The 57,671-nt window shown below is 42.1% G+C and carries 41 protein-coding genes (2 of these 41 cut by a window edge); 23 read left to right on the forward strand and 18 right to left on the reverse strand.

The window, feature by feature from the left end; translation table 11 throughout:
• Positions 1 to 1,172, forward strand: partial view of a S41 family peptidase gene (locus ACFQZJ_RS19495; protein WP_379936650.1) — the 3' portion only. It extends 457 nt beyond the left edge of the window; only the last 1,172 of its 1,629 coding nucleotides appear in the window; its start codon lies off the left edge, out of view; it ends in the stop codon at positions 1,170 to 1,172.
• Positions 1,173 to 1,488: 316 nt separating this feature from the next.
• Here ACFQZJ_RS19495 and ACFQZJ_RS19500 read toward each other — a convergent pair whose 3' ends face one another.
• Complete coding sequence (locus ACFQZJ_RS19500; RefSeq protein ID WP_379936651.1) at positions 1,489 to 2,328, reverse strand: 3-keto-disaccharide hydrolase; 840 nt, start codon at positions 2,326 to 2,328, stop codon at positions 1,489 to 1,491.
• A gap of 94 nt (positions 2,329 to 2,422) precedes the next feature.
• Between ACFQZJ_RS19500 and ACFQZJ_RS19505 the strand changes: the two genes are divergently transcribed.
• Positions 2,423 to 4,525: a beta-N-acetylhexosaminidase gene (locus ACFQZJ_RS19505; protein ID WP_379936652.1), complete on the forward strand. Its 2,103-nt coding sequence runs from the start codon at positions 2,423 to 2,425 to the stop codon at positions 4,523 to 4,525.
• A gap of 294 nt (positions 4,526 to 4,819) precedes the next feature.
• On the opposite strand, the gene ACFQZJ_RS19510 is transcribed toward ACFQZJ_RS19505, so the two are convergent.
• The gene (locus ACFQZJ_RS19510) at positions 4,820 to 5,926 is read right to left on the reverse strand and encodes an acyltransferase family protein (protein WP_379936653.1); all 1,107 of its coding nucleotides are present in this window, start codon (positions 5,924 to 5,926) and stop codon (positions 4,820 to 4,822) included.
• An 81-nt stretch (positions 5,927 to 6,007) separates the two neighbouring features.
• Between ACFQZJ_RS19510 and ACFQZJ_RS19515 the strand changes: the two genes are divergently transcribed.
• The 6 genes from ACFQZJ_RS19515 to ACFQZJ_RS19540 all read left to right on the forward strand — a co-directional run bounded on the left by ACFQZJ_RS19515 (position 6,008) and on the right by ACFQZJ_RS19540 (position 13,510).
• Positions 6,008 to 6,736, forward strand: a complete 729-nt coding sequence (locus ACFQZJ_RS19515; protein WP_379936654.1) for a phytanoyl-CoA dioxygenase family protein — start codon at positions 6,008 to 6,010, stop codon at positions 6,734 to 6,736.
• Positions 6,737 to 6,746: 10 nt separating this feature from the next.
• Positions 6,747 to 7,841 (forward strand): SGNH/GDSL hydrolase family protein, encoded by a 1,095-nt coding sequence (locus ACFQZJ_RS19520; protein ID WP_379936655.1) that lies wholly within the window; start codon positions 6,747 to 6,749, stop codon positions 7,839 to 7,841.
• Between the two features lie 92 nt (positions 7,842 to 7,933).
• Positions 7,934 to 9,436, forward strand: coding sequence for a S10 family peptidase (locus ACFQZJ_RS19525; protein WP_379936656.1), 1,503 nt, complete (start codon positions 7,934 to 7,936; stop codon positions 9,434 to 9,436).
• Complete coding sequence (locus ACFQZJ_RS19530) at positions 9,436 to 10,398, forward strand: MBL fold metallo-hydrolase (RefSeq protein ID WP_379936657.1); 963 nt, start codon at positions 9,436 to 9,438, stop codon at positions 10,396 to 10,398. Before ACFQZJ_RS19525 ends, ACFQZJ_RS19530 begins: the two co-directional genes overlap by 1 nt.
• 5 nt (positions 10,399 to 10,403) lie before the next feature.
• Positions 10,404 to 11,270 carry a fructosamine kinase family protein gene (locus ACFQZJ_RS19535; RefSeq protein WP_379936658.1) on the forward strand — a complete coding sequence of 289 codons (867 nt, stop codon included), beginning with the start codon at positions 10,404 to 10,406 and terminating at the stop codon, positions 11,268 to 11,270.
• A gap of 80 nt (positions 11,271 to 11,350) precedes the next feature.
• A complete protein-coding gene (locus ACFQZJ_RS19540) occupies positions 11,351 to 13,510 on the forward strand; it encodes a pyrroloquinoline quinone-dependent dehydrogenase (RefSeq protein WP_379936659.1) in 2,160 nt (719 codons plus the stop codon).
• A 55-nt stretch (positions 13,511 to 13,565) separates the two neighbouring features.
• Here the strand turns inward: ACFQZJ_RS19540 and ACFQZJ_RS19545 are convergent, their stop codons facing one another.
• Positions 13,566 to 15,125, reverse strand: coding sequence for a sulfatase family protein (locus ACFQZJ_RS19545; protein ID WP_379936660.1), 1,560 nt, complete (start codon positions 15,123 to 15,125; stop codon positions 13,566 to 13,568).
• A gap of 107 nt (positions 15,126 to 15,232) precedes the next feature.
• Here ACFQZJ_RS19545 and ACFQZJ_RS19550 point away from each other — a divergent pair, with 107 nt between their 5' ends.
• Positions 15,233 to 16,291 (forward strand): Gfo/Idh/MocA family protein, encoded by a 1,059-nt coding sequence (locus tag ACFQZJ_RS19550; RefSeq protein WP_379936661.1) that lies wholly within the window; start codon positions 15,233 to 15,235, stop codon positions 16,289 to 16,291.
• A gap of 342 nt (positions 16,292 to 16,633) precedes the next feature.
• Here the strand turns inward: ACFQZJ_RS19550 and ACFQZJ_RS19555 are convergent, their stop codons facing one another.
• A complete protein-coding gene (locus tag ACFQZJ_RS19555; protein ID WP_379936662.1) occupies positions 16,634 to 17,815 on the reverse strand; it encodes a C40 family peptidase in 1,182 nt (393 codons plus the stop codon).
• 169 nt (positions 17,816 to 17,984) lie between these two features.
• Here ACFQZJ_RS19555 and dcm point away from each other — a divergent pair, with 169 nt between their 5' ends.
• From dcm to ACFQZJ_RS19575, 4 genes are all read left to right on the forward strand, one after another.
• Positions 17,985 to 19,211 (forward strand): DNA (cytosine-5-)-methyltransferase, encoded by a 1,227-nt coding sequence (gene dcm, locus ACFQZJ_RS19560; protein WP_379936663.1) that lies wholly within the window; start codon positions 17,985 to 17,987, stop codon positions 19,209 to 19,211.
• 4 nt (positions 19,212 to 19,215) lie between these two features.
• The gene (locus ACFQZJ_RS19565) at positions 19,216 to 19,830 is read left to right on the forward strand and encodes a hypothetical protein (protein ID WP_379936664.1); all 615 of its coding nucleotides are present in this window, start codon (positions 19,216 to 19,218) and stop codon (positions 19,828 to 19,830) included.
• A 390-nt stretch (positions 19,831 to 20,220) separates the two neighbouring features.
• Positions 20,221 to 20,595: a hypothetical protein gene (locus tag ACFQZJ_RS19570; RefSeq protein WP_379936693.1), complete on the forward strand. Its 375-nt coding sequence runs from the start codon at positions 20,221 to 20,223 to the stop codon at positions 20,593 to 20,595.
• A 391-nt stretch (positions 20,596 to 20,986) separates the two neighbouring features.
• Positions 20,987 to 22,012: a 3-keto-disaccharide hydrolase gene (locus ACFQZJ_RS19575; protein WP_379936665.1), complete on the forward strand. Its 1,026-nt coding sequence runs from the start codon at positions 20,987 to 20,989 to the stop codon at positions 22,010 to 22,012.
• A gap of 11 nt (positions 22,013 to 22,023) precedes the next feature.
• Here ACFQZJ_RS19575 and ACFQZJ_RS19580 read toward each other — a convergent pair whose 3' ends face one another.
• The 4 genes from ACFQZJ_RS19580 to ACFQZJ_RS19595 are packed head-to-tail and all read right to left on the reverse strand — an operon-like array spanning position 22,024 to position 24,276.
• A complete protein-coding gene (locus ACFQZJ_RS19580; protein WP_379936666.1) occupies positions 22,024 to 22,464 on the reverse strand; it encodes a GNAT family N-acetyltransferase in 441 nt (146 codons plus the stop codon).
• 2 nt (positions 22,465 to 22,466) lie between these two features.
• Positions 22,467 to 23,387, reverse strand: coding sequence for a cation diffusion facilitator family transporter (locus ACFQZJ_RS19585; RefSeq protein ID WP_379936667.1), 921 nt, complete (start codon positions 23,385 to 23,387; stop codon positions 22,467 to 22,469).
• A 24-nt stretch (positions 23,388 to 23,411) separates the two neighbouring features.
• Entirely contained in the window at positions 23,412 to 23,840 is a 429-nt protein-coding gene (locus tag ACFQZJ_RS19590; RefSeq protein WP_379936668.1) for a Fur family transcriptional regulator, read from the reverse strand.
• Positions 23,841 to 23,844: 4 nt separating this feature from the next.
• Positions 23,845 to 24,276 (reverse strand): RpiB/LacA/LacB family sugar-phosphate isomerase, encoded by a 432-nt coding sequence (locus ACFQZJ_RS19595; RefSeq protein ID WP_379936669.1) that lies wholly within the window; start codon positions 24,274 to 24,276, stop codon positions 23,845 to 23,847.
• A 623-nt stretch (positions 24,277 to 24,899) separates the two neighbouring features.
• On the opposite strand from ACFQZJ_RS19595, the gene rnr reads away from it, so the two are divergent.
• From rnr to ACFQZJ_RS19610, 3 genes are all read left to right on the forward strand, one after another.
• A complete protein-coding gene (gene rnr, locus ACFQZJ_RS19600) occupies positions 24,900 to 27,083 on the forward strand; it encodes a ribonuclease R (protein WP_379936670.1) in 2,184 nt (727 codons plus the stop codon).
• A gap of 102 nt (positions 27,084 to 27,185) precedes the next feature.
• On the forward strand, positions 27,186 to 27,863 hold the full coding sequence (locus tag ACFQZJ_RS19605) for a head GIN domain-containing protein (RefSeq protein ID WP_379936671.1): 678 nt from the start codon (positions 27,186 to 27,188) through the stop codon (positions 27,861 to 27,863).
• 6 nt (positions 27,864 to 27,869) lie between these two features.
• Positions 27,870 to 28,547, forward strand: coding sequence for a LysE family translocator (locus ACFQZJ_RS19610; protein WP_379936672.1), 678 nt, complete (start codon positions 27,870 to 27,872; stop codon positions 28,545 to 28,547).
• A 52-nt stretch (positions 28,548 to 28,599) separates the two neighbouring features.
• Here ACFQZJ_RS19610 and ACFQZJ_RS19615 read toward each other — a convergent pair whose 3' ends face one another.
• From ACFQZJ_RS19615 to ACFQZJ_RS19635, 5 genes are all read right to left on the reverse strand, one after another.
• Positions 28,600 to 29,106: an OmpH family outer membrane protein gene (locus ACFQZJ_RS19615; protein ID WP_379936673.1), complete on the reverse strand. Its 507-nt coding sequence runs from the start codon at positions 29,104 to 29,106 to the stop codon at positions 28,600 to 28,602.
• Positions 29,107 to 29,356: 250 nt separating this feature from the next.
• Positions 29,357 to 30,184 (reverse strand): class I SAM-dependent methyltransferase, encoded by an 828-nt coding sequence (locus tag ACFQZJ_RS19620; RefSeq protein WP_379936674.1) that lies wholly within the window; start codon positions 30,182 to 30,184, stop codon positions 29,357 to 29,359.
• Between the two features lie 329 nt (positions 30,185 to 30,513).
• A complete protein-coding gene (mnmG, locus tag ACFQZJ_RS19625; RefSeq protein WP_379936675.1) occupies positions 30,514 to 32,382 on the reverse strand; it encodes a tRNA uridine-5-carboxymethylaminomethyl(34) synthesis enzyme MnmG in 1,869 nt (622 codons plus the stop codon).
• Between the two features lie 4 nt (positions 32,383 to 32,386).
• On the reverse strand, positions 32,387 to 32,806 hold the full coding sequence (ybeY, locus tag ACFQZJ_RS19630) for an rRNA maturation RNase YbeY (protein WP_379936676.1): 420 nt from the start codon (positions 32,804 to 32,806) through the stop codon (positions 32,387 to 32,389).
• On the reverse strand, positions 32,799 to 36,287 hold the full coding sequence (locus ACFQZJ_RS19635) for a hypothetical protein (RefSeq protein ID WP_379936677.1): 3,489 nt from the start codon (positions 36,285 to 36,287) through the stop codon (positions 32,799 to 32,801). Before ACFQZJ_RS19635 ends, ybeY begins: the two co-directional genes overlap by 8 nt.
• A gap of 73 nt (positions 36,288 to 36,360) precedes the next feature.
• Between ACFQZJ_RS19635 and ACFQZJ_RS19640 the strand changes: the two genes are divergently transcribed.
• Together ACFQZJ_RS19640 and gltX are read left to right on the forward strand one after the other, a co-directional pair.
• A complete protein-coding gene (locus ACFQZJ_RS19640; protein WP_379936678.1) occupies positions 36,361 to 37,407 on the forward strand; it encodes an alkane 1-monooxygenase in 1,047 nt (348 codons plus the stop codon).
• Between the two features lie 90 nt (positions 37,408 to 37,497).
• The gene (gene gltX, locus ACFQZJ_RS19645) at positions 37,498 to 39,012 is read left to right on the forward strand and encodes a glutamate--tRNA ligase (RefSeq protein WP_379936679.1); all 1,515 of its coding nucleotides are present in this window, start codon (positions 37,498 to 37,500) and stop codon (positions 39,010 to 39,012) included.
• Positions 39,013 to 39,168: 156 nt separating this feature from the next.
• Here the strand turns inward: gltX and ACFQZJ_RS19650 are convergent, their stop codons facing one another.
• The 4 genes from ACFQZJ_RS19650 to ACFQZJ_RS19665 form a co-directional block, all read right to left on the reverse strand.
• Positions 39,169 to 40,635: a vanadium-dependent haloperoxidase gene (locus ACFQZJ_RS19650; protein WP_379936680.1), complete on the reverse strand. Its 1,467-nt coding sequence runs from the start codon at positions 40,633 to 40,635 to the stop codon at positions 39,169 to 39,171.
• 233 nt (positions 40,636 to 40,868) lie between these two features.
• Positions 40,869 to 41,816, reverse strand: a complete 948-nt coding sequence (gene rlmF / locus ACFQZJ_RS19655; RefSeq protein WP_379936681.1) for a 23S rRNA (adenine(1618)-N(6))-methyltransferase RlmF — start codon at positions 41,814 to 41,816, stop codon at positions 40,869 to 40,871.
• A gap of 265 nt (positions 41,817 to 42,081) precedes the next feature.
• The gene (locus ACFQZJ_RS19660) at positions 42,082 to 43,029 is read right to left on the reverse strand and encodes a tRNA dihydrouridine synthase (protein ID WP_379936682.1); all 948 of its coding nucleotides are present in this window, start codon (positions 43,027 to 43,029) and stop codon (positions 42,082 to 42,084) included.
• 94 nt (positions 43,030 to 43,123) lie between these two features.
• The gene (locus tag ACFQZJ_RS19665; protein WP_379936683.1) at positions 43,124 to 43,624 is read right to left on the reverse strand and encodes a hypothetical protein; all 501 of its coding nucleotides are present in this window, start codon (positions 43,622 to 43,624) and stop codon (positions 43,124 to 43,126) included.
• 457 nt (positions 43,625 to 44,081) lie between these two features.
• Here ACFQZJ_RS19665 and ACFQZJ_RS19670 point away from each other — a divergent pair, with 457 nt between their 5' ends.
• The gene (locus tag ACFQZJ_RS19670; RefSeq protein WP_379936684.1) at positions 44,082 to 45,014 is read left to right on the forward strand and encodes an SPFH domain-containing protein; all 933 of its coding nucleotides are present in this window, start codon (positions 44,082 to 44,084) and stop codon (positions 45,012 to 45,014) included.
• Between the two features lie 723 nt (positions 45,015 to 45,737).
• On the opposite strand, the gene ACFQZJ_RS19675 is transcribed toward ACFQZJ_RS19670, so the two are convergent.
• Positions 45,738 to 47,423: a glutamine--tRNA ligase/YqeY domain fusion protein gene (locus ACFQZJ_RS19675; RefSeq protein ID WP_379936685.1), complete on the reverse strand. Its 1,686-nt coding sequence runs from the start codon at positions 47,421 to 47,423 to the stop codon at positions 45,738 to 45,740.
• Between the two features lie 222 nt (positions 47,424 to 47,645).
• Between ACFQZJ_RS19675 and ACFQZJ_RS19680 the strand changes: the two genes are divergently transcribed.
• The 4 genes from ACFQZJ_RS19680 to ACFQZJ_RS19695 form a co-directional block, all read left to right on the forward strand.
• Positions 47,646 to 49,892, forward strand: coding sequence for a T9SS type B sorting domain-containing protein (locus tag ACFQZJ_RS19680; RefSeq protein WP_379936686.1), 2,247 nt, complete (start codon positions 47,646 to 47,648; stop codon positions 49,890 to 49,892).
• Between the two features lie 7 nt (positions 49,893 to 49,899).
• Entirely contained in the window at positions 49,900 to 52,110 is a 2,211-nt protein-coding gene (locus ACFQZJ_RS19685) for a PorP/SprF family type IX secretion system membrane protein (protein WP_379936687.1), read from the forward strand.
• A 396-nt stretch (positions 52,111 to 52,506) separates the two neighbouring features.
• Positions 52,507 to 52,992, forward strand: coding sequence for a DUF423 domain-containing protein (locus ACFQZJ_RS19690; RefSeq protein ID WP_379936688.1), 486 nt, complete (start codon positions 52,507 to 52,509; stop codon positions 52,990 to 52,992).
• 1,044 nt (positions 52,993 to 54,036) lie between these two features.
• Positions 54,037 to 57,671, forward strand: the start of a protein-coding gene (locus ACFQZJ_RS19695; protein WP_379936689.1) for a T9SS type B sorting domain-containing protein. It continues 7,249 nt past the right edge of the window; the window shows 3,635 of its 10,884 coding nt (coding positions 1–3,635); the start codon lies at positions 54,037 to 54,039; the stop codon falls past the right edge of the window.

The raw sequence follows: 57,671 nt of genomic DNA on the forward strand, positions 1-57,671 counted from the left end.
ATAACACATCGGTTTTCATTACCTATAAGCGCCAAGGCAAAATAAGCAGCGCTACTATTACACGGGAGGGGATAGAAGTAGATGCGGTTCCTTTCCATAGTATGATCGACGACAAAACAGGCTATATCGTATTATCCAAATTCAACGCTAAAGCATCCGAACAGACCAAGTCGGCCTTACTGGACCTAAAAGGAAAAGGTGCCGAAAAAATTGTATTGGATCTCCGTGACAATCCAGGCGGACTCCTATCCGAAGCTATAAACGTGACCAATCTTTTTGTGCCAAAAGACGAGCTAATCGTTACCACCAAATCCAAGGTAAAAAAATTCAACAGGGAGTACAAAACCAAAAATGCTCCCGTAGATACTGAAATTCCTTTGGTAGTGCTCATAAACGGGAGAAGTGCCTCTGCCAGTGAAATTGTATCCGGTAGTTTACAGGATTTGGACCGGGCGGTAATCATGGGCGCTCGCAGTTTTGGAAAAGGACTGGTACAACGCCCTTTAAAACTCACTTATGGCACCCAGTTAAAAGTAACGATTTCCAGATACTACACCGCTTCCGGTCGCTGTATACAATCCTTGGATTATTGGAACAGGGACGATGAAGGCAAAGCGGTTCGCAACACCCAATTCAACGATTTTACCACTCGTAACGGCAGAAAGGTGCAAGACGGTGGCGGCGTATTACCGGACATTGAGATTGCTACGGCCAAAACGAACGACCTTACTAAGGCCTTATTGCAAAACAACGTAATATTCGATTATGCGACCAAGTATCATTACAGCAATACCTTGGAGGCCATTGATAACTTTAAGTTCTCAAATGCGGACTTCAATAATTTCAAGGATTTTGTAAGACAGAGTGATTTTTCATTTGAGACCAAGGCAGAAGAGGCAATTAAAAAAGCACTTTCGGGGGATGAAAACGATTTCTTGGGCGCCGAAGTTAACGAGAGTTATAAAACCCTCTTGGCGAACATTGAAAAAGGAAAAGTAACCGCACTGGACAAGTACCAAGGTCAGATTCAAAAAAACTTGGAAGATGAAATCGTAAAACGCTATTTCTACAGAAACGGATTGTATACCTATTACCTCAACCATGATGATACCATTATGGCGGCAACGGAACTATTGGGTAATGAAAGTAAGTATACGGGAATCTTGGAGTAAAGTTATAGTTCCAAGGCCATATATTTGTCCTTTTACAATTCAATAACCTCACAGTTAAAAAAATTACAACAACCACAGTAAAACCATAGATTGCACCTGTTAAGTAAGGCTTAATGGGGTTGGTTATTTTAAATTGGATTTACATCAAAAATATGAGGCTGAGCGCCCGCCTAAATGACAAGCCAAGCTGGCAATCGAAGTCAGATTTTGCCAATAAGCATTCTCTCCATAATCTTCGGGAGCGCTCGTACTGACAACAGTAGTTTAATTTGATATACTGATTTTAAGTGTATTACATTGTTCAAAATATCTGTATTTATCTACTCACCTCTATTATTTTTTTAAGTTTAATATGCCTAAAATCGATTGGTTGGCCTTCGCTCTGCAGGGCGATAAAGCCTTCTTTTAACAGTTGTCCGTCCGGTTTCATTTTGGGGTCGTAACCTTCCACCACACCACCGCCTACCTGCGGCTTCGTATACTCCAAAACGGTTTCGCCGTTGATGATATGCGTAACCAGACCATCGCCCCTAACAATCAGTTCTGCCCTTACCCATTGGTCACCATAATAGGTTTTTGACGTAGAATTGATACAGTGCCTTGGGTCTACTTTTCCTTGAAACACCACATCTGTACCAGGGGAACACATGTTTCCGGTGGGCCTGGATTTAGCTTCTTCAATACCTGCCAAAAACTGCATTTCTACGGAAATAGGCCAATTTTGTTCCTTTAGCATGGTTTTAGGGTCTTGGGAATGGAACATAACGCCGCTGTTCTTTTCCACATAACTTGGTGCCCCGGGGTGCGTTTCCCCCACAAAACGATATTCCATGCTCAAATGAAAATAGGAATACGGGGTGTCAAAATACAAATGTCCAAAGCGGTCGTTGTAATCGCCCTCGTACTTATCATAGCGCACCTTTATAATGCCGTCCTCTACCCTAAAGGTATCCCCATAATTATCGCCTACCTCGTAATGGTGTATTTTAACCGTCCAACCCTCTAGGTTCTTTCCGTTGAAGAGTTCTTGCCATCCGTCCTTGGAAGTAAGGGTTTTATTGCTTCCACAGCTCGTGCAAAAGGCAAAAAAAAGTCCCAAAAATGGTAAGGCAAAGAGCTTCTTAACACTATTTGCCCTGAAAAAAAACAACTTCATGTCTTTCTATTTTGAATTTTAACCCCAATATACCATATCTTTTTTTACTTTAACTTTATGAATTTCGGTAAAAGTAACCTCAACTTTCCATAAAATGGTTTATAAACCTTTTCTCCTCATCAGTTTGTCCCTTGTGTTTTTATCCTGTACCGAAAAAACCATAAAAGAAGGTCAATTTAATCTATTGCCAATACCCCAACAATTTGAGATTACAGGGGTTAGCGATTTCAATTGTTCCAATGTCATGTCCTATTTTAACAAAACCGGAGGGTGGCTTCCCGTTTTTGACCAACAGTTGGATCACCTGAACGAGGCGGGCTCCGAGAAAAGTGCTGATATTATGCTGCGTTTGGACAATGGCCTGGACCTAAAACCGGAAGGTTATACCCTTACCATTAACAACGAAAAAATTACGATTACCGGAAAGGACAACGCCGGGCTTTTTTATGGTATGATGAGTTTAAGCCAGCTTTTGGAAGATGCCTGCGAGCAAGAAGCAAACCTACCCTTAACTACTATTACGGACTATCCGGAACTGGCCTACAGGGCCATACATTTAGACGTTAAACACCATCTTGAAAAAACCGAGTACTATTACACCTTGATCGATAAGCTAGCGCGATACAAGGTAAATGGCATTATCGTAGAAATGGAGGACAAGCTTAAATTTGAACGCCAACCCCATGTGGCCTCCGCCGATGCGCTGTCCATTGAAGAATGGAAAGACCTACACGACTATGCCACCGCTAGGCACATCGATTTTAGCCCGTTGATACAAGGGTTGGGCCATGCCTCCTTCATTTTAAAACATCCTGAATATGCAGAACTACGTGATAACGTGGAGAGCGACTGGGCCTTTAACCCTTTAGACCCAAAAACATACCAGGTTCAGTTCGACCTTTATCTGGATGCCATGGAAGCCACCCCTAACGGCAGGTATTTGCACGTGGGCGGGGACGAGGTGCACACCACGGGAAGGGATAGCGGTATGTCCGCCTTGGAACTGCAGTTGATCTGGTTGGGAAAAGTAAGCGAGTTTGCTGAAAAACATAAGCGCATCCCTATTTTCTGGGACGATATGCCCCTAAAACAGGCCGATGTTTATGACCCTATGTTCGAACCGGAGCTCACCCAACAAGAGGTGGACAGTATTTGGGCCAAGAACGAACACAAATTGACGGCTTTTTTAGACCGGTTCCCAAAAAACTGCATCTATATGCGATGGAACTACAGAACACCAGAGGCAATTGGCAACACCAAGGCCATGGAATGGTTCCGCGGTAACGACCTTAAAGTCATGGGCGCCACAGCAGGGCAGACCCGTTGGGTGTTAATGCCGCAGGAAGAAAGTAATATGGAGGCTATTAAGACCTTTGCCGTCAACTCCATTAAAAGTGGCACCAATGGGTTGCTATTAACGCTCTGGGACGATGATTCGCCGCATTTTGAACTTTATATGCGCGGCATCCTCGCTTTTTCGGAATACACCTGGTCCGGTGAAAAGCGAAATAAGGATGCCATTAAGTCCGCCTATAGACAACGGGAGTTTTCTCATGCCGTGGCAGATTCTTCCTTTGCGTTTATAGACGAACTGGAACAGCCTGTGGCCTTTTGGAAAAATGCCCTGTTGAACGGGAATAAGCGAAACTATCTCTCCTCCATGGAAAACCCAATACAAGAGGGTGTAATGGACCTTCCTCAACCCGATGCCCAAGGTGCCTGGAGCAAAAAACATGCAGAGCGCCTAACCGATGCGGCAAAGTTTTTACAGCGTACGGACAGTATTGCCAAAAAAATAGCCTTCTTGCAAACCAAGGCCGTGCGCAACCACTATGCCCTGGAAGTATATGAACAAGTAAACCTTATGGCCGGTTTTGCCCCCAAATTACTGCTGGCCCTTAAGCATTACGACAGCTCGGCCACACCTAATGAAAGATGGGAAGCCCTAAAACACCTCAACGGATTACAGGAAGAGTTTACATCGCTACGCAAAACATTTGAAAACGTATACGCCAAGACACGCATTCTGGAAAAACCTGAAACCTATATCTTAGATCAGGACCATCACGTGCATTTGGCCAACCAGTCCGTAAACTTCGACTGGCAGTTCATGGGAGAAATGCTGTTTTTTGAAAAACTGAACAAGGAACTAAAGAACGCTATTTATATGGAAAATGCCGATAAATCGGTTAAGTAAATACCTGGTAAGAAAAAGAGACGAAAGGTGCATAGGAGAGATTGTTCATTAGGCATTTTTGAGAGAAGCGAAACTGAAATTAAAATAAGAAAAAAGCTATTGCAACGTCTCAATCTATTAAGATGCGGAAAAGTGAGGAAAGTCTAAAAGATAACTACATGAAAATAAGTAGTAAGCACTGTTCTTTCAGCATTTTACTTAAATCCATAGGAAAGCTTTATTTGCGCAAAGCGAATGGCGCAAAACAATTTTAAACTTGACTCTTGAACTTCAACTTCCGCAAAAAGCAAAGTTTTACACTTTAAAATATAGCTTCCGTTTGTCCAGATAGTAGGTCAGCCACCAAAGAAAGAAAAGTATCAACAGGGCTTCTACGAGTAGCATCCAATTTTTATAGGGCTGCAGAACGTCAAAAACCCCAAAACTTAGCAAAATATCGAACTCACGGAACAGTAAATGCCCAAAGGTTTCGGAAAACAGGTATATAAAAATGGAATTGGTGCCCACCACGGAGAAAATGGTCAACCATTTTCTCCGGTATCCCTTCACATCTATCGCCCAGTAAAAAAGTGCCAAAGTCAATATGCTTATGCCTCCGGAAACCAAGGTAAATGAGGTGGTCGCAATGCGTTTTATGATCGGCGTGATATTCAGTACATCCATGCCATATCCTAAAGCCGTAATAGCCGTTCCCCAAATTAAAAAGAATTTCAAATTTTCCTTTTCAGAGTTTTTGGACAGCAGGCGCTGTCCGCAGACAAGGCCCCAAATCGTATGGGCCGCGGTAGGAAGAAAATTAATGAAAACCCAATATCCTTCGTTTGTTTTTCCCATGGTCAACATATCAAACCAGGCGCCAAAACTTTCATGGTGCTGGCCGTAAGGCGCCGCTGGATTATACCCCCTATACAATAACTCGGTAAGTATCAGAAGCCCAACGGAGACCGCTATTTGAAACCAGGGCGAGCGGTTCATAATGGCGTATGCGATCAAGATGGTAAAGGCCAGTTGCACCAATACGTTCCACAGTTCCCAGACCGGACCGTGTGCGTAGATACAATGCAAAAGCACCCCAAAGGAGAACAAAAGGAAACAACGCCTAAGCATGTGTTTGGTGGCCGCCCTACGAGAACCGGTGCGGAGTCGCTTTTTTAGGGAGAAGGGCATGGCCACTCCCACAATGAACATAAAAAAGGGTTGTATCAAGTCCCAAAAGCGAAGGCCGTTCCAAGGATGGTGCTGTAACTGAAGGGCCAATGCAGAAAATGACGTGCTATCGGCTAGCTTTGCGAAACTCTCATGAAAACCGGCGGCCTCGGCAATAAGCAAGAACATGATGGTTCCGCGGAATACATCCAAGGAAAAAAGGCGCTTTGAGGGTGTTTCGCGTTTCGTTGGCATAACGCAATACGTATTAGTCCATAGAAAGGTAAGATAAACTTAAATATATTTGATTATCTTGAGTTTAAATAAATTTCAACCATGCCTTTCATTTCCAAAGAACAAGTAGCTTTTTTTAAAGAGGAAGGGTATTTGCTGGTTTTAAATGTTCTAAGCCCAAAAGAGGTCGATTATTATAGTAAGCTATACAATTCGTTTTTAAACAACGAGATAGATGCCACCAGTTACCGATCGGACCTTTCCGGAAGCGATGGCGTACAGGAAAAAATAACACAGATCATGGTGCCGAGCAAGTTGATGCCGGAACTGTTACAACGACCATTTCATCAAAAATCATTACGCATTGCCAAACAACTTATGGGAGACGACATTGAACTCGATTTTGATATGCTCATCAACAAAGCCCCAAATACAAACGCGATAACTCCTTGGCACCAAGATACAGCTTATTGGATCAATATGCCGGATAAACGCGCGGCAAGCTGCTGGTTGGCCATAGACCCTGCCTTTAAGGATAACGGTTGCATGTGGTACACCCCAAAATCGCACCGCTCTCCCCTTTTGCCCCATACCCAAACCGGTAATAAGGGTGCCCTGCAATGTGAAGGTAGCGAGGAAAACTCGGTCTGTATTCCTTTAAAGCCAGGGAGCTGTGTGTTTCATGCGGGCGGAACTTTACATTACAGCAGAGGAAATAGCACCAATGACAACCGCCGTGCGATGATTACTAATTTTAGGCCTAAGGCAATGATTGCCTTGGAGCGAGCACAGGGTGTTGACCATACAGGAGAAAGAAAAACAAGAATCTAACACCTTTTAAATGAATAATTCCCGCTACTTCTATTTGTTGTTCACAGTAATCTTTTCGTACACATACGCCCAAAAAGCAGCATCCCTAACTTGGCACGATCCCTTGAAAACCATAACCAAGATAGACGGCCAAGGTTGGGAGAACATCGCTTATACCCGGTTGCCCAATATTGCGGAAAAAAGCGTGCGGGGCCCGGTATGGTCGCTTTCCCGAAATTCGGCCGGACTTTCCATCCGTTTTACATCCAATACAGAGACCATCAAAGTAGAATATACCGTGGGGGGCGATATTGCCATGCACCACATGCCGGCCACGGGCGTAAGCGGAGTGGATCTATATGGAAAAAACGATGCCGGTAACTGGCAATGGTACCGGGGAAAACACACTTTTTCGGACCCAATTTCGTTCAGCTTCAAAACGGCCGGAAGCCCCATCAGTGGCCGGGAATACCAACTATACCTTCCGCTCTATAACTCGGTTAAAAACCTAAAAATCGGTATCTCCCAAGGAAGCGAAATTACCTTTCTTCCGCAACGAAACCAAAAACCCATTGTGGTCTATGGCACGTCCATCGCGCAGGGTGCCTGCGCTTCACGCCCCGGCATGGCATGGACAAATATTTTGAGGCGCCTTTTGGATTACCCCATGGTAAATCTTGGTTTTTCGGGCAATGGGCGATTGGAACCAGAAGTACTGGCGTTGGTAACCGATGTAGACGCCGAGCTTTATGTGCTGGATTGTCTTCCCAATCTAAGTCCGAACGAAACACACACCGAAACCGAAATCAAGAAACGGTTGCGCCGCAGTATCCAACACATCCGCGAAAAACGACCAGAATCCAAAATTCTCTTGACCCAACATGCAGGGTATAGCGATGGCGAGGTGGACAGCGGCCGAAGAAGTATTTATGAAACCTTAAATCGGTGGACAAGTGATGTTTTTGAAGAACTGCAAAAAAGTAACCCCCAAAACCTCTACATGCTTACCAAAGCTGAAATAAACCTCTCCAACGATGCTTTTGTAGATGGCACCCACCCTACCGATTTGGGCATGGAACAGTACGCAAAGGCATACAAAGCAAAATTAAACGCTATCTTAAAATAAGTTATCCCTTATTTACTACCGTAGTAAAAAACCGTATGGACAAGATTTAAAAAAAACCTACATTCGCAAGAACGCGTAACAATACTGTAAAAATGAAAAAAACACTATTCACCGTTCTTATACTGGGCTGCATGCTCGTGAACGCACAAAAGGAAGACGGTAAAGAGGAAACCAAACCAATTCCTGAGGCAAAGTCATTTGTCACCAAACATCAAGGCGTTTTTGGAGGAAAGACCATCAACTATACCGCTACCGCAAAAGAAACCTTTCTTACCAACAAAGCGGGCGATTCCATTGCTGCCTTCTGGTCTGTCGCTTATACCAAAACACCCATGGGCGATGTTGGGAAACGACCGGTAACCTTTGTTTTTAACGGAGGGCCGGGATCGGCCTCCATGTGGTTGCACTTGGGATTTTTTGGCCCAAAATTGGTGCGAACGGATTCCGATGCCAAACAGGACGATGGTGCCGCTCCCTATAATCTGATCAACAATGAACATGGTCTGTTGGACCTAACGGACTTGGTATTTATAGATCCCGTAGGAACCGGTTATAGCCGTTTGGTGGGCAAAGGAAAGGGCAAAGATTTTTACGGCCTTAAAGAAGACGTAGACTCCTTTGCACAATTTATTCGAACATGGGTAACGGAAAACGAGCGTTGGTTCTCCCCAAAATACCTAGCGGGGGAAAGCTACGGCACTACGCGGGCAGCTGCTTTGGGAAAGGCCTTGGAAGGTTCCGGTCAGAACATGGCGCTCAACGGAATGATACTGATTTCACAGGCCTTGGATTATGCGGGTTCTACCTCGGTACATCATAATATGACCTCCTATATCACTTACTTGCCCAGTATGGCGGCCACGGCATGGTACCATAAAAAAGCAGGGGTAGGGAAAACCCTAGAGGCTTTTGTGGAAGAATCTAGGCAATTTACCTATGACACCTATACACCAGCGTTATACAAAGGAAACCTTTTGAGTGCTGCCCAAAAAGAAGCCATTGCAGAAAAACTGGCCTACTTCACGGGACTGGACAAAACCTATATCCTACGTTCCAACCTGCGTATCCTTATGGGTCGGTTTCAAAAGAAACTATTGGAAGACCAAGGCTTGGCCATTGGTCGTTTGGACGGACGGTTTATGGGCGATGAAGCCGATAAGTTTTCCGAGCGACCTCATTTGGGCGATGCGGCAAGTTATCAAATAAGTGCTGCCTATACCGCCTCCTTAAACCACTACCTTGCCTCCGAACTGAAGGTGAAAATGAATAGGCCTTATATCACATCTGGAGGGGGCAACAACTGGCGATGGAGAACGGTGCCGGACGGACAATATTGGGAACCCATGCCCGTAAATACAGCACCCCACTTGGGAGAGACCATGCGCCGTAATCCTGCGATGAAAATATTGGTAGCCAGTGGCTATTATGATTTAATTACGCCTTTTTTTGATGCCGAATACACCTTTGCGCGCAACGGTATTGTAACGGATAAAGTTGAAATGACCTATTACGAAGCGGGCCACATGATGTACACGCATGAACCGGACTTGGTAAAACTTTCAAAGGATATTAGGAAATTTTTAACCGCGGACTGATGGGCAATCCAAAAAATATAGGATGTGTTCTTGTGTACTTTTTGTCATTGTTGCTATCGTTTGGTCAGAAACCTTCGAAAAAACTTCCCTTAAAAAACAGTGTATCGCTCGTTATCCTTGGAACAGTGCAAGATGCCGGTTCGCCCCACATTGCTTGTGAAAAAGAATGTTGTGCCACCTTGTTCGCAACTGGGGATACTTCTCGTAAAGTAGTTTCCTTGGGGGTGGTGGATGCTTTGGCCCGTGAATCGTTTTTGTTCGAGGCCACCTCGGACATCGCCGCGCAGTTACGAAACCTGCGTACTTATTCCGGGTTTCAAAAAACCGACATCCCCAACGGAATTTTCCTCACCCATGCCCACATTGGCCATTATACCGGACTTATGTATTTGGGCAAAGAAGCTACGAATACCAAAGAAGCCCCTGTATATGCCATGCCCAAAATGGCAGCATTTTTAAAAACAAATGGGCCGTGGAGCCAATTGGTGTCGAACAAGAATATCGATTTAAAAACGCTGCACAACAACAAAGAAAAGCAGCTTACCAAAGACCTCAAGGTGATTCCGTTTACGGTGCCGCACCGGGACGAATACTCGGAAACCGTGGGCTATAGGATTATTGGCCCCAATAAAAGCGCGCTCTTTATTCCGGATATCGATAAATGGGAAAAGTGGGAAACCAGTGTAGTTTCCGAAATAAAGAAGGTAGATTATGCCTTTTTGGATGCCACGTTTTACGACGCAGCCGAAATCAATAACCGTGATATTTCAGAAATTCCACATCCTTTTATCATCGAAAGTATGGCCCTGTTCAAAAATCTTCCGTCAGCGGAAAAAAAGAAAATCCATTTTATACATTTTAACCATACCAACCCCTTGTTACGCGCAGATAGCAAAGCCTCTAAAAAAGTGTTGGAAATGGGGTTTGGGATAGCTAAAAAAGGACAGGTATTTGAGCTTTAAAATTTATGGACAAAACCCTAAAAGCTCATGTAGAATACCTGCTCTGTATCCGAATAGAACGCGTAACAGCTGTTTCTGGCGGCGATATTTCCAAGGCTTTTTTGTTGGAAACCGATACCGAACGCTTTTTCTGCAAAGTCAATTCCAATACCGCTGCATTTGAGATGTTTAAGGCAGAAAAAGAGGGATTGGCGGCCATTGCAGCTACAAAAACCATAGCCACCCCTAAGGTCTTACTTTGCGAAACATGGGAAACAGGCGGTTTTTTACTGATGGACTATCTAGAAGCAAAACCTCCCAGGCCTAATGATATGGAACTATTTGGGCACCAGCTTGCCGCGCTACACCAACTTTCAAATTCCGACACCTTTGGTTTCCCTTCGGACAATTATATCGGATGTCTACCCCAGTCCAACAAAGAACATTTGGACTGGGCCGGTTTTTACGTGGAGCAACGCTTACGGCCGCAATTACGGATGGCCAGAAATGCCCAGTTGCTTTCTTCAAAGGAAATACCGTCGGAAACAGAACTTCTAAAAATCTGTGAAACCCTTTTACCAAAAGTCGAACCTTCTCTTTTACATGGAGATCTTTGGAGCGGCAACTACCTCATCGCCCAAAACGGCACCCCTTATTTGATCGACCCGGCTGTGTGTTTTGGACATAGTGAAATGGATCTTGCAATGACGCGCTTGTTCGGAGGATTTAACTCCTCTTTTTATGACGCATACAACGAACATTATCCAAAAATCGGAGGGAAAAAAGAACGTTGTGATATCTATCAATTGTATTATTTGCTGGTACACCTAAATTTGTTCGGGGCGTCGTATCATCGGCGTTGTAAAGAAATCTTGCAACGGTATTTTTTTTAAGTTGTTGCTGTCCAGACCTGTCAGGTTTGCTCCAATTACTTCCTTTTTGATTACTTTTAGCTATATCAACCCTTTATAACATGTTCAAAAACGGTTTTCACGTAGTTGTTTCCGTCCTATTTTGTTGTTTTTTGATGGTGGGCTGTGAATTCGCCAAAAAAGAAAATCAACCCAAAACGGCCTATACCACCTGGTCTTCCTATTTGGGCGATCCGGGCAGAAGTCATTACTCTAGCCTATCCCAAATCACCAAAGCCAACGTCAAAGACTTAAAACTTGCCTGGAGCTACGAGGCGGCCGATTGGGGACAGATGCAAATGAACCCCTTGGTCGTAGATTCTGTTTTATACGGCGTTACCGCAGCATTGCGTGCGGTAGCCCTGCATGCGGCAACCGGAGAGGAACTTTGGACCTTTGGGGATTCCTTGCAATCTGCCGGAGCATCCAGCCGGGGGGTTGCGTATTGGCAACACGAAAACGATAGGCGTGTTTTGTACGTCGCAGGATCTCATTTATACGCCCTCAATGCCCTAACCGGAAAACCGATCATATCTTTCGGGGATGGCGGAAAAATAGACCTGCGTTCCGGAATGCCCGCGTCGGCAAAGGACAAGTTCGTTAGCTCCAACACGCCTGGCACAATTTACAAGAACCTCATTGTCATGCCGCTACGCTTGTCCGAAGGGGAAGATGCCGCTCCCGGCGATGTCATGGCCTTTAATGTGCTTAGCGGCGCCTTGGAGTGGGTGTTCCATACCATTCCGCACCCCGGGGAAAAAGGATACGAAACTTGGGAAGATTCCACCGCCTACAGGAGTCCCGTTGTAGGGGCCGCCAACAATTGGGCCGGAATGGCGGTAGATGAGGAAGCGGGGATTCTCTATGTGCCCACGGGTTCCGCCGCCCCCGATTTTTACGGGGGAGACCGCTTGGGGAGCAACCTGTACGCCAACAGCTTACTGGCTTTGGATGCGGAGACGGGCAAGTATCTATGGCATTTTCAATTCACCCATCACGATCTTTGGGACCGAGATCCGCCCGCACCCCCAAATCTGTTGTTAGTGGAGCGAGAGGGCAAAAAAATACCCGCCGTGGCACAGGTAACCAAACAAGGTTATGTGTATGTTTTTGATAGGCTCACGGGCAAACCTTTGTTCGAAATGGAAGAAGTGCCCGTACCGCCCTCCACCATTCCGGGGGAAGCGGCATGGCCCACCCAACCGATTCCCTTAAAACCGAAACCCTTTGCGCGGATGTCCCAAGACCTAACGGAGGAAGACATGAGTCCGTTCGCAGAAGACCGAGATTCCTTACTGCGCTATTTTAAAGCGGCGGACAAACGCCAGTACGCGCCACCGGCCCTGACATCTACCTTGCTCTTGCCCGGCTATGATGGGGCGGCGGAGTGGGGCGGGGCGGCCACCGATCCAGAGGATGGCATCCTTTACGTGAATTCCAACGAAATGCCCTGGGTGTTGCAGCTTCGGGAGGAAAATGCCCTTTCCGGGAACACCCCTTTGGGCGCGGCCACCTACCAAAAGTACTGTGCAAGCTGCCACCAGGACGATAGAAAAGGGGTTGCGGCGAGTGGTATTCCCTCCTTGGCGAACGTGAAACTCCGCCAAAGCAAAGCGGAAGTTGCCACCATCATTGCCCAAGGAAAAGGCATGATGACGGGGTTTCCGCAACTAAAGGATGCTGAAATAAAAGCGCTGTTGCGTTTTTTATGGCAGGAGGAGTCCCCTGACCAAATTGTAAACAATTCCGGGAAAAACGAAATTATAGGTGCCTCGGGCATGGCTTCGGGCACCACAAAGTACAGGCACACCGGCTACACCAAGTTTGTGGACAACCAAGGTCTGCCCGCCATGGCGCCACCTTGGGGCACTTTGCATGCCATAGACCTGAACAGCGGAGAATATATTTGGTCCATTCCTTTGGGCAACACCCCGGAACTGGGCGAAAAAGGTATTGGCACGGGCACCGAAAACTATGGTGGGCCCGTTGTTACCGAGAACGGATTACTGTTCATTGGCGCTACGCGCGATGGCTACTTCCGTGCTTTTGACAAGCATACGGGCGAGAAGCTCTGGGAATACAAACTACCGGCCGCGGCCTTTGCCACCCCCGCCATGTACGAAGTAAACGGCAAACAGTACATTGCCATTGCCTGTGGCGGGGAGAAACTGGGAACGGAGAAGGGGAACCAAATACTGGCGTTTGCGCTACCCAGCCCCTGAGGGGTGGTTGTTATGTGGATGCCCCATCTTTTGCGGGGATACGGCCAGCCAAATATTAATCGCCGCAGGGCGTTTCCCGGAATGTTCCCCTATGGGGCAGTTGCATCCGGTAGGCCTTGGTCTCGGCCTCCAAATCGAAATTTTCAATGTCGTAATCGGGGGTGTACAAGACCTTGTCCCAATAGTCGGTTTTAGGGTCGGTGCCCCTGAGGTCCCCGGTGGCGGACATCCACGCCTCTAGGTCCTTTCTCAACCTGGACAACACCATTGCATGTTCCGGGTTGGCCAACTCATTGTTGATGTTGTAAGGGTCGCTTGCCAATACATAAAGTTCCTCGGCCGGCCGCTTGCCAAAAGCCAACTGAAAATAGTCCTTGTCCGTGGGCCGTCCCTCCATCTGCATGATCTGGAACTTGGTAATGGAATTGTCCACATCCCCGTACTGGCCCACGCTTTGGTGCGCGTTGGGGTCGCCGGCGGGCCAACGATCGGGCTCAAAATTTCGGATGTACAGAAAATCTTTGGTGCGCACCGCCCTGGCCGGGTAACTAAGGTCTCCCTTGCGCACGTTGGCGTGGCGTTCGCGCTCCAAGAACACCTTGTCCCTGCCCGATTTGCTTCCTTCTTCCGTAAATAGTTCCAACAAACTGTTCCCGCTGAATCCGGAGGGAATTTCCAAGCTGGCCGCTTCCAAAAAAGTTGGGGCAAAATCGACAAAGTTCATAAATTCAGAAATGCGTTTTCCGGCTTCTATACGGCCTTTCCAGTAGATGGCCAAGGGCATTCTGGTGCCGTAATCATAAAGGTTGGCCTTGGCCCTGGGGAAGGGCATACCGTTGTCACTGGTCATGACGATGATGGTGTTCTCCAAAAGGCCCTCTTTTTTGAGCGTGGCGATAAGGTTGCCACATTCCCGGTCAAACCGTTCCACTTCATAGTAGTAGTCCAGTAAATCGTTGCGCACACAGGGCGTGTCCGGAAAGAAAGCGGGCACGGTGACCCTGTCAGGGTCCATTCCCGTCCGTACCCCCGTATTGGTCTCATAAATACGGTGGGGATCAGCGCTGCCAAACCAAAACGTGAAAGGCTGTCCTTCCTTTCTTTCCTCCAAAAAGGTGTTGAATCTGTCAAAATCCTTTCCGGCCGGGTTGTGCTGGTATCCACCGGCCTCGAAATCGCCCGGTCCCCACCCCTTTCTGGTCTTTCCGGTGTGGTAGCCCGCGGCCTTCAGCAAGCTTACCCAATTGGGAAACTTATCCGGAATAACGGACCAAAGATTTCCCGCACTTTCCATTTGGTGCGGATATTTTCCCAGCAAAATACTGGCCCGTGACGGAGAACAGGAGGGCGCCGCACAATAGGCATTTTCAAACAGGGCGCCTTTACTGGCCAACCAGTCAAAGGTTGGCGTTCTTACTGTGTTGTCCCCATAGGTGCCGGCATGGGGATAAGACCAGTCATCTGCAATTAAAAAAAGGATGTTGGGCTGTTTTTTTATGGGTAATTGGACAAGGACGTTTTTGGTGTCCTTTGAGGAAATCAACAGAAATGAAAGTGTTAAAAGAAGAAGCGGGGCGAGCAGCCTTCCTGCTTCGGTTGGTAGTGTCGGTTTCATTGTTTATTTTTCAGCAAAGGTTCGTGTTTTAAATATACGAAAAGCAAGGTAAGTGTTTCCGTTATGCAGGAGTAACGGATGCTATTTTAAAATTAAAAAATAGAATTATGAAGATACGTGTATTGGTCGTCGGTTGCGGCAACATGGGCACATCACATGCCCGTGCCTATCATCAATTAGCAGATTTTGAAATTGTTGGACTTGTAAGCCGGAAACCGGAGAGCCGAGAAAAACTAGCGGCCGAACTGGGAGGCTATCCTACTTTTGGAGATTATGAAAAGGCCTTGGCAGAAACGAAACCGGACGCTGTTTCCATAAACACCTACCCCGATACGCATGCCGATTATATACGTGCCGCTTTAAACGCAAATGCACATGTGTTCGTAGAAAAGCCCTTAGCGCTTACCGTTGAAGATGCACAAAATCTGGTAGACCTAGCACGGGAGAAAGGAAAGAAAATGGTAGTCGGATACATTCTTCGGGTGCATCCGGCTTGGACAAAGTTTGTGGACACTGCACGTACCCTCGGAAAACCCTTGGTGATGCGTATGAACCTAAACCAGCAAAGCTCCGGGGATACGTGGTATACACATAAGCAGTTGATGAACTCGATGTCTCCCATTGTGGATTGTGGTGTGCACTACGTAGATGTCATGTGTTTGATGACGCAATCGGTTCCTGTAAGCGTAAGTGCCATTGGAGCGCGACTAACAGATGAAATAGATTCCAAAATGTACAATTACGGTCAGTTACAAGTACGTTTTAAAGATGGTTCCGTGGGATGGTACGAAGCCGGATGGGGACCCATGATGAGCGAAACCGCTTTTTTTGTGAAAGATGTAATAGGGCCTAAAGGATGTGTTTCTATTGTGGATGAGGCAAAAGGGGATTCTGACAGTGTAGACGATCATTCCAAAACAGGCGCTTTAAAGCTACACCATAGTATGTTGGATGCTGATGGAAACTTTGCCAAACAAGACGAGTTTATAGATACTTCGGACGAACCCGATCATGACGGACTTTGCATGTTGGAGCAAGAATATTTTTTAAGGGCGATACAGGACGATGCAGATCTAAGCGACCATTTGCGGGATGCCGTTAACAGTTTGCGTATTGTTTTGGCCGCCGATGAATCTTTTAGAACAGGGAAGACGGTGATGTTATGAAATTCTTGATGAACATTGGCTTCACAAAATTGTAGTTGTTTGCATTTTAACCGTTGATCTGTTCGCTTTTGCGTCTTCGCGAGGAGGTACAACGAAGCGATCTGTTGCGTTCTAGTTGCGAGGGTTGTTTTGATTATTGCATTGTGATTGGAAAAGACTTGTATTAGAATTAAATAAGAGGCAGGCAACTAAGGTTAGGGGCTGGTTTTGTTGTGTTTTTAAACACTTGATATATGCGCTTTTGCGTCTTCGCGAGGAGGCACGACGAAGCGATCTTTCGCGTTCTAGTTGCGAGGGTTGTTTTGATTATTGCATTGTAATTGCAAAAGGCTTTTGTTGCATTTACTTAAATAGCGCTACCTTTCTCAAATCGATCAGGTCCATGTCCTCTTCTCTTAAAATACGTTTAGTGCGTAGGTATCGGTTAACATTATATGCATCGTAGTTGTCCGCTTCCTTATCCACGCTACTTACCCGCACCATATCCGAAGCATGTATAAACTCGTTGTTGCCGATCCACATTCCTACATGTACCACTTTCTCCTTGGTTTCATCGGTTGCCTCGGTTCCAAAAAACAACAAATCCCCTGGCTCCAAAACATCAAAATTTCCGGTGTCATCAATCGGTTTTCCGGTATGTACTTGTTGCGATGCGTCCCTTGGAATAATCATGCCGTTCAAAAAATAAATCGTTTTGGTGAAGCCACTACAATCCATACCTTTGGTAGAAGTGCCGCCCCACAAATAGGGAACTCCCATAAAACGCTTGGACGTTTGTACCAAAGCTTCTGGGGTATTGTTTAGCTTGGCCAACCAGTCCTTGTATGTTTCAGATGCTTCGCGGAAAACATAGGCTTGCCTTCCATCCGGAAACCGAACGATATAAAATTTATCGGCATATTTGAGGACTTCCAATACATTTCCGGCCACTAGGTCGGATACAATTTCTTTCCTGTCCGGCCCTTTGTATGCGTGCCCATAGGTTTTTGTATAGATTACCTTATCCGCACTTTCCCAATTTTGTATCGTTTGTTCGGTAAAAAGGGTAATACCGCCATCATCTACCCATGCCAAATAGTTGTCCGGCGTTTGTATGTAATACCAATCACCTTCCTTTTTCAAAACCTTTACAGGTGTTCCCAAGGTTGCTTGTGTAGCCAATTCCGCACTGTGTTTTGGGTTGCTTCTTAGATTGGCTACGGATATGTTGATAATGGCCCGTGTTGTATCGCCTAGCTCAGCTGTTGGGAGCAAGGTTACACTATCCGTAAATGAAATGTTGTTGGCAACGAGGGAATCGCGCAGCCTTTGTAGGGCATTGGGCTTATCGGTCTCTCCCTTTAAAATATAACCCTCGGCATTTAGTTGCGCTTCAATTTTAAAAACGGCCACCCTTTTGTCCGGCGCAACTTCTTTTTGTAGCTCATCAATATAATGCTGCGCAGCGTTTTCAGTAGGTGTTTCAGTCTTACAACCTACAAAAATCATCAAAACCAGTACTATGTATCCAAATCGTATATGCATTGTTTCAATTTTTTATCCCAAATAATTGTGATGCAAACGCTAGCGTCTTTCTAAAGAAAAGAGGTTAAAGTTTAAAAACGCTTACATATCAATTATTGGTAAAAATACGGATTACTTGTTCTATTTTGGATTTCACTGCAGGCTTAAAATTTTCTTACTTTAGCAGGTAATGAAAAAACTAAAAGTTATAGAGCTTTTTGCCGGTGTAGGCGGATTTAGATTGGGACTGGAACAGGCAAAAAATTATGAAATTGTATGGAGCAACCAATGGGAACCCAGCACCAAGGCACAGCATGCTTCAATGGTGTACGAGGCGCGGTTTGGGGCCGAGAACCACAGTAACGAAGATATCTCGGAAGTGCCAACAGACGCTATTCCAGATGCCGATATGCTCGTAGGCGGATTTCCCTGCCAGGATTATTCCGTAGCTACCACCTTGCAGAACTCCAAAGGACTGATCGGTAAAAAAGGAGTCTTGTGGTGGAGCATCCATCGCATACTTTCCGAAAAGAAAAACCCGCCCAAATATCTATTTTTAGAAAATGTGGATCGTTTATTAAAATCGCCCTCCAACCAACGTGGCCGTGATTTTGCCATCATGTTAAAAAGTCTGGACGATTTAGGATATGCGGTAGAGTGGCGTGTCATAAACGCGGCAGATTATGGAATGCCCCAGCGACGACGGCGAATCTTTTTTGTAGGATATCACAAGACTACCCAAGCCTATAAAAAGCTAAAAAAATCAGATGCGTCTGAATGGATACATGAGGATGGTACCTTTGCTTTGGCCTTTCCCATAACACCCGACTCCTCCAATAGAAATACCTTTTCTATTACGGATGATTTGGTACAGCTTTCCGAAACTTTTAATAGGGGCAAAAAAGCCTCTCCTTTTGAAAATAACGGGGTTTTTATCAACGGGCAAGTGTTCACAGCAAAAACAACGGCTTCTTATGACGGACAACGGACCGTGCTGAAAAATATCCTCGAAACAAAAGCTATACCCGAAGAATTCTATATCTCTCCCGATGATTATCCAAAATGGGACTATTTAAAAGGTGCTAAAAAGGAGGTCCGCACTGCAAAAAGCGGTTTTCAATACAACTACAGTGAGGGCGGCATGATCTTTCCCGATGCCCTGGACAATGCCTCCAGAACGATTATTACAGGCGAAGGCGGTACATCTCCCTCGCGTTTTAAACACGTGGTCCAATACAACAAAAGACTCCGGCGGTTGACTCCGGTAGAACTGGAACGCCTGAATATGTTTCCGGACAACCATACCCAATTGGAGGGTATAAGCCCTACCAAACGAGCTTTTTTTATGGGAAATGCTTTGGTTGTTGGTGTGGTAGAAAAAATTGGAACAGCATTATATCACATTATTAATTCCTAATGTTTTGACCCTAAAAAGCACATTTAATGCTGATTTAAATAAAGAACAGCAACTTGCCGTGCTTTTAGACGCGTATTACACTAAACACTTAAAACACTACAATTTTGAACGTGTACGGGATAAAAAGAAACAGTTTAAAGGGATAGACCTTGTTCTGACCCATAAAAAAACGGGGAATAGTTATGCTGTAGACGAAAAGGCCCAACTGGATTATCTAAACGACGACTTACCCACGTTTGCGTTTGAGCTCTCCTATAAAAAAGCAGGTATTTTAAAGAAAGGATGGTTTTACGATCCAACAAAGAAAACAGAATTCTACTCCCTTATCACCGGAATATATACCGATGCCCCAAATACCTATACCAGCTGTAAAATAACCTTGGTAAACCGCGCTAAATTAATTGCCTTTTTAACGAACAAAGGTATTTCGGAAACATTATTAAAAAACACTGCAAAAACACATGAAACCAAACACGGAAAACTTAAACTAAAAGCGTTGAGCCATAGCACGGAGGGCTACCTTTATATTTCATCCAACAATAAAGCCGAAAAGCCGGTTAATTTAATTCTCCGTCTAGACTTTTTGCTACAAAACGGACTTGCGAAACGTTTGATTTAGGTTTGGTTTTGGACTAAATAGTCTGTGCTGTATATCTATATTCATTTTTAAAGCAATTTATAGATGTTTTGAAACAGTATACCGAAAAAATAACCAACCGCTTAAACAACATAAGGCCCTAAAACCGACCACAAGGTCTAAAAGCGTTCTTTCATCATTTCAATGAAGAGAGCTGAGTAAACTACGGGGGGCGAGCCCACGAGGCATTAAATAAGAAAACGATTTTTAATTTCGGGGCAAGTCTCGGAGTATCAAACCCTTTGGCGGTGACAATCAACTAATGTACTGTAAGTAAAATTATTAGCTGTACTAACATCTTTTTAAAGGTTAAGTTATTGTAAATCAGCATTAAAATTTGCTTTTATGCTATTTTTTAGTATCTTATTAGCTATGGTACAAGTAGACAAAACAGAAAATACAGCATTTTTAGAGAAATCGATTCAACATTTAGAAGCCACAGGGTTTGAGCATATCAAAGCGGATATGGAAGGCTATGAAACACCAAAATCCTTCATTAGAAAAGGAGCGGATTCAAAAATAACACCGGACATTGTAGCCATGAAAAATGGTAGAAAATATTTTTTCGAAATCAGTCTAAAATCCGAAAAACCAAGTTTGTTAAAATCTAAATGGTTGTTCTTGGACACCTTAAGCAGAATGCGATCCAATCGTTTTCGCATCATTACCACAAGAGGTCATTATAAATTTACGGATATGATGTTAGAGGACATTAATCTAAGTAATAAGACGCCTATAAAGATTTAAGATGTTCCTTAAAAGTTTCCAAACAATATAATATCCGCCATTGTCTTAAACCATCATATCATTTAAAATAAAGGTGTTTCCTCTGTAGAAACACCTATTTTACGGTAAAAATTTAAACTTTTTAGCATTACCTATCTTCTTCGATAAAGTCCAAGAACCAATTTCTATAATTTTATACATTCCATAAATCAAGTCAATTTTTTATATCAGAAATCCTCGATAGTGGGATTTAAAACTTATTTTTAGATGATTATGAACTATTGCTATGCTCTCGGAGAAGTAAACTACTCCGGGGCAAGCCCACGAAGCATTAAATAAGAAAACGATTTTTAATTTCGAGGCAAGCCTCGGAGTATCAAACCCTTTGGCGGTGCCAATAAAAACACAGCTCATGAAAATAAAACTATTCAGCTTTATGTCCGCTCTGCTAGCGAGCTCCTTACTAAGCACATCGGTTACTACTGCCAAGTCTTCTACCGAAAATAGCTTTTTAGGTATGTGGGGAATGGAAATAGAAAGTGGCGGTGTTGCTTGGCTGCATGTTCATGATTCCGAAGGTTTCTTAGACGGTGAACTTTTGTGGATAGGTGGCAGTGTGCTCCCTGTTTCCCATATCTATTTGGCAAATGATAACACCTTGGTGGTTACCCGTACCGATGAACAAGTGCATAACAAAGGAGATAAGGAAAAAGAACGTACACATATACGTACATGGACCTTACGTGTTACCAAAGTAGGCGATGGTATTACAGGTACCATGACAGGACCCTCTTGGGACGGAAATGGGGAGCAAGTAAGTCGTTTTACCGGAAAACGTATGCCAGCCATGGGTGCTGCACCAGATATATCCGCGATAAAATACGGAAAACCGATTACCTTGTTCAACGGTAAAAACATGAAAGGATGGAAACCTATAGACCCCAATAGACCTAATGGCTTTAAGGTCATGGATGGTGTTCTTCAAAACGATCCAGTTCAGCCAGAAAATGGAGACCATATTTATTATGGTAATTTACGTACAGAACAGGAGTTCGGTGATTTTAACCTTACTTTAGAAGTAAATGTTCCAGAAGGCAACAATAGCGGTATCTATCTTAGGGGTTTGTACGAAATACAGGTAGTGGATTCTTACGGTTCAGAAGTAGATAGCCATAATATGGGAGCGCTCTATAGCCGTATTACCCCAATTGAAGCTGCAGAAAAACCCGCTGGCGAATGGCAAACATTGGATATTACCTTAGTAGATCGTCATGTAACTGTGATTCTGAATGGTAAAACCATAATAGACAACCAACCTGTACACGGACCTACCGGAGGTGCCCTAAGTACCGATGTGCTTGCACCTGGACCTATATTTTTACAGGGCGACCATGGGAAGGTAGGGTATAGAAATATCGTGCTAACCCCAATCTTATAATAAAGCCAATCTTATTCCTTTATCATATTTATATGAGGAATACCATCTTCTAGGTATTCCGCTCCGGTCGGTTTAAATCCCAAAGAGTAATAAAATGTTATTAAATACTTTTGTGCGGAAATCCGTATGGTCGTTTCTTTAAATCGATCGTGGATTGCCCTAACGGATGCCCTCATGATATCCCTGCCATACCCATATTTTCTTTCCGAGGAATGTACGACGACACGGCCAATACTTGCTTCTTTAAAATAATAACCCGCATCAAATATACGAGTATAGGCAACTACGGCACCTCCTTTTGTTCCTATAACATGCAGGGCATCTTTATCCTTACCATCCAAATCTTGATACACACAATCCTGCTCCACAACAAAAACTTCGGTACGCAGTTTAAGAATACCATACAATTCTGTGGTAGTAAGTTCGTTAAATGATTTTACGATTATTTCCATCTTCAATCCTGTACAATTACTTCTTTGTTGTCACATTTCCCAAATTCTGGTTGAATGTTTACGTGGTTGATACCGTGATTGTGGTATAATTCTTCTTCTATTTCCTCTAGTATTACATCAAACTGTGATAGTCTAATATCCTCCGTAAAATCTATATGTGCCTCTAAATGTACTTCGTCCTCGTTCAACTGCCAAATATGTACGTGATGTACGTTTTTAACAGTCTCAATCTTTTTTATGGCTTCTACAATATGCTGCACCTGGATACTGTTGGGCGTAAATAGCATTAGCACCCTGGTAGCATCCTTTAAAAGGTCGTACCCCATGTAAATTAGATAGATAGCAATCGCCAAAGTTAAAACAGGATCCACCCAATACCATTTAAAATATAACATTAATAGGCCACCGATGAACACAGCTACGGAAGCCATCATATCTGTTAACAAGTGCAAATAGGCAGATTTCATATTCATATTGCTATTGGCATCTTTCTTTAATAACAGTACACTAAAACCATTACCTGCTATAGCTATCAATGAGAGCCAAATTACAAGACCGGATGCTATTTCCTGCGGATTAAAAAAACGCTCAACAGCCTCTTTTATCAATATAACGGCAACGATGATTAACGAAGCGGCATTCACAAAAGCGGCAATAATTTCTGCACGTTTATATCCAAAAGTTTTATTGGTCGATGCTTCTTTTTTTGATAGTACCGTGGCAACATAACTGATAATAAGCGATAGAACATCACTAAAATTATGAAGGGCATCGGACAAAAGGGAAAGACTACCGGAAAGCACCCCACCTATTACCTGTGCTACGGTAATAACGATATTAAGTAGTATGGAAATAATAAGGTTACGCCCCTTTAAATCTGGATGGGCATGTGAATGATGATGACCAGAATGCGAGTGTCCCATGTTTTTTTTGTAAAAGTAGGTTGTTTAGGATGCAACCCTATTGCATTCTTCACAAGTGCCATTGGCCAACATATATACCTTATCAATTTGAAAACGCCTGGCAGACTCGAAGACAGGTAAAGAAGTTACCGGAATACAATAAAGGTGTTCACATATACTACACTTAAGATGTGCGTGCCGGTGGGCATGATTATCCTTTATACAGTCTACTGTACATAAAGCATAATTTTTTACTCCATCATCTGTAACCACACTATGTAAAATCCCCTTTGATTCGAATACTTGCAATGTTCTAAAAATGGTGGATTTCTCCATAAAAAAAAGTTCTTGCGCAGCTGCATTCAATGTAAAGGCATTACTATTTCCTAAAAATAGGCGAAGTACCAAAACCCTATTGGATGTAGGAGTGATATTTGCTTTTGAAAGTAATATGTAGTCTGTATTTAGATGCATTTTATTAGCTACAGGGCATCTTTTCTATACGCCTTTCATGTCTACCGCCTTCAAATGCCGTGTTTAAAAAGGTCTTTACCATTTCCAAAGCTTGTGGGAGTGAAATAAAACGGGCAGGGAGACTTAAAATGTTGGCATCGTTATGTGATCTTGCCAATTCCACTATTTCTTTGGACCAACACAAGGCAGATCTAACCTTCTGATGTTTATTGGCCGTCATGGATGCACCATTTCCACTACCACATATAATAATACCGTAATCAACCGCACCATTTTCCACATCTTTTGCTACGGGATGTACAAAATCCGGATAATCTACACTATCCGTACCATCGGTACCATAATTTGTTAATGCTACATCCATGGATTTTAATAAACCAATAATCGCTAGTTTATATTCCGTACCTGCGTGGTCGTTACCAATTGCTATTTTCATACTATAATTTTAAGTTCGGTTAGATGGGGGTAACCAGCATCAAATGTACGATTTACAATAGTTCACTACAAGAAATAGACTATTCACAACTTTATATTTATATTGAAAAGTAATGGTTGTTTATTAGTGGTCTTATATTCTGGTTAACTATGTGTATAAGTGTTAATAACTATGGAATTTAAAATTTGCCAGTTATAATTCTATTTTGCTTAGTTTTTTTTCAATTAAAAAACTAAAAATTATTTAAGAACTAGTTACGTACTTCTAAGGTAAAAATACCCAACTAGTAAACATAAACTTCACATAAACTTATGAGTATTTTTATGTTTAAACGGGTTATCAACCACTACTAACAACTATTTTAAATTTCTGATTATCAAACTATTTTAGTATTGATAGAATGTGAACAAGTATTCGTATCTCATAAAATCAAGTAAATAGTTCTTTAGTTATACCAGCTATTAACACACTATAATAACCATCAATAATTTAATTTAATTTAAAAAAAAATGGAACGATATGATATTACTGTTGATAACCTTACAATTAATAATGTAAGCTTTAAATATCTCAAAAACGGTAGTGGAATATAATTCGTAATTTTCCAACAAATAAAAATTTTAATGTCAAAAAGAAATAAGAAATCAAGAAATCATAAAACAAATGAAATTACCAAAGGTATTTTTACGGTTTTAGAAAAAGAACCGACCAAAAGCTTTAATTATAAGCAGATTGCGGCAAAAATAGGTGTTACCCAAACACAGGATAGAAATACATTAATAAAAAGATTGGTTCAGTTAAAGGAGAAAAAGCGCATAAGAGAGATAGATAGAGGTAGCTATCAAATGCTCGAGGATACAAAAACCTATCATATAGGTGAAGTAGATATAACAGGAAGAGGTAATGCCTACATTGTTATTGAAGGTATGGATGATGATGTTTTTGTTCCTAATAATAAGATAAACAAGGCGTTTCATAAAGACCTTGTTGAAGTGTTCATATATCCTAGAAAGAAAGGAAAAAAACTTGAGGGAGAAGTACATAGGGTTTTAGAGCGAAATAAGACCAGTTTTGTGGGTATCGTAGACATGCAAAAAAACTTTGCCTTCGTTAGACCTACAGATTTTAGGATGTACACGGATATATTTGTATCTAACGATAAACTCAACGGAGCTCAAAATGGGGAAAAAGTAATCGTAGAGATTACCGATTGGCCAGATGATGTGGGTTCTCCTTTTGGTAAGATAACGGAGGTCTTGGGTAAACCTGGCGAACATCATACGGAAATCCATTCTATACTAGCGGAATATGGCCTACCTTATGAATTTCCAGTCGAAGTTGAACGTTTCGCAGATGAGCTAGATACCAGTATAAAACCTGATGAAATAAAGAAGCGTAGGGATATGCGGGAGGTTTTGACCTTTACCATTGATCCAAAAGATGCTAAGGATTTTGACGATGCGCTATCTTTTCAAACACTGTCTAACGGTAACTATGAAATTGGAATCCATATAGCGGACGTTTCACATTATCTGAAAGAGGGAACAGTGTTGGATGATGAAGCGTATGAAAGGGCAACTTCTGTGTATTTAGTAGATAGGGTAGTACCTATGTTACCCGAAGTATTGTCAAATAATGCTTGTTCTCTTCGTCCTAATGAAGAAAAATATACGTTCTCCGCTGTTTTTGAAATAGATAAAAAAGCACATGTGGTAAACGAATGGTACGGGAGAACGGTAACCAATTCCAACGAACGATTTGCTTATGAGGAAGCACAGCATATTATAGAATCGGGTAAGGGAAAAATATCGGATGATGTTAGTATTAGGGGTAGTGCATACACTGTGGACGATGCTGTAGTCCAAGCTACCTTAACTATGGATAGGCTTGCCAAAATTATGCGAGCTAAGCGTATGGACAAGGGTGCCTTGTCTTTCGATAAAGTAGAGGTTCGTTTTAACTTAAATGAAGATAATGAGCCAGTTAGTGTATACTTTAAAGAGGGAAAGGATGCCAACAAACTTATCGAAGAATTTATGTTGTTGGCAAATAGAAAAGTAGCCGAATTTATTGGGAAACAAAAAAAGACATTTATATACCGGATACATGATGATCCAAATGAAGATAAGTTAATGGCATTGAACGGTATAGTATCTCGTTTTGGTCATAAGCTGGATTTTAAGGACAAAAGATCCATTAGTGCTTCCCTAAATAAATTATTGGAGGATGTTAAAGGTAGAAAGGAGCAAAATTTGGTAGATACCCTTGCTATACGAAGTATGAGCAAAGCCGTATATACAGTACATAATATTGGTCACTATGGATTGGCATTTGATTACTACAGTCATTTTACATCACCTATACGAAGGTATCCGGATGTTATGGTACATCGATTGTTGCAGCATTATTTAGACGGTGGTAGTAGCGTTAAGGAAGAAGTTTACGAGCAAAAATGTAAGCATTCTTCAGATATGGAATATCTGGCATCCAGTGCCGAACGTGATTCCATTAAGTATATGCAGATCAAATTTATGCAAGACCATGACGATAAGGAGTTTGTTGGAGTAATCAGTGGTGTAACGGAGTGGGGTGTTTATGTAGAGATTATAGAGAACAAGTGCGAGGGAATGGTACGAATTAGTGACATCAAAGGAGATTATTATATCTTTGATGAGAAGGAATACGCCATTGTAGGTGAACGTACTAAAAAAACCTATCAACTTGGAGATGAGGTAATTGTTATGGTAAAGAATACGGATTTAATAAAAAGGCATTTGGATTTTTCGCTAATTGGCAAAAACGAATGATTGCCTTTGGAATGGATTTTGATTTACAATCTAGTGTAAATAAACACGTAAGGATAGGACTTATACCGGTATAAGTTTATCCTACTCATGAAAATAGACGAAATGAAACATTTTTTTATAGTGTGGTTTCTGTTCGGTCTTCAAGCGATTGTTGCACAGAGTAATGAAGTTACAATAACCTTGGACGATTTTAAAGAGCTTAAAGCGTTCGATGGATTATCAATTAAGCTGATAAGGTCAACGGAGAACAAGGCCGTAATTACAGGTGAAAGTACGGATAAGGTGGCTACCGTTAATAATGATGGGGTACTTAAAATACGAATGCAGATCGGTAAGATTTTTAGTGGCTATAAAACCTTTGTTACTCTGTATTATAAGAGTGAGTTAGTTGTGATCGATGTAAATGAGGATGCCAGGATAATAAGCGAGAATACTATTGAACAGGATATTCTTGAGTTGAAAGCGCAGGAAGGAGGAGAGATCAGTGTAACCGCAATCGTTGAGCAACTGTTAATTAAATCTGTATCTGGAGGTGTTATAGAAACTAGCGGTAGCGCTGAAGTCCAGGACGTGCAGATTAATACGGGAGGTATTTATGAAGGTAAAGACTTTAAGACCAAATTTTCAACGATTAATGTGAATGCGGGTAGTAGGGCCGAGGTTCATGCCAGTGATTATGTAAAAGTAAATGTAAAGGCTGGTGGGGAGGTGCTATTATATGGCAATCCGGCCAAGGTAGATGAGAAAACAGTATTCGGAGGGAATATAAAAAGAATGTAACATTTTATGTTTGAAGATATACAGGCAGCAATACCATTGGGCTTTCTCTTAAGCTTTATGATCGGACCTGTATTCTTTGTCTTATTGGAAACTAGTGCGCTTAAAGGATTTAGGGCCGCATTAAGTTTTAATATAGGCGTAATCATTGCCGATATTTTATTTATTATAGCTGCATACTTTAGTAGTTACCAGTTGTTGGAAAATTTGAGCAATCAACCGGGCTTGTATGTGTTCGGTGGTGTAATTTTATTGGTTTATGGGATTACAACCTTTTTTAAAAAGGGCGTTAAAACAGGAACGGATACACCAATTAAAGCTACGAAGGGAGATTATTTAGGACTTTTATTAAAAGGATTCTTGCTTAATTTCATAAATATTGGTGTTCTTGTTTTTTGGTTGGGCGTGATTATCATTGTTGGTCCTTCTTTGGATAACGAACCACTGCGAATTCGCCTATTTTTTGCTACTATGTTAGGGGCTTATTTTGTTACCGATTTGTTTAAAATTTTATTGGCGAAACAGTTAAAACGTAAATTAACCTATGACCGTATTCGTTTGGTTAAAAAAGGAATCGGTATAATTTTGGTAATTTGTGGTATTGTACTGATTATTAAAGGATTCCTTCCCAAGGACCAGTTTACCTTAGAGCAAGGTATTGAGCAGATAGAAGGAATTAGGGAATAAAAAACCCGACATGATTGCCGGGTTAGTAAAAAATTAGATAATGGTTTCAGTACTAGTTTTTATACTTATCATTTAACATTTTAACCACTTCGTCTGTCAAATCGTTTGCTTCTTTACCATAAAGCACGCTACCGCCTTCACCACCACCTAGAATATAGCTATAGCCGTTTGCCTTACCGTAGGCTTCTACCTCTTTTTTAACATGGCTTATAACACTGTCCATTTGTACTTGTCCTTCGGATTGAAGCTGTTGGTCCTCTTGTTGTAACTGTTGTCCGATAATTTGGCCTTTCTGTTGAAACGCAGCATACTCTTCTTGTGCTTTCTGCTGCGGCATGGTCTGGGCCTTGGCTTGAAATGCCTGAGCCTCTAATTGAAATGCCTGTGAAATACTATCTCTTTTTTTATTAAGGGCTTCTGCCTTTATTTTAAATTGAGCTTCCACATCGATTTTTTCTTGATAGTCGTTCATTAATTTAACGTTATCAACAAAACCGATTTTTTCTTGTTGGCAGGAAACTATGGTTAAGAATACCAAACCAAGGATAATTTTTTTCATGTTTTTTATTTTATAGTAGCGCAAAAGTAACAAAGTTTTTAAAAGGACTTTGTTATTTATTGTTTTATGTAGAAGGGAGTAAGTTTTAAAAATGATGTATATAGATATTTATAATCATTAAATAATATAGTATAGTTTTTAATTATATCTTTTAAAGCTTTCTAAATAGCTGTAAGGATGTTTTGTAATTAAATCAAGTACTTATTAAGCATAGTGTCGTTGAGTAGCGTAGAACGGCTTTAAATGGAAATTAAGCTTTTCGGAGGATGTATATATGGGAGGAATACTCTTTTGAACGTAAACCTTTAATATTGGACATACAACCGTTTATAAAAGCTTTAAGATAGTTTGTTTTTCCGGTCTTATATTTTTCGGACAAAAGGGATACATAAAATGAATCGAATAGCATGGGTTTTGTTTCAAGTAGGTCAAATCCATAAGGGGTAAAAATTTGTAATATAGATTTTTTGGAGAAGTGCCAGAGGTGGCGGGGTACATCATAGGCCGCCCAATATTCTTTGTACAGTTTTGCATCATAGGAACGGTAGTTGGGTACGGCAACGATTAAAATTCCTTGAGTTTTTAGAAGTTCGTTGATTGTGGTTATTTGTTCTTGAAGATCTGGGAGATGTTCTAAAACATGCCATAAGGTTATGATGTCATAAGTATTTTTAGAAAGGTCCTTCATACTTTCCTTTAGTATGATACCCTTCGTTTTAGCATTGGTTCGTGCTAGTTGATTTGGTTCTACACCATCGATTCGCCAGTTGTGTTGTTTTGCCGTTAAAAGGAAATCTCCAGTTCCTGCACCTATATCTAAAAGATATCCTTGCTTGTCTACGAAACGGTTGATTAGGTTTATTTTCTTTTTAAGACTGTAATTTTTGACAAAAAGGTATATACGATCTATTAAGGTTTTCGGTTTGTCGGAGTGAGAAATATAGGACTCGCTTTGATAATACTTTTCTAAATTTTGTGGTATTGGTTGGGTGATGAGCATGTCGGTCGTCTCATCTTTTACAAGCGTGAATTCTTCTTGCGAATAGAAATAATCTCTAGTGTTTAGGTAAGGTTTCATTCTATAATCGGTAGTACTTGATTAGTCCAGCTAAGATAGAGTTTTGTAATGTGAAGTATAATTTCTGGGAAACGTTTATTTATTTTAAAAATAGTTGTATAGAGTATTGAGGCTATAAGACTTTATATTTAACTATAATTTTAGTTGATAATATTAGGGAGGGTGATGGATTATGAATGTCAATGATAAAACACGCTTTTGAGCAAGAACAGGTTTTATTAAGGCTGAGTTTGGGCATAAATGAAGTGATTGTAATATTGGTGAGTGAATAAGCACACCGATGGTTGTGATTGAAAAGTTAGAATTGTTCCACGTGGAACAATATCATATTAGCGTCCTAGGTATACTAAAAGAACGCTGATATCACTTGGTGTAACACCGCTTATCCTTGATGCTTGTGAAATAGTTACCGGCTGGATAGCGGTCATTTTTTCACGGGCTTCAAAGGATAATGATTTTAGTTTACTATAGTCAAAGCCAGCAGGAATTTTCACGTTTTCCAAACGGTGAAGTTTATCCGCATTCACTTTTTCTTTAGCAATGTAACCAGCGTATTTCACCTGAACCTCTGTCTGTTCCAAAACCTCGTTGTCAATTTGTTGTTCCTTTACAAAAGTGGCAACAGGTGCAAGACTTAACATGTGTTCCATCGTTACTTTTGGTCTTGAAAATGACTTATACATTTTATCGGACTGTTTAACGGTTGCGGAACCTACACTTTCTAGAATAGGGTTTATATCCTCTGGGAGTACACTTGTTTGTTTAAAAAAGTCGACAAAAGATTCAGATTTTGAAAGTTTTTCTTCCATCCGTTTTAATCTAGCATTTGAGGCTAGGCCTATTTCATGACCCATTGGTGTGAGCCGTAGATCTGCATTGTCTTGTCGTAAAAGGGTTCGGTATTCGGCCCTTGACGTAAACATTCGGTAGGGTTCTTCGGTTCCTTTAGTAATAAGGTCGTCTATAAGCACGCCAATATACGCTTCATCACGCTTAAGAATAAAGGGTTCTTTTTCGTTTATTTTAAGGTGCGCATTAATACCGGCCATAAGTCCTTGGGAAGCGGCTTCTTCATAACCCGTAGTTCCATTTATTTGTCCGGCGAAATACAGATTGTCGATGAGTTTTGTTTCGAGGGTATGTTTCAGCTGTGTAGGGGGAAAATAATCATATTCAATAGCATAACCCGGTCTAAAGAACTTAACCTTTTCAAAACCTACAACCGAGCGAAGCGCTTTAAACTGTACATCTTCAGGTAGTGATGTTGAAAATCCGTTAACATAAACTTCTACAGTATCCCATCCTTCCGGTTCAATGAACATTTGGTGGCTATCCTTGTCTGCGAATCGATGAATTTTATCTTCAATAGAAGGGCAATACCTAGGTCCAATACTTTGTATCCTTCCATTGAACATGGGCGACCTGTCAAATCCCTCGCGAAGAAGATCGTGGACTAACGCACTAGTATGTGTCATGTGACAGTCACGCTGTGTTTTTAAAATAGGTGTATTGGTATAAGAAAATTTTTCTGGTTTCACATCGCCAGGTTGCACTATCATTTTAGAATAATCTAAAGAACGCCCATCAACTCTCGGCGGCGTACCGGTTTTCATTCTACCGCTCTCAAAGCCAAAAGAAGTCAATTGCTCGGTGATACCCGTAGAGCCCTTCTCTCCCGCTCTACCACCACCAAATTGTTTTTCGCCAATATGAATTAAACCATTCAGAAAGGTGCCGTTGGTCAACACTACTGCTTTACTTTTAATGTCTATGCCCAATGAAGTACGTACACCGATAATTTTATCACCATCCACCAGCAGACCAGATACCATTTCTTGATAAAAATCAACATTTGGTGTGCGTTCCAACATCAAACGCCATTCTTCCGCAAAACGCATGCGATCGTTTTGGGCCCTGGGGCTCCACATGGCAGGCCCCTTGGATTTGTTCAGCATCTTGAACTGGATGGCGGATTTGTCGGTAACAATTCCGCTATAACCACCAAGCGCATCGATCTCACGTACAATCTGACCCTTGGCGATACCACCCATTGCGGGATTACAGGACATTTGTCCTATAGTTTGCAAATTCATGGTAACGAGCAGTGTTTTAGAACCCATATTAGCTGCAGCCGCTGCTGCTTCAGCACCTGCATGCCCACCCCCTACTACTATTACGTCGTAATTTTCTCCAAACATAAGCTTAGTGTTCCACGTGGAACATTTTTATTTTCTCATCTTCTTTGGTCCGCATCTCAAGGATGTGCTCGGCATCTTTGTCCTTGTATTCCATTAAGTGCAATAATCCGTGTGCCATTACGCGAAGTAATTCTTCTTTTAGGGATACGGTATAACTTTCGCTATTTTCTCTTACCCTTTCTATGGAAATAAAAATATCCCCAGAAAGCACTTTTCCTGTTGTATAATCAAAGGTGATGATGTCGGTATAATCATCATGCTGTAAATATTCTTGGTTGATGTTCAATAAATAGGTGTCGTCACAAAAAATATAATTCAAATCACCTAATGAATATCCCTCGGATGCACACACGTTTTGAATCCAACTTAGGTACGCTCCTTCACCGTCCAGTTTAAAATCGGTTTCATAATGGAAATCAATCATCACCCTTAAAATATGCTTTTACCTTGTTCTGAAAATTTTGGCGCAAAGGTAAGGCTTGTCTGTTTAAAATCTCCACCTCGTTTCTATAATTCTCTAATAACGAGGGTTTAGTGGTAATGGGGTTGGTAAAGTCCATTTGATTGGCATTGCTTTCCCGTTCGGACTTTTTTCCTTGCTTTAAGGCAGCATTTTCCAGCTTCAATAATTCGTACTGTATGGTATTGGCTTTGTTAATCGTGCGTTGCGTAATACCGTTTTCCAATAGGTCGTTCTCAAAGTCTTCCATTTGTCGCACCAGTTTTTCCCCTAATTTACGGTCGCCCGTATTGATCAAATTTTCTAATTGCTTTTCTAGCTCTTGGCGGATGCGCTGCTGCTCTTGATATATTTCATAGATTTCTTGGAGTTCCGCCTCGGACAATCCTTTTCCGTTTCCGCCGCTGTCACCGTCACCGTTTCCACTGCCTTGGCCTTTTCCGTTTTCACCACGTTGTCCGCCTTTTCCTTCCCCTTTACCTTCTCCGTTCTCACCCTTGCCCTCTTTGCCTTCTTGCCCATTTTCACCACCTTGGCCCTGTTGTCCTTGTTCCCCTTCATTTCCTTTTTGTCCTTGTTCCCCTTCTTTTCCCTCCGAACCTTGTTGTCCTTCCTCACCTTCTTTGCCCATTTTCTCGCCTAAAGATTGCTGGCCTTTAATGATGTCGGGTAGTTGAAAGTCTTGGTCGCCATCACCTTCGCCCTGCCCAGGCTGCATGCTTTGGTTCATGTTTTCCAAAACGTTGGCCAAGAAATCCGCCAAACTATTTGCGGCCGTAAGCACATATTTTTGATATGACACTCCTTGGTACATTTGGCCTTCTGCCATGCTTTCCAAAGATTTGTCTATGTTGTAATATACCTCGGTAATCTGTTCGTTTACAAATTCGGACAGCTCCGCTTGGCGAAGGGAAAGGCTAAAAAGGCTATCGTCTACATGCGCAAAAAGACCGCGTAATTCGTTCTGGTCGCGTACGGTTGCGCCGTATTGGGAAACATCTTCTGGATCCTGCACGCTCAGCTTATCAAAAAGTGTTTCTTGTTTAAAGGAGAAAATTATCAAGTTATCCAAAATTTGGCGCAGCATTTCGGCATCTTCGGCCACTGATGAACCCCCACCTCCGCTAGAGGAAGATTTGCTTAAAGCCTCGCTCAATTCCTTCATTTTTTGTGCCGCCGATTTCTGGTTCTTCTTGGCACTGGATGCGTTTTGTTCCATCTTTTCGGTGTCCGAAGACTGTTCGTTACCTTGGTGTTTTTTTATTTCCTCCAAGGCTTTTTGCTGGTTCTCACGTACACCTTGCTTTTTGTCCTCGTTAATGTTTAGAGCTATCGGTTTTTGAAGCTCTTGGTTGTCATTTTGCAACTCCTCTAGTTCTTTGGCAAGTTTTTCAAAACTTTGGTTTAACTTCTTCTGTTCCTTTTCTGAAAAATCTTGGCTAATATTAAGGTCCGAAAGTATCTCCTGCCGTTCCGCCAGTTTCTCCAAGTCCTTTGCCAACTGTGCCGCTTTTTCGGTTACGTAATACCGTTTGGTCAGCTCCACCAATTGTTCAAGGCTCCGTTGGGAATTTTTTTGTTTTTTAGCGACTTCCTCCAGTCTTTTTGTTAGTTCTTCCTTATTAATTTTGTCGGCGATCTTGTTTAGTTCTTCCAGTAGCTTTTCGTTCTTACGGGCTTCCAGTTCTTGGCGCTCCAAACGCTCTTGTAAGAGCTGGTTCAGTTTGTCGTCCTTATCGCTTTTGTTCAGGTTTTCCTTAAGTTCCTTGCTAAATTTTTGCATTAGTTCCTCTTGCCGCTCCTGTTTTTTTAGAAAATCCTTTACCTGGTTTTTATCGTTGAAGTTTAAGTTGTTCTTTTCTTTCTGTTCATCGTTCAATTTTTGGAGCGCATCTTCCTGTTCCTTAGCTTTTTCCAAGGTGTTGTCTAGATTATCAATTAGCTGCTGTTTTGATTCTAACTCCCTGTTTTTCAATTGATTATCATCTAAATGAACAGGCTTAAACACCTGACTTTTAACTGTTTTGCCCTTGCGAAGGCCGTCATTATCGGTCACTAAAAAATAAAATTCATAGTCTTTTGAGGGCTCCAATGCCAATCCGGAGGGGAAGGTATAATAGAACTGGGTAAAATTGCTTTTCCCCTCGGTGATGGAGATACGCGAAGTAGATTCGGCATCGGTGACGTCATAATAGACCAAGTCTACTTTAGACACTCCATAGTCATCCGCAGCCTCACCGGAATAATAGGAAACATTGGGATTTAACGAATCCAGTACCTGCAGCACGTTCACTGTGGGATATTCATCCTTGATTACTTTAAAGGCATAATCCAATTTTTCATAATCGCTAACATTACTGTTCGATGTCGTTAGTTGGTAACCTAAATCCGAATATACCCGCTTGGAAAGTTCAAAGGCATTGGCCTTTTTTGCGAAATTAAGTGTCGTGTCAGTAGTAATCAATCGGATATTTTCCGTGTCGGCTCCCGTAATCTGCCACGTTACTTTGGTGCCTTCGGGCATCAGGGCGTTCCCTGTACTTTTAAGGGTTTCGTTGGGTTTGTTCAAATACGCCGGATAATCCAGATTAATGTTAAAGTCTACGATAGCAGGAGCCTTTAGCGCCTTAAGCCGGTATTCCCTGGAGCGTACATCGTTACCCTTAAAGCTAAAAGACCAGGAGTTTACGGGCGGATTAAGTGTATATTGATAGCCATCACCGGTCTCCTGCAATAAAATTTCTTTTCCGTCCATCACCAGGTATACATTTTCCGGTTTCATAGCACCCATGGTAGTGACCTTAAAGGTGAAGGGTTCACTTTCCATCACGGTCAGGTTCTTGGACAACAATTCAAACTGAAAAGGAGCAGGCGGCTCATAGGCCAAATCATAATTAACCACCCGTTCATACGAACCAAAAAAGGAATTCCAGTTTCCCGACACCCACACCAAACCGACCAAAAGCAGCGGAATTACAGTGTATTTACCATAGCGCAAAGCATCACTGTAGGTAATGGCGTTGGAGAACGGAACAGGGTTCAGCTGCTTCGATCGCTGCTCTATACTGGCCAGCAACAATTCCGACTGTTCCTGACTTTCTGCTAGGTCCAATAGATTGTAGAGCTTGTCCCCTACCTGCGGAAAGTGTTTGCCTATTTGCACGGCCGCATCTTTTGGAGTAATTCCCTTTTTTATCTTTAACAGATAAAAAAGCGGAGTAAGGATATAGGTAAAGAGCAGAAAAGTCTCCGTGGCTATAAAAAGTAACAAGAGCAAGAACCGCCCCGTTGAGTTTAACCACAAGGCATATTCCACACCCATGACAACCAAAAAGAAAAGCAGGCCAAAAGCAAGGAACAGCAGTACGCCCTTAATCAATTTTTGTGTATAATGCTTGCGGATGAACTCGTTTAGTTTATCCAGTATGTGGTTATAAATGCCCAATTTGAACTATATTTAATACCAAGATACCTTTTATTCAATTTTTCAATTAGAAAATAGTGTTAAAAGCGACGTTATGAAAGACTTAAAGTACCTCGCGGCCCTTAGTTTACCTTTATCTGCAATGATTAGTTTCTATTTTAAGGAACATTGGAGTTTTTTTACCCCAATTTATGCTTTTGTCATCATCCCAATTTTAGAATTACTGTTGCCTCACGACACCAGTAATCTGGAAGGCGAGGAGCGGGAGGAAAAAACGAAAAGCAAATTGTTCGATTGGATGCTCTATTTTAACCTGCCCTTGGTTTTTGGATTTCTGGGTTTCTTGCTTTGGGACGTGTCCAACCACACGTATCAAACGTACGAATTGGTAGGTTTGGTATTGTCCATGGGCATTGTTTTGGGCACCAATGGCATAAATGTTGCCCATGAATTGGGGCACCGCAACAACCAAGCACAACGTACCCTGGCAAAACTACTTTTACTACCCTCCCATTATATGCATTTTTATATTGAACACAACTTCGGACACCATGCCCACGCGGCCACTGCGGAAGACCCTGCAACGGCACGCCTTAACCAATCGGTATATTCGTTTTGGCTTACCTCTACAATAAGGCAATACGGGAGTGCTTGGAAACTTCAAAGGCAGCTTTTAAAACGGGACCAACTCCCCTTCCTGTCCATCAAAAACGATATGCTTTGGTATACCCTAATACAAACGGGATACCTTGTAACCGTTTTCTTTGTTTTTGGCGCACTAGGCTTGCTTATTGCCTTCTGTTCCGGTGTCGTAGGGTTTTTAATGTTGGAAACCGTAAACTATATAGAGCATTACGGATTGATGCGCAAAAAATTACCCTCTGGCCGTTACGAACGCGTACGGGAGGTGCATTCCTGGAATAGCAACCATGTCATCGGGCGCATCGTGTTGTATGAGTTGACACGCCACAGCGATCATCATTTTAAATCCTCTAAAAAATATCAGATACTGGACTATTATGATATTTCCCCTCAGATGCCTTACGGATATCCCACCTCCATGGTACTTTCCTTTATACCGCCCCTATGGTTTAAGTTGATGAATCCTCGGATTCCTAAGGAAATGGTATTGGCCGCATAGGTTTTTGTTTAAAAACTACTCGGATTTCTGATTACCCTACACTTTCCTACTCCTAGCGCATACACTATCTTTGTGTTTCAATTTTTAGTTATGAGTCAGAAAGTTCGTGTTCGTTTTGCCCCCAGTCCTACAGGCCCCCTGCATATAGGAGGTGTTCGCACGGCATTGTTCAATTACTTGTTCGCCAAGCAACACGGCGGCGATTTTATTTTACGCATAGAGGATACCGATCAAAACAGGTATGTGGAAGGTGCCGAAAAGTATATTGTAGAAGCATTGGATTGGTGTGGGGTTGTATTTGATGAAAGCCCGGAAAAACCGAAGGAAAATTTTGGACCTTACCGACAAAGCGAACGCAAACATTTGTATAAGGCGTACGCCGATGAACTTGTTGAAAAAGGGAAAGCCTATTATGCCTTTGATACGGCTGAAAAGTTGGATTTTCACCGAAAAGACCATGAGGCAAAGGGAAAGACCTTTATCTATAATTGGCATAACCGGTTAAAGCTGGACAATTCTCTTTCCCTGATGCCCCAAGAGGTTGAAAAACGTTTGGCATACGGACAGGATTATGTAGTTCGATTTTTAACTCCGCCGGATGAGAAAGTACACCTTAAGGATATCATTAGGGGAAATATGGAAATAGATTCCAATGTGCTGGACGATAAGGTCTTGTACAAGAGTGACGGCATGCCCACCTATCACTTGGCGAATATCGTAGACGACCATTTGATGGAAATTACCCATGTCATCCGAGGCGAGGAATGGTTACCGTCCTTGGCGCTTCACCAACAATTGTACGATGCGTTTGGCTGGCAAGCACCGCAATTTGCCCACTTGCCCTTAATCATGAAACCTGTAGGTAAAGGCAAGCTAAGCAAGCGTGATGGCGAGAAAGGGGGTTTTCCTGTATTTCCGTTGTCATGGAACGAATCCGTAGGATATAGGGAGGCGGGCTATTTCCCCGAGGCGGTCGTTAATTTCTTGGCATTATTGGGCTGGAACCCAGGAACGGAACAAGAATTATTTAGCTTATCGGAACTTATAGAAACCTTCTCCTTAGCGCGTGTAAACAAGTCGGGCGCACGCTTTGATCCGGACAAGACCAAGTGGTACAATCAGCAGTATATGCAAATGAAGAGCAATGCGGACTTGGCCAAATCATATCGGTTGGAGTTGGAAAGCCATGCGGACATCCCCGAAAATAGGCGCACGACGGACTACATAGAACAAGTGGTTGGTTTGATTAAGGAACGTGCTACCTTCGTTTCCGATTTTTGGGAACTGAGCGATTATTTCTTTGTCGCCCCATCAACCTATAACGAAAAGGCGGTGAAGAAACAGTGGAAAGACGGCACCTCAGAAATCATGTCACGCTTATTGGATATTTTAAAAACTCAGAGCGATTTTTCTTCACAACCTTTGGAAACGAACGTAAAAGCTTGGATTACGGATGCCGAACTCTCCTTTGGAAAAGTAATGCCGCCCTTGCGTTTAGTGCTGGTAGGCGATATGAAAGGCCCGCACATTTTTGATATTATGGCTATGATCGGTAAGGAAGAAAGCATAGGCCGAATACAAAAAGCGATCGAAACGTTGGGTTGATTATCCTAGTGCACTTTTATTTTTAGCTAATTTATTTCCCAATAGCACATTTTACAATAAACCATAGCCTTGCGCTTTCTTTTGAAGGGGCAAGGCTATGTTGTCTTAATCAAAATTGAATCGTTTTAAAACGCGTGTCTAGTTCGGAACAACTATCTATTCCTCGCCCACATGCTTTTTGTAAAAGTCCCAGACTTCGTGCGCTACGTCCCTGCCCAGTTTTAGCCCGGCTACATTGTCGGCTTGTATGTGATAACCACCCCATACTCTGGAAATACCGGCCATTTCTGCGGTTTCCGTAAAGGTTGGAAATTTTAGGGTGACCAGTTCTCCCAAATTGTTAGGTTCTGTCATGGAGCCGGCGACCAATTGCGCCTCGGATCCAAATTCGTCACTGCCCGTCCATAGTTTTAAGGCTTCTGCACAGCCACCGCTTATGGTGCTATGACCGGAAGTATAGCTGGGGAATGGCGGACATAAGAACGTGTCCGGCGAATACGGCCGCCATTGGGAGCCGTCCATTTCAATCATTCCCTTGCCAACCCCGCCCCATCCGGTAATGGTCTTACCTTCGTAGTACTCGTGTACCAAAGCGTATGGTCTTGCGTAATCGTAAAACATTTTAGAATCCCAAGAAGCGATAAAGGCGTCCATGGCCACCACTTGATTGTAGAAGTACATTTTCACATCTTGATCTAAGGTGTGGTTATCGCGCCTGGAAACATCTTGCGCAAATTTTAACCAGTGGCCTGCTTGCTGCACGGACTGTGGCCCGTCTCGCATAAATTCTACAAGGGCTTTTTGGTAATCGGTCAAGGTACTTTGCACATCAACAACCTCTTTAACCTCCTCTTCCAATTGTTTGGAGCCCAGCATGGGCGGCGGCCCTGGTCTAAATTGTGCACCACTTTTTAAGGCTACGGGTTGTACCTTGTCCCAGAAAGGAGTCAAACAACCTGGCGCAAAAGAACCCCCTTTACCGTCGGAGAAATACTTGGGTTGCCAGCGGTTGATATCCACGTTGCTATCCGCCGAATTTACGGGTTCATAGCCAACATAGTTGAAATAGGCCTCTCCGTTGGAACCTTCTTCTTCGCCATATTGATTGGCACCATCATTTTTCCGGGCTTCTATTACCGCTTTTGCAGCCAAGTTACCAATACCCTCTGCTGTTGTCGGATCTAAACTTTCGTTGTTAGGGTCAAATCCTAATTCTTTCATAAAAGCAACGAATAATTCCTTATCGGAATAATAATATTCGCTCATTGCGCGATAGGCTGCAAAACTAATGGCTATTTCCTTGTTTTTTAAGTTGTGCTCTTCGGCAGGACGTTTTGCTACCCCCTCTAAATAAACCGGAGTTGCCTTTTGATCGTAGTGCGCCCAAGCATCAAAGATAGAAATAAAGATTAGCCCCAAATAACGAGATGTAATGGTGGGCCTTGGTTGAAACCGTTCGGTATCGTTGGCGGTAGCCGTCAATGCCATTTGGCCCCATTTATAGGCCATGTTCTCTACACCTTTTGGTTGGTTTTCATCGATGACAGGTGTTTTTGCAGAAGGGTTTTCCTTACAATTGAAAAACAATACGAAACCAACGAATAATACGAGTATTTTTTTCATAACTTTTTTTACAACTGGAATTATACATATCCAATAATACATCATAAAAAGGAACACAATGATTTAGAATTGTGCAATATATTAAATTTAGGGAACTAATAAAATGACCTTTAAAACATGTTTTATGGTCTCTGCACCATCATGTTAAATTGAATATATTTAATATAATTGGGGCCTAATTCCTAGAACAGGAGAACCTGCATGTTTCACGAGAGGAGGTATTGAGCAATTGGTTACAAGCCCCATACCAATCGTTCTTTTTTGGAGAGAAAAGTCCAAGCTACGATACGGCTGGATTTATTGCCCGTTCCCATACGAATGGTTTTGAACGCCGCCGTTCCAGCTTCTTTTAGACAGGCATAGATAGCTTTTAGGTGGGCTTCTTTAGAAACCAAAGAAGAAAACCAGCAGCAGTTTTTAGCGAACTGTGCGCTTTCTAAGACCATAGTTTTTATAAACTGAAGTTCTCCGCCATCGCACACCAATTCATTGGCTATCCCGGAAAAATTGAGTTCGGCTGCTTTCACTTTTTTGCCGGCTAGGTTTTTTATCTTTCTTCTAGTTCCTTTTTGTGCCTCTTTTATAGAAGCATGAAAAGGCGGGTTACAAAGGGTGATGTCTATGTTATCGTTTGGTTTAAGCATGCCCTTAAAAATATGAGCGGGTTCATGCTGTAACCTTAAGGCAATCTTGCCTTTTAAAACTTCATTAGAGTCTATAATTTTCTGTGCCGCTGCCAGGGATTTGGGATCTATATCCGAGCCTACAAACCGCCAACCATATTCCGTGACCCCGATAATGGGATAAATACAGCTTGTACCTACGCCAATATCCAAACAGGTGATGTTATTTCCAAGGGGAGCGTTTCCTGCATTGTTTTCTGCAAGTAAATCGGCCATGTAATGAATATAATCTGCCCTGCCCGGTATGGGGGGACAAAGATTTTCATCGGGAAATTCCCAGAAGGCAATGCTATAATAATGTTTTAGGAGAGCCTTGTTCAATAATTTTACGGCTATTGGGCTTGAAAAATCGATGGATGGCGCACCTGCTTTGTTAGGCTTTACAAAACGTTTCAGCTCCGGGACGGTACTTACCAAAGCACCTAGGTCATAGCGCGATCTGTTCTTATTGCGAGGATGGAGTCTTGATTTTTCTTCTTTTGGTGTTTTCGAAGACATGGCTTAAAGGTATTATAAAAAACCAAGTAAACTACGGAGGGGCAAGATTATGAGGCATTAATAAGAAACTGATTTTTAATTTCGAAGCAAGCCTCGGAGCATCAAACCCTTTGGCGGTGCCAATACACTTTCCGAAACGGTACAGCTGGCGAATGGCACCTCAACTTATTGTTCATATAGCGCACTCAAAAAAACCAATTAGTATATAAAGAACCATAACCAATAGAAAATCAACGCTCTAATGTTAGGAAACCTATTCAGAATTTTAGTTCTGTGCCGCAAGAATAGCGTTAACCGCTTGTTGGTATTTATAAGGATTCCCTGCTTTTTTAATGGCCTTATATACTTTTTGAGGATTGTGGGTAGACTGCGCAAAAAACTCCCAAAAACCGAGCATTTTCATTTTTATGGGTGTTGGCCCCGAAAGGATCGCATCATACTGTTCATAAATAGTATCGTGAAATTTCCTAAATAGTTCCCATCGATTGGCAGGGTATTGGGTGGTGCCCGCTTTTATCATACTGGGTAAAAAAGGGTCTGCGATGAGTCCCCTGCCGATCATAAAATGGTTGATACGCGGAAATTGTTCCCGCATTTTCACAAACCCGTTTACTGATGTAATATCGCCATTATAGTACAGGGTGTGTTTTGCGATGTCCAAACATTTTTGAAACGCCTCAAGGTCTACACCTCCTTTATAAAGTTGCTTTCCAAGTCGGGCATGGATGGCAATATTCTTTAGGGGATATTTTTCCAAAATCGGGAACACATTCAATATTTCGGTACTGTTGTCATAACCCAATCGCATTTTCATAGAAATGGTCACATCGGTTTCGCTATGGGCCCGATTTAAAATATGGTCTATTTTTTCAATATTACAGATAAGCCCAGAACCCATACCGCTATTGGTTACCATGGGGTACGGACAGCCTAAATTCCAGTTTAGTTCGTTATATCCCAAGGATTGTATATACTTTATGGTATAAATAAATTCATCTGCATCCGCTGTCATTACTTGTGGGATTAAGGTAATGGCGGTATTCACCTCGGGGTTTAAATCGCGTTGATAGGAACCTTTGATGACCATCTTTCGATTGTATCTAATGTAGGGTGCGTAATAAGTGTCTATCCCACCAAAAAATTTCTGCTGTGCATTACGGAAAATGGCATCTGTAAAACCTTGTAACGGTGAGGATAGGAGCGAATAGGGCATTAAGGAATTTTAAGGGAATAAAGATAGGATAATAGGTGTTGGATCTTATAGAAGTCCAATAACTTTTAAATTTGAACGGCTAGGCCAAAAATGTTCAGTCTCGCTCCAAAGTACTTACATTTTGATTTTCTGCGTCATACTGTATGGCCGTGTAGGAAATAATCCTCCAAGCGTTTTCTGTTTTAATCAACGTAATGGCCGCTTTAGCCACGCTTTTTTCGCCTGTTTCGCTTGTCCATTCCTGATCAAATGCTACCCAACCTAAACTGGTATCGTGAAAAATAAGGTAGTTGGAGTTTTCAAACGTAGACGTTATGGGTTCGGGATTCTCCTTAAAAAAGGACGCTAAATTACCACCACTTTTATCCCAACCCCTCGTTTGCGAAAAACCTGCATTAGTAACATCCAAGCGCAGCACATCATCACTGTGTTCCCAATAGGACGCCCATTTTTCATAGTCCTTTTCCATATAGGCGAGCGTTTCCCCTACCACAACCGCTTTTAGTGCTTCTTTAACCGCTTCATTAGGAGTTATTGTTTCTGGCTGGCAAGAGAAAAGCATAGCTGCACAAAGGGCAAGCATTAAATTTTTCATATCAGTTGGTTTTAGGCTAAATTAACGCTTGATTTGGCTTTAATGCTAAAAAAGGAATCAAAATTTGAATATCCAGATGTTTGAACGCTTTTGGTTTGTTTTCAAAACAGTTTGTTTCTTACAGGATAATGGAAGAAGCATCTGGCCGTTGAAAGGAGAATGAAGCGAGGGATTATAGGTGTAGGAACTAGGTTCTGCAATCGCAGGGCAATAGGGGGGGTCTTTGCACGAATCCAAAGCTGGTAGTAGATAAGGGAACAATATATTATGTTTAGCGTTTAAGATTAAAAAAAACGGTCATACGCATAGTTGTTTTGCCAAGTAGAGAAAAATACTAGAAAGGAGACTTGTTGGATTTGAAGACCTCTTTTTCCTGACTTTTACAACAAATACGGTTAAAAGCGTATAAATTAGGTCAAGCTTTCGTATTTTGCTAGAAACCTTAAAATCATAAACTATGGGAGATTTCTTTTTTATACCGATTATTATATTTTCTGTGCTGATTCTTTTTTCCTGCATATTTATCGTAAAGCAAAAAACGGCGGCAGTAATAGAGACGTTTGGAAAGTTTAGTAGTATTAGGCAATCCGGACTACAGTTTAAGATTCCGTTTGTACAAAAAATTGCCGGACGCCTTAGTCTTAAAATTCAACAATTGGATGTGATTATTGAAACAAAAACTTTGGACGATGTATTTGTGAGGTTAAAGGTTTCCGTGCAATACAGGGTAATTCGTGAAAAAGTATATGACGCTTTTTACCAACTGGATTATCCGCACGAGCAGATTACATCCTATGTTTTTGACGTGGTTCGGGCCGAGGTTCCAAAGATGAAATTGGACGACGTGTTTGTGAAAAAGGATGACATAGCCCTTGCAGTAAAAGCAGAGTTGAACGATGCCATGTCCGAATACGGTTTTGACATTATAAAGACCTTGGTTACGGATATTGATCCAGATTCTCAAGTTAAGGAAGCTATGAACAGGATCAACGCCTCGGAGCGTGAAAAGATCGCTGCACAGTTCGAAGGGGATGCTGCCCGTATCTTAATTGTAGAAAAGGCCAAGGCCGAAGCGGAAAGCAAGCGTTTACAGGGACAAGGTATCGCAGACCAACGAAGGGAGATAGCAAGAGGCTTGGAAGAGTCGGTCGAGGTGCTGAACAAAGTAGGCATCAACTCCCAAGAGGCCTCAGCATTGATCGTGGTTACCCAGCATTATGATACCTTGCAGTCTATTGGCGAGGAAACGAATACCAATTTAATCCTGTTGCCCAACTCTCCGCAAGCAGGTAGTGACATGTTGAACAATATGGTAGCCTCATTTACAGCGAGCAACATGATCGGGGAGTCCATGAAAAAAACGAACATCGAAAAACCTAAGAAGTCCTAACAGCTATAGCTATAAAATAGTTTATAAAAGGCCGAAACGAAGTAAACGTTACGGCCTTTTTTATGCCATACTAAACCGCTATGGGTTTTTAATCCATAGGTTTTAATGAAGCAATAAAATTGAAAATGGTTATAGTGCTAATAGGGTATTCAGTTATTTACTTCGAATTACAGAATAATTCATAATCAATAACCCAATAACCAAAGTAGCTGTAATAGAACTTCAGGGTTTTAAACTTTAATGTATGATTCTGGGGGAAAATCCCTCGCCTTCAGGCGACGACTTTTGTAGCCCCCAGAATAGTTATTGGTTAATAGTTATTTGTTATTAGGTCGTAAAATTTGGGGTTTTGGTTCTTTAGTCGCCTTTAGGCAAAATAAAACCCATCGGTCTTTAGCCGATGGTAGTTTAGTTAGAAAAGGCTGTAGTTTAATTTTGCGTTGACAGCTCTTTATGTTGTACTAAGCAAAATAGAACCTTTTGAAATTATCGCTATACACTTTCATTTTCGGTCCGTGTTCCTTCTCCTAACAGGGGAAGGAACCATAATGGGAACAGTTTGTTCAAAAAAAAGGAGTGCCTGTCAAGAAAAATAAGTAAGCGACCCATAGCCCACAGGGCTTCGAACATTAGCGAACCCTTTTAAACGGTACGTTTATGAATTTGGTAAATCAACGCTGTTTTTAACTAAATCTTTAGAAAACAAAACTATACCCAAAGGTATTAGCTTTTTTCTTGGATTTTGGCCCAAGAATCGCGCAGTCCTACTGTTCTATTAAAGACCAGTTTGCCCGGTTGGGAATCTGGATCTACACAAAAATAGCCCATACGTTGGAACTGGAACCGCTCTTGTGGTTTTGCCGTTGCCAAACTGGGTTCTACATATCCGGTGATGACCTCAAGGGAGTTCGGGTTAATAAATTCCATAAAGTCCTTGTCCTTATGGGTATCCGGACTTTCATCGGTAAACAAGCGGTCGTACAGCCTAATCTCTGCCGGGATGGCATGTTTAACAGAGACCCAATGTAGCGTTCCCTTTACTTTTCTAAGACTTTCCTCGGTGCCGCTGCCACTTTTGCTCTTGGGGTCGTATGTACATTGTACTTCCACTACATTGCCATCGGCATCTTTCGTGCAACTTTCCGCCTTAATAATATATCCGTTCTTCAGGCGCACTTCATGCCCAAGTTTTAATCGGAAGAATTTTTTATTCGCAGCCTCCTTAAAATCCGCCTTTTCAATATATATTTCTCGCGAAAAAGGCACTTCTCTGGTGCCTAAGGCTTCATCTTCCGGACTGTTTTCGGCGGTTAACCACTCTTCTTGTCCCTCAGGATAGTTGGTAATGACCACTTTTAAAGGGTCTAGAACACCCATAACCCTTGGCACTATTTTATTTAGGTGCTCACGAACATGAAATTCAAGTAGGGATACATCAATTAGATTGTCCCGTTTGGCAATACCAATGGTATCCGCAAAGTTGCGAATACTTTCCGGTGTGTAGCCTCTTCTTCTTAGTCCGGAGATGGTGGGCATTCGTGGGTCGTCCCATCCGTTAACGATATTTTGTTCTACCAATTGTGCCAGTTTTCGTTTGCTAACTACGGTATGACTTAAGTTGCGTCTGGCGAATTCCCGTTGTTTCGGTCTTACTTTATCGGCCTCGTATACCTGGTCCAAGAACCAATCGTACAATTCGCGATGCATTGCAAATTCCAGTGTACAGAAAGAATGGGATACTTGTTCTATATAATCGCTTTCCCCGTGGGTCCAGTCGTACATGGGATAAATACACCAATTGGTATCGGTTCTATGGTGGGCTTTGTGCAGTACACGGTACATGATCGGGTCTCGCATTAGCATATTGGAAGAAGTCATATCGATTTTGGCACGAAGCACATGGGACCCTTCTTCAAATTCACCATTTTTCATGGCTTCAAATAGCGCAAGATTCTCTTCAACGGAGCGGTTTCTGTTCGGACTTTCCGTTCCCGGTTCGGTTGGCGTTCCTTTTTGCTTGGCCATCTCCTCCGAGGACTGATCATCTACATAGGCCTTTCCTTTTTTAATCAATACCACGGCCCAATCATAGAGTTGCTGGAAATAATCAGACGCATACCGTTCGGTATCCCACTTGAATCCGAGCCATTCAACGTCCCGTTTAATGGCATCTACAAAGCGTTGTTCCTCCTTGGCAGGGTTGGTATCGTCAAACCTAAGGTTTACTGGGGCATTATGTTTAAGGCCAAGGCCAAAGTTAAGGCATATTGAGCTTGCGTGGCCAATGTGCAAATAGCCATTTGGCTCGGGCGGAAACCGAAACCGCAGGTCCTTTTCCGTATAGCCTTTCTGAAGATCCTCGGCTACGATCTGCTCTATAAAATTCAAGGATTTTGATGTCTCGCTCATATTTGTTTTTTCAGGCTACAAAAGTAGCAAAAATGCGCTAAGGACTGCGTTTAAAATAGGTTCACCTTATATTAAACGATTTTCACAACACTTTTAAGGGGTGCTACAACAATAAATTCCAAGAATACGCTAAAAGGAACATATTTGCCGTTGAATAGAAGGTTTGTAACGATATGCCTTTGATATTCATGTACGAGTAGGGGCCCAAAACTACAGATCATTATGAAAAATTATTCCAAAATCTACCTCTTAACCGTTTTTTTACTGCTTTTTATAGCATTTCAAGCAAGTGCGCAAGCTATTGTAATCAACGCTCCCGTACCTGCAGACAATCCAAACTTGGCAGGAAATTCACCATGGCCTGCAATTTGCGCGGGTAACGGTGGGTTTAACGAATATTTTGTCAACATCACCTGGGCGGGTACTGCCAATGCCGGCAATGAGTTTATCCTAGAATTATCCGATGCCAGCGGAAGCTTTGCCTCCCCGGAAACACTAGCCACCATTACCGATCAAAACACAAATACAGATTTTGATACCAGCTTCTCCATTCCTTTGACAACTAGGGGGCAAGGCTACAAAATGAGAGTACGAAGTACCGACCCGGTTAGGATCGGTGCCGAATCGGACGCTTACAACATGTATTACATGGACGTAACTTCTAACCTTAATATTAGCGAGGCCGGAGACGGAGTACCTCCTGGAAGTATATGTAGTACCAACCCGATAGTTTTGCAGGTAGACAACATCGCCAATCCTGAAACCTATCAGTATTCGTGGTACAGAAGCGGCACCTTGTTAGTAGGGGAAACAGGCCCTACATTGAACATCTCCCAAAGCGGCATGTACAGTGTTTTTATAGATTACGGGCCTATTTGTACGGGTTCTGGAAACACAGATTCTAATATCGTGGACGTCACTATTGGCGCAGGTGGTTCCGGTATTGCCATTGCCCCGCCTACCCGTACGGCATTGTGCACCGGAGATTCGGAGACTTTGGCCATTACGATAACGGACCCGTCATGGAGCTACCAGTGGTATAAGAATGATGTTGCAATTTTAGGGGCCATTGGTTCTTCATATACCGTGAACGCGGCAACTCCTGGTTTTGAGGCAGACTATGCAGTAGAGATATCTGCACCAGGCGTATGTACCGAACGTTCCGAAGTTGTTGCTATAACAAATGCGGATAATTATACCGTAAGCCGGAACAACCCTGCCAATGTTGTAGTCTTACCTTCTCAAACACAGACCTTAAATGTAAGTACTACTGCAAATTCACCAACCTTTAGATGGTTTCGGAACGCAGTTGAGCTGGTTGGCGAAACAAGCAGTACTTTAAGTATTACACAAGAAGGCGAATATTATGCAGAAGTAACCCAGTCCGGAGGTGCTTGTACCAGTTCATCAAAGAATTCGGAAACAACGGTTGCGGTAGCCCCCGCTTCTTTTGAATTGGTAGCCGATTATGCTTCGCCCTACACAAGCTGTGTTACCACAAGCATGGTTTTGGAAGTACAAACGATCAACGCTGTTGCCGCCGACGGAACAACCACCGATGTAACGGCAGATCTAGTAGATGCGTTTACCTACCAATGGCAAAGAAACGGAACGGATGTTGCCGGGCAAACCGGTAAGTCCATAAGTCTTGCATCTAATACAGAGAACGGAGATTACGTTCTTACGGCAAGTTTGGCCGGCTATAACGAAATTTCTAATACCTTACCTATACAGTTGCTCACCAGTGAGACGATTACCATTACGAGTACTAGTACGGTTTATTGTAGCGCGAGCGATATTGTTACGGTAAGCACCACTACCGATTTAACTTCGGCCACGTTTGAATGGCAAAAAGATAGTGTAGCGGTATCGTCAACGGATGAATCGTTGAACATTAGCGAACCGGGAACATACCGTTTGGTACTACAACAGGATGGCTGTTCTTTGATTTCCAACGAAATCATAATAGCTCCTTTGGACGAAAACTTAATTACGTTAGATCCTGCCGGTGAAATTGTATTGCCAGAAGGAACATCCAGAACGGTAAGGGCGAACGGAGGAACCGCTTACAGATGGATGAATGCTTCAAATGATGAAATGAGCACGTCGGACAGTGTTACTTTTACCGAGGCAGGTACCTATACATTAATTGCAAGTATCGATAATTGTGAAATAACGAAACAAGTAACCGTTAGTATTTTGGATACGTTCAAGGTGCCCAATGTGATTACCGTAAACGGAGATGGTATTAACGACCAATGGATCATTCCAAACCTATATTCAAATAAGGCCGATGTAAATGTTATTATTTACAATGAACAAGGAGAGGAAATTCTAAACGAATTTGATTACAACAACAACTGGCCGCAGTCGTCCACGGCCTTTCAAAAACAAAATATGGTGTTCTATTATAAGATCAGAAATGCCAGCGAGGTGCTTAAACAGGGTACCATTACCGTAATACGATAACCTTACCATGCTAAAGAAAAATATTTTATACCTATTAGTATTAGTTTTGGCGCTAACCAAAGTAAGCGCACAGGAAGAGAACCCTTTTATCTCTTACGATGTGCCTGCGCAAAACCTTTTAAAGTACAATAGGTTCTTGATCAACCCTACCTTTTCAACAGTTAGGGAAGATAAGTCGTACATCAATTTATTGCACAGAAACCAATCTGTACAGTTTGATGATAATAACCAAAACTACTTTTTAAGCTACAGTGGACGTGTAAGTGACAGAACAGGTTTAGGATTAAGTTTATATACCCAACGGCAAGGTCTGTTAAGTAACTTTGGGGTACTGGCCAATTACGCTTATGGGGTAAAGTTGAACGATAAAAGTAACCTCACCTTTGGAGCTAACATGTCCTATTACAATAGTGGCTTTGATGAAGGTAGGGCTAGCACGGTGGAACTAGATCCGTTTTTAGCTGGCCTACAAGACCAAAGTTTACTGTCTGTCCAGCCGGGATTGAATTTGTCTTATGGCAACTTCGATGTTGGTGTTTTTGCCGAAAATCTTTTTGACTATAATTTAAGGACGAATGAGTCTGTTACGGAGTTTCGTGACAAAACGTTTTCGGGACACCTACAATATACCCATCAGTTTAAAAATAGCACGGGCATTTTAGAAGAGGGCAGGCTAATGCCTTTGGCCCGTGCCAGAAAAATAGGGGAGCAAGACCTAACCTTGGGCGGAAGCTTAATTTTGGACTTGCCAAAGCTTGGATGGTTACAGGCCGGATATGATAGTTTCTACGGTGCCGCCGCCGGAGCTGGGTTTAATTTGAACAGACGCATCTCCTTAGGGTATACGATGGAAAAAGGCCTCTCCAGTAATTTTGATAACTTTGGACTTACCCATGAGATTTCCTTTGCCTATTCCTTTACGCCCAATCTTACGGAGGACAGAGTGTTGTTCGATGATGAGGAGCTAGATACCGTAGAAAACGATTTTGAGAGTGAGGTAAATACCTTGGCAAGTAACGAGGAGATTGAAGAACTGAAACGAAAATTAGCGGAGAACGATGCCATCATCCAGGAACTCATGTTCCGTCAAGATTCGCTTGAAGCTACACGTCAGTCAGATCTGGAACGTCGTTTTAATATGGTAATGCGCATGGTGCGTAATGAAACCAATGGGAATAATCCGGAGCTGGAACGTAGGGCAGAAGCTCTGTTCAAGGGACAAAAAGACAATTCCACTATAGCAGCTCTTGATACGGCAACGGAAAACTCCAGTATGGACGGTGGAAAAGAATATGTGACCGCTCAACCCAATGAAGTTGAGAAAGACGCAGTAAATACATCAGTGGTCGCCGCGCAACAATCAAGAAAACAAGCAGTAGAACGCGAACAAGAAAATACCGAATGGAATACTACTGAGCAAGATGCTGTCGCAATTGCTAATCCATCAAAGACTACGGTGCCCAAAAAACCGGAGTACACATCTGTTAATGCAAACAGGAACAGAGCCATTGCCACACAAACCAGAACCACTGCGGTTCAGGACAAAATCAAAAGCAGAAGGTTCAAGGACCTACCTGAAGTTACCGATGGTTTTTATGTAGTGGCCAATGTATATAAGGGCGGGCAGTACCTTGATAAATTTCTGGACAAGTTAAATGCCAAGGGCATCAATGCGGATTATGTGGACAACCCCAACAACGGACTTAAATACGTATATCTGAACAGATACGATACTTTTGCAGAAGCCGAGGCCGCTGCTAAGAGCAATCTTAACGGAAGTTATGACGGCCCTACGTGGATCATGAACGTGGATAACAGATATACCAATGAGGCTTATGCGGACAACGTAAACAAGCTAAAGGAGAAGTCCTCTAGGTATGATACCGATGTACTGCGTACAAATGTAATAGAACAGGATAAAGTTGTGGCCAACAGGTCAGATAACGACGGCTATGAAATAAACGGATTAGGTTCCGGATATTACCTTATAGCGAACGTTTTCGCAGTTCCGGAGAACGCCAATCGTTTTGTGGCCTTGCTTAATTCTATTGGTTTGAGCGCAAGCTATTTCATCAATCCGAAAAATAACTATCGGTATGTTTATCTAAAGCGACATGATGAATGGACCAATGCCTTGATCTCTTATTACACCAAGCTAAACGATGCTTATGATGATAAGATGTGGATTATGCGGGTGAAATCCGATCAGATGGCATAGACGAAGTATAGGTATTACAAGAACCAACATATTGGAAAATACTTCTTTACCTGGTATACTTTAGGCCAGGTCGATGGTCCAACGGCTAAACCTTAACCCATAAAACCAGTATTTTTTAGGGAAAACGTCATTTCTTCAAAGGTTCGTTGTGACTTCAAAGGCAGGATAAATCAAAAATATCAACGTCATACCGAACTGTTGGAATCAAGATATTTCACCATTTCCATTAGGCCTTTTATCTCGCTCTTCAAGGGAAGGTCAAAAGCACGATTTATATCCCAAAACCTCACTATATTTATGTAGGTAGAGCACTAGACTAAAAACATCTGACCACTAGCCCAAAGCTACAGCTTAGTTCATATAAGGGCCTTTGCCGTATATTTCTACAACAAGATTATGAAAACATGGAATCTAAAAGCAAAAAGTAATCCTGAAGAGATTAGTCATATTTTAGAATCGGCACTCAAACCTGTAGACGGATTAGTGTTTAGAATCAACAACGATGATGGAAAAGTAATAAAATTTAAAATACGTAAACGGATTCGGTATGCATGGTATCTTATGTATAGTAACAATGTTATTGTTAACGGAAAACTATCAAAAACGGAAATTGAGAACGAGACCAATATAGAAATTTTATTTAGTCAACACCTTTTGTGGAAATTAGTACTAATAACACATGTATTTTTGGTTTTAGGCCTTTTAATCGCTATCACCTTAGGCAAAATCAGTAGTACTTCAACGTATTTGTTTGGTGCAATAATTCTGGTAATAGGCATTTTTTTATGGATTATGGCCCAAAGGAAATACAACAGGAATATTCAAGAATATCAAATATTGATTTCTAACATCTTAAAAACAAAAATGTTTGGTCCTAACTAGGAATATGGCATGCAAATAGTCCAGCGATATAGCGTCTATTGATTCATCCGTATATAGGATACCGGGGTAAATTGCAGATATTTATTAGCTCTAATACCGGTTCTCTTTTCAAAACCGGCCAAAGAAATTGAATTGTTTTTTATCCTCTGAAAAAGAAAAACCGGGCATAGCAGGGTTATGGCCGATTTTTATTCTGAAGTAAGGCGTAAAAAGAAACAATTTATCGGATGATTTTCAATTGGGAAATGCTATAATGGGCAAGAATATCGTTTCTGCCCTGCTTAACGGCTTCTTGTCTTCAGTTACGCTCCAAAAAAATCGTAAGGATAAAGATCTTGAGTCGGACGTGGTCTTAAAAACATCAAATTAACTTCTTTATTGTCAGTGGCAGCTATGTTGTAGGACTGTTTTCCAACGGTCCTTTAGACCTAAGGTGACCGCCCGTTTTTATCTATCGTTCTATTGGACGAAGTGGTTCCTCAATACTATTTTGCGCGAGTAGTATCCCTTGGATTTGAACCCAATTGACTTTACCTCAAAATGATATGTTAACCGTTGATTCTCCTATTGGTGTAAGGGAATAACGCAAAAGGTAAATCGGCCATTTTTAGAATATTTATGGAGTCCTAAAGTTCCATTTTAGACGGATAGTTCACTTTGGATTACGGTTACCATTAACGCTACAAATACCGTTTTTAAAGTTTTTCTTAATCTAGCACAATTGGAACTAAACCTCTTTAAAAAAAGGCTCTGTTTATCTCTAAAATACGCTGTTCGTCGGTTTTCCATAAACACGTTTCAAACCTTGGATAGCGTGTGAAGAGCTCCTTGCTCACCTAAGAACTGATGTTTTTTGTTGGTCATACTATGGCAAATACTGGTTTCACAACATATAAACCCGTCGCCACAACATTAAGTTTTACATCGATTTACTTAAAGCAATATTTGTAGTTGGTGGCATTGGATTCCATTTGAATCCATATCTACTTTGAACATAATCAGCAAAGTGTTCAGAAGCAAGGTTCACCTTGGCAGCTTAAAAATATGAGACAAACGTTTTTTGATTTTATCAAAATGAAGAAATACCTAACCAAACTTGTTTTAGTTCTCGTTCTATTCTTGGGAACCTTGGCCGGCTACTCACAAGAATTTACGCCTTTTACAAGAACCTACCCTTCCGGGGATAATTTCAGGTATCAAACCAACATTAAGGGAGACCTAACCTTTATTGCGAACGATATCGTAAATAGGGACGGCGGTACGGCTGCAACAGAACCGGAAGATCCTTACGATATTACGGGAAACGGATCTACCTACAATGACTGGTTCGATATTAGGTATATCGACATAGACACCGATCCCACTACATTCAACTCCAGTTCCGCAGACTTTGTTTTTGGGCAGCCAGACTGTAATAGGATTAGATATGCGGCATTGTATTGGTCGGCTACCTATGTTAGTGAAGAAGACGGAACAAGATCAACCGATTTCAACCAAGTAAAATTCCAAGTTCCGGGTGGAAGTTATGTGGATATTACGGCAGATGAGGTGCTTTATGATGGTGCGACCAGTCCTGATGCAGCCATGAGAGGAAATAGCCCTTATGCTTGTTATGCAGACGTTACTGCACAGGTTACCGCTTTGGCGGATCCTTCGGGAACCTACACTGTGGGTAACATTAGAGTTTCACAAGGCTTTGTTCCTGGAGGAGTTTCAGGGGGTTGGACCTTGGTGATTGTATATGAGAATCCTACCTTAACGGGAAAACTGATTACAACCTATGATGGTTTTGCAAGGGTTAGGACTGCAAATCCATCAATTGATATCGACTATACCGGATTTACCACGATTCCATTTGGTCCGGTAAGGGCCAATATTGGTGCCGCGGCGCTTGAAGGAGACAATAGGATTACCGGAGACGAAATGGCCATACGTGCAAGTTTAAATGCCCCTGGGCCATTTTATAGGATTAGGAACGGCGTAAACCCGGTCACCAATTTTTTTAACAGTAATATTACCATTAACGGTACTTTATTGCCGGGCCGTACACCGTCTAGCGTAAATACCTTAGGCTATGATACAGACCTCCTAAACCTGCCAACAAACACCATACCCAATAACGAAACTGCCGCTACCTTTAGATTTACCTCAACAGGCGACCAATATTTTCCGTTTTTCAATTCGTTCAATATAGAAATTATTGAACCGGAAATTGTACTTGAAAAAAGGGTAGAGGATATAGCCGGTAACGATATTACTGGTTTAGGGGTAAATTTGGGACAAACCTTGGATTATGTGCTTTCTTTTGACAACATAGGAAACGACAATGCGGATCAGTACACCATAAGAGATGTGCTACCGATTAATGTTACTTTGGACGAGGCCTATTTTTTAACACCAGGGTCGCTGCCAACAGGTGTAACATATACTTTTGACCCTGCGACTAGGACGGTGCTTTTTTCCATTCCAAACGAACTGGTTACGGATACCAGTCCTATTACAAGCATTCGCATGAGGGTTAGGGTAGCCGAAAATTGTTTTGATTTTATAGATGCATGTACGGATCTTATTCAAAACCTTGCTTATTCTACCTATAGGGGTGTTGTTAATGACAATGAGATAACGGACGACCCTAGTGTAACCGATTTTGATACCTGCGGATTTATAACGCCCGGCGCAACCAACTTCCTGTTGGATGACCTTTCCGATTGTAACTTTAGAAGAACCATACAGTTGTGTGGGGATAATGCCATATTGGATGCAGGCGATAATTTCGACTCTTATGTTTGGGTTAGGGACGATAACGAAAATGGTCTTTTAGACCCTTCGGATACGGTTCAAAATGATGGTGACCCTGACAATGACCCCAGTACATTATTGATTACCGAAACGGGAACCTATATTGTAGATAAAATAGTTGCAGACCCTTGTAAAGGTTTTAAGGAGATTATAGATGTTGTGCGCTTTGGTGATTCTAATGTGAATCCTATAATTGAATTTTTTAATAACACTAACTCAGATGCAGACCCTAACAATGATATACAAGGTGAAATCGTTAGTTGTTCGGTTGATGGGGACCTACTACCTAAAATATTCCTTTGTGGCGTAAATGACTCCCAACTTTTACAAGTAAACATTGTAGATGCTACCAGTATTGTTTGGGAGCAGTTAGATGAAGGCAGTTGTGCAGACTCGGGAGATGATTGTGCCAATAAAAACCAAACATGTACATGGAATCAGGTGGATATTGGGAACTCTTTTACAGCAAATTCCGAAGGAAAATACAGGTTGGTGGTTACCTACCAAAATGGATGTTTTAACAGGTTTTACTTCAATGTATTCCAGAACACCTTAGATATCCAGTATACGTCTAGGGATGTAGTTTGTGAAACGCCAGGAAATATAACGGTAACAAATATTGGTAGCGGATATGGTTTCCAGTTGATAAACGTTGCCACCAATACCATTGAAATACCTTTTAGTGCCAATAATGGTCCGGTATTTAATTTTACATCCAACGGCGCGTACAGGGTAGAGGTTACCCAGTTGGATAATGTTACCGGGTTGCCTATAGATAACGCCTGTATTTTTAGCACTCCGGATATTGGTATTTTGGATAGGGATATGCAAGTGGATATTACTACTACCGATGCCAATTGTAATAACCAGGGTTCCATTCAAATTGACGCCTTGGACGTTTTCCCTAATTATAGTTATGAGTTACGGTTAGATGATGGTACGCCACCACCTAGTGCGGCAAGTCCTGACTATTACCCCGCCCATCCGGGAGGCACACTCATAGATTCGGAAACGGCGCAGCCCGTTAATAGTTATACCTTTAATGTGAACGCTGGAGATTATTTTGTCGTTACCCGCTCCGATGATGATTGCTTGGATGTGCAGTCTGTACGGGTAGATAGAATTCCTGACCCTACTTTAACCGCATTGACTATTGCAGATATAGGCTGTAGTGCGGGAAGTATAGAATTGACCAGAACCGGAGGCCAGGGCAGTCCGGATTTTCAATATGCGATATGGAGTAAAGACGGGGTATTGTTGCACGATCCGGGAGGTTCTGCAACCGAGCAGGAGATAGTTGACAATGTAGATCCCAATGCCTATCAAAACGAAGACATATTTACTTTTGGTTGGAGAGATACGGATAATGATGGCATAGATGAATATTTTCCTGGAGAGGACGGCATCTATGTTTTTCTAATCCTGGATGCTAACAACTGTTATGCGATTTCAAACCCGGTAACCATAAACGATGTTGGTTCTTTTACAATAGATTCGATAGCGGAAACACAGCCTTCCTGTAGTGGTGATGCCAATGGTCAATTAACAATAAATGTATTGGGCGGGGTAGCACCGTTCCAATACAGTATAGACAACGGTACTACCTACCAGCCAACACCTAATTTTGTTGGGTTAACGGCCGGCCCTTATGAGCTCAGGGTTTTGGACAGTAGCGGTTGCGATGTATCAATGCCCTATGATTTAAACGAACCATTTCCGTTAAGTGCATCTGCTGGTGTGGCAAGGGACGCATCTTGTGACCCCAATGGCGCTGAGGTACGAATTACCAACGTAGTTGGAGGTACTGCACCTTATGAATATAGTTTTGATGGTGGCGGTACATGGGGCGCTTCTCCGATTCAAATATTGCCCCCAGGCGA

This window comes from Maribacter chungangensis (genome assembly GCF_042676845.1).
Lineage (GTDB): Bacteria > Bacteroidota > Bacteroidia > Flavobacteriales > Flavobacteriaceae > Maribacter > Maribacter chungangensis.

Coding starts and splice junctions, on each gene's coding strand:
- ACFQZJ_RS19500 (WP_379936651.1), bottom strand. CDS start 2,328: ATGAAGTTGTTTTTTTTCAGGGCAAATAGTGTTAAGAAGCTCTTTGCC.
- ACFQZJ_RS19505 (WP_379936652.1), top strand. CDS start 2,423: ATGGTTTATAAACCTTTTCTCCTCATCAGTTTGTCCCTTGTGTTTTTA.
- ACFQZJ_RS19510 (WP_379936653.1), bottom strand. CDS start 5,926: ATGCCAACGAAACGCGAAACACCCTCAAAGCGCCTTTTTTCCTTGGAT.
- ACFQZJ_RS19515 (WP_379936654.1), top strand. CDS start 6,008: ATGCCTTTCATTTCCAAAGAACAAGTAGCTTTTTTTAAAGAGGAAGGG.
- ACFQZJ_RS19520 (WP_379936655.1), top strand. CDS start 6,747: ATGAATAATTCCCGCTACTTCTATTTGTTGTTCACAGTAATCTTTTCG.
- ACFQZJ_RS19525 (WP_379936656.1), top strand. CDS start 7,934: ATGAAAAAAACACTATTCACCGTTCTTATACTGGGCTGCATGCTCGTG.
- ACFQZJ_RS19530 (WP_379936657.1), top strand. CDS start 9,436: ATGGGCAATCCAAAAAATATAGGATGTGTTCTTGTGTACTTTTTGTCA.
- ACFQZJ_RS19535 (WP_379936658.1), top strand. CDS start 10,404: ATGGACAAAACCCTAAAAGCTCATGTAGAATACCTGCTCTGTATCCGA.
- ACFQZJ_RS19540 (WP_379936659.1), top strand. CDS start 11,351: ATGTTCAAAAACGGTTTTCACGTAGTTGTTTCCGTCCTATTTTGTTGT.
- ACFQZJ_RS19545 (WP_379936660.1), bottom strand. CDS start 15,125: ATGAAACCGACACTACCAACCGAAGCAGGAAGGCTGCTCGCCCCGCTT.
- ACFQZJ_RS19550 (WP_379936661.1), top strand. CDS start 15,233: ATGAAGATACGTGTATTGGTCGTCGGTTGCGGCAACATGGGCACATCA.
- ACFQZJ_RS19555 (WP_379936662.1), bottom strand. CDS start 17,815: ATGCATATACGATTTGGATACATAGTACTGGTTTTGATGATTTTTGTA.
- dcm (WP_379936663.1), top strand. CDS start 17,985: ATGAAAAAACTAAAAGTTATAGAGCTTTTTGCCGGTGTAGGCGGATTT.
- ACFQZJ_RS19570 (WP_379936693.1), top strand. CDS start 20,221: ATGGTACAAGTAGACAAAACAGAAAATACAGCATTTTTAGAGAAATCG.
- ACFQZJ_RS19575 (WP_379936665.1), top strand. CDS start 20,987: ATGAAAATAAAACTATTCAGCTTTATGTCCGCTCTGCTAGCGAGCTCC.
- ACFQZJ_RS19580 (WP_379936666.1), bottom strand. CDS start 22,464: ATGGAAATAATCGTAAAATCATTTAACGAACTTACTACCACAGAATTG.
- ACFQZJ_RS19585 (WP_379936667.1), bottom strand. CDS start 23,387: ATGGGACACTCGCATTCTGGTCATCATCATTCACATGCCCATCCAGAT.
- ACFQZJ_RS19590 (WP_379936668.1), bottom strand. CDS start 23,840: ATGCATCTAAATACAGACTACATATTACTTTCAAAAGCAAATATCACT.
- ACFQZJ_RS19595 (WP_379936669.1), bottom strand. CDS start 24,276: ATGAAAATAGCAATTGGTAACGACCACGCAGGTACGGAATATAAACTA.
- rnr (WP_379936670.1), top strand. CDS start 24,900: ATGTCAAAAAGAAATAAGAAATCAAGAAATCATAAAACAAATGAAATT.
- ACFQZJ_RS19605 (WP_379936671.1), top strand. CDS start 27,186: ATGAAACATTTTTTTATAGTGTGGTTTCTGTTCGGTCTTCAAGCGATT.
- ACFQZJ_RS19610 (WP_379936672.1), top strand. CDS start 27,870: ATGTTTGAAGATATACAGGCAGCAATACCATTGGGCTTTCTCTTAAGC.
- ACFQZJ_RS19615 (WP_379936673.1), bottom strand. CDS start 29,106: ATGAAAAAAATTATCCTTGGTTTGGTATTCTTAACCATAGTTTCCTGC.
- ACFQZJ_RS19620 (WP_379936674.1), bottom strand. CDS start 30,184: ATGAAACCTTACCTAAACACTAGAGATTATTTCTATTCGCAAGAAGAA.
- mnmG (WP_379936675.1), bottom strand. CDS start 32,382: ATGTTTGGAGAAAATTACGACGTAATAGTAGTAGGGGGTGGGCATGCA.
- ybeY (WP_379936676.1), bottom strand. CDS start 32,806: ATGATTGATTTCCATTATGAAACCGATTTTAAACTGGACGGTGAAGGA.
- ACFQZJ_RS19640 (WP_379936678.1), top strand. CDS start 36,361: ATGAAAGACTTAAAGTACCTCGCGGCCCTTAGTTTACCTTTATCTGCA.
- gltX (WP_379936679.1), top strand. CDS start 37,498: ATGAGTCAGAAAGTTCGTGTTCGTTTTGCCCCCAGTCCTACAGGCCCC.
- ACFQZJ_RS19650 (WP_379936680.1), bottom strand. CDS start 40,635: ATGAAAAAAATACTCGTATTATTCGTTGGTTTCGTATTGTTTTTCAAT.
- rlmF (WP_379936681.1), bottom strand. CDS start 41,816: ATGTCTTCGAAAACACCAAAAGAAGAAAAATCAAGACTCCATCCTCGC.
- ACFQZJ_RS19660 (WP_379936682.1), bottom strand. CDS start 43,029: ATGCCCTATTCGCTCCTATCCTCACCGTTACAAGGTTTTACAGATGCC.
- ACFQZJ_RS19665 (WP_379936683.1), bottom strand. CDS start 43,624: ATGAAAAATTTAATGCTTGCCCTTTGTGCAGCTATGCTTTTCTCTTGC.
- ACFQZJ_RS19670 (WP_379936684.1), top strand. CDS start 44,082: ATGGGAGATTTCTTTTTTATACCGATTATTATATTTTCTGTGCTGATT.
- ACFQZJ_RS19675 (WP_379936685.1), bottom strand. CDS start 47,423: ATGAGCGAGACATCAAAATCCTTGAATTTTATAGAGCAGATCGTAGCC.
- ACFQZJ_RS19680 (WP_379936686.1), top strand. CDS start 47,646: ATGAAAAATTATTCCAAAATCTACCTCTTAACCGTTTTTTTACTGCTT.
- ACFQZJ_RS19685 (WP_379936687.1), top strand. CDS start 49,900: ATGCTAAAGAAAAATATTTTATACCTATTAGTATTAGTTTTGGCGCTA.
- ACFQZJ_RS19690 (WP_379936688.1), top strand. CDS start 52,507: ATGAAAACATGGAATCTAAAAGCAAAAAGTAATCCTGAAGAGATTAGT.